At 37.2% G+C, this 57,671-nt stretch carries 56 protein-coding genes and 2 pseudogenes; 44 read left to right on the top strand and 14 right to left on the bottom strand.

Translation table 11 applies throughout. The features are described 5' to 3' along the window. Window positions 1–30: 30 nt before the first annotated feature. Window positions 31–837 (bottom strand): DsbA family protein, encoded by an 807-nt coding sequence (locus JEP40_RS12975; protein ID WP_232799278.1) that lies wholly within the window; start codon window positions 835–837, stop codon window positions 31–33. A 16-nt stretch (window positions 838–853) separates the two neighbouring features. Beyond that, the gene (locus JEP40_RS12970) at window positions 854–1,495 is read right to left on the bottom strand and encodes a hypothetical protein (protein ID WP_198623872.1); all 642 of its coding nucleotides are present in this window, start codon (window positions 1,493–1,495) and stop codon (window positions 854–856) included. Window positions 1,496–1,525: 30 nt separating this feature from the next. Between JEP40_RS12970 and mobH the strand changes: the two genes are divergently transcribed. The 17 genes from mobH (at window position 1,526) to JEP40_RS12885 (ending at window position 19,780) form a co-directional block, all read left to right on the top strand. Beyond that, window positions 1,526–4,030 carry a MobH family relaxase gene (mobH, locus tag JEP40_RS12965; RefSeq protein ID WP_147675485.1) on the top strand — a complete coding sequence of 835 codons (2,505 nt, stop codon included), beginning with the start codon at window positions 1,526–1,528 and terminating at the stop codon, window positions 4,028–4,030. After that, on the top strand, window positions 4,027–5,940 hold the full coding sequence (gene traD / locus JEP40_RS12960) for a conjugative transfer system coupling protein TraD (protein ID WP_147675484.1): 1,914 nt from the start codon (window positions 4,027–4,029) through the stop codon (window positions 5,938–5,940). Before mobH ends, traD begins: the two co-directional genes overlap by 4 nt. Before the next feature lie 362 nt (window positions 5,941–6,302). Then, window positions 6,303–6,962, top strand: a complete 660-nt coding sequence (locus JEP40_RS12955) for a DUF4400 domain-containing protein (protein ID WP_147675483.1) — start codon at window positions 6,303–6,305, stop codon at window positions 6,960–6,962. A gap of 82 nt (window positions 6,963–7,044) precedes the next feature. Continuing rightward, window positions 7,045–7,326: a hypothetical protein gene (locus tag JEP40_RS12950; protein WP_147675482.1), complete on the top strand. Its 282-nt coding sequence runs from the start codon at window positions 7,045–7,047 to the stop codon at window positions 7,324–7,326. Further along, window positions 7,323–8,114, top strand: a complete 792-nt coding sequence (locus JEP40_RS12945) for a DsbA family protein (protein ID WP_147675481.1) — start codon at window positions 7,323–7,325, stop codon at window positions 8,112–8,114. The genes JEP40_RS12950 and JEP40_RS12945 overlap by 4 nt, the downstream gene beginning before the upstream one ends. Before the next feature lie 21 nt (window positions 8,115–8,135). Beyond that, the gene (gene traL, locus JEP40_RS12940) at window positions 8,136–8,420 is read left to right on the top strand and encodes a type IV conjugative transfer system protein TraL (RefSeq protein ID WP_023159936.1); all 285 of its coding nucleotides are present in this window, start codon (window positions 8,136–8,138) and stop codon (window positions 8,418–8,420) included. Further along, window positions 8,420–9,073, top strand: coding sequence for a TraE/TraK family type IV conjugative transfer system protein (locus JEP40_RS12935; RefSeq protein WP_147675480.1), 654 nt, complete (start codon window positions 8,420–8,422; stop codon window positions 9,071–9,073). Before traL ends, JEP40_RS12935 begins: the two co-directional genes overlap by 1 nt. A 46-nt stretch (window positions 9,074–9,119) precedes the next feature. Beyond that, window positions 9,120–10,067: a TraK domain-containing protein gene (locus tag JEP40_RS12930; protein WP_232799277.1), complete on the top strand. Its 948-nt coding sequence runs from the start codon at window positions 9,120–9,122 to the stop codon at window positions 10,065–10,067. A gap of 141 nt (window positions 10,068–10,208) precedes the next feature. Then, the gene (locus JEP40_RS19115) at window positions 10,209–11,363 is read left to right on the top strand and encodes a TraB/VirB10 family protein (protein ID WP_198623871.1); all 1,155 of its coding nucleotides are present in this window, start codon (window positions 10,209–10,211) and stop codon (window positions 11,361–11,363) included. A 16-nt stretch (window positions 11,364–11,379) separates the two neighbouring features. Next, window positions 11,380–11,892, top strand: a complete 513-nt coding sequence (gene traV, locus JEP40_RS12920; RefSeq protein ID WP_147675477.1) for a type IV conjugative transfer system lipoprotein TraV — start codon at window positions 11,380–11,382, stop codon at window positions 11,890–11,892. Window positions 11,893–11,971: 79 nt separating this feature from the next. Further along, window positions 11,972–12,787: a thioredoxin fold domain-containing protein gene (locus JEP40_RS12915; RefSeq protein WP_261984778.1), complete on the top strand. Its 816-nt coding sequence runs from the start codon at window positions 11,972–11,974 to the stop codon at window positions 12,785–12,787. After that, entirely contained in the window at window positions 12,787–15,273 is a 2,487-nt protein-coding gene (traC, locus tag JEP40_RS12910) for a type IV secretion system protein TraC (RefSeq protein ID WP_147675476.1), read from the top strand. The genes JEP40_RS12915 and traC overlap by 1 nt, the downstream gene beginning before the upstream one ends. Continuing rightward, the gene (locus JEP40_RS12905) at window positions 15,257–15,535 is read left to right on the top strand and encodes a hypothetical protein (RefSeq protein WP_141240700.1); all 279 of its coding nucleotides are present in this window, start codon (window positions 15,257–15,259) and stop codon (window positions 15,533–15,535) included. Before traC ends, JEP40_RS12905 begins: the two co-directional genes overlap by 17 nt. Before the next feature lies 1 nt (window position 15,536). Then, window positions 15,537–16,052 carry a signal peptidase I gene (lepB, locus tag JEP40_RS12900; RefSeq protein ID WP_072070769.1) on the top strand — a complete coding sequence of 172 codons (516 nt, stop codon included), beginning with the start codon at window positions 15,537–15,539 and terminating at the stop codon, window positions 16,050–16,052. Beyond that, the gene (locus JEP40_RS12895; RefSeq protein ID WP_198623870.1) at window positions 16,046–17,266 is read left to right on the top strand and encodes a TrbC family F-type conjugative pilus assembly protein; all 1,221 of its coding nucleotides are present in this window, start codon (window positions 16,046–16,048) and stop codon (window positions 17,264–17,266) included. Before lepB ends, JEP40_RS12895 begins: the two co-directional genes overlap by 7 nt. Next, on the top strand, window positions 17,266–18,321 hold the full coding sequence (locus JEP40_RS12890) for a TraU family protein (RefSeq protein ID WP_198623869.1): 1,056 nt from the start codon (window positions 17,266–17,268) through the stop codon (window positions 18,319–18,321). The genes JEP40_RS12895 and JEP40_RS12890 overlap by 1 nt, the downstream gene beginning before the upstream one ends. Window positions 18,322–18,442: 121 nt before the next feature. Beyond that, entirely contained in the window at window positions 18,443–19,780 is a 1,338-nt protein-coding gene (locus JEP40_RS12885; protein ID WP_147675473.1) for a hypothetical protein, read from the top strand. 53 nt (window positions 19,781–19,833) lie between these two features. Here JEP40_RS12885 and JEP40_RS12880 read toward each other — a convergent pair whose 3' ends face one another. Further along, window positions 19,834–20,490 carry a hypothetical protein gene (locus JEP40_RS12880; protein WP_198623868.1) on the bottom strand — a complete coding sequence of 219 codons (657 nt, stop codon included), beginning with the start codon at window positions 20,488–20,490 and terminating at the stop codon, window positions 19,834–19,836. A 283-nt stretch (window positions 20,491–20,773) separates the two neighbouring features. Between JEP40_RS12880 and JEP40_RS12875 the strand changes: the two genes are divergently transcribed. The 11 genes from JEP40_RS12875 to JEP40_RS12825 all read left to right on the top strand — a co-directional run bounded on the left by JEP40_RS12875 (window position 20,774) and on the right by JEP40_RS12825 (window position 35,260). Beyond that, window positions 20,774–21,514, top strand: coding sequence for a hypothetical protein (locus JEP40_RS12875; protein WP_147675471.1), 741 nt, complete (start codon window positions 20,774–20,776; stop codon window positions 21,512–21,514). Between the two features lie 118 nt (window positions 21,515–21,632). Continuing rightward, a complete protein-coding gene (locus JEP40_RS12870; RefSeq protein ID WP_099660699.1) occupies window positions 21,633–22,130 on the top strand; it encodes a hypothetical protein in 498 nt (165 codons plus the stop codon). Window positions 22,131–22,207: 77 nt separating this feature from the next. After that, window positions 22,208–23,497 (top strand): recombinase RecT, encoded by a 1,290-nt coding sequence (locus tag JEP40_RS12865; protein WP_147675470.1) that lies wholly within the window; start codon window positions 22,208–22,210, stop codon window positions 23,495–23,497. A gap of 48 nt (window positions 23,498–23,545) precedes the next feature. Next, complete coding sequence (locus JEP40_RS12860) at window positions 23,546–24,640, top strand: lambda-exonuclease family protein (protein WP_023159923.1); 1,095 nt, start codon at window positions 23,546–23,548, stop codon at window positions 24,638–24,640. Window positions 24,641–24,677: 37 nt separating this feature from the next. After that, window positions 24,678–25,046: a hypothetical protein gene (locus tag JEP40_RS12855; protein WP_198623867.1), complete on the top strand. Its 369-nt coding sequence runs from the start codon at window positions 24,678–24,680 to the stop codon at window positions 25,044–25,046. 53 nt (window positions 25,047–25,099) lie between these two features. Continuing rightward, window positions 25,100–26,107, top strand: coding sequence for an AAA family ATPase (locus JEP40_RS12850; RefSeq protein ID WP_023159922.1), 1,008 nt, complete (start codon window positions 25,100–25,102; stop codon window positions 26,105–26,107). A 98-nt stretch (window positions 26,108–26,205) separates the two neighbouring features. Continuing rightward, window positions 26,206–27,393: a DUF3150 domain-containing protein gene (locus tag JEP40_RS12845; RefSeq protein ID WP_147675468.1), complete on the top strand. Its 1,188-nt coding sequence runs from the start codon at window positions 26,206–26,208 to the stop codon at window positions 27,391–27,393. A gap of 64 nt (window positions 27,394–27,457) precedes the next feature. Continuing rightward, on the top strand, window positions 27,458–29,320 hold the full coding sequence (locus JEP40_RS12840) for a VWA domain-containing protein (RefSeq protein ID WP_198623866.1): 1,863 nt from the start codon (window positions 27,458–27,460) through the stop codon (window positions 29,318–29,320). Between the two features lie 236 nt (window positions 29,321–29,556). Continuing rightward, a complete protein-coding gene (gene traF / locus JEP40_RS12835) occupies window positions 29,557–30,582 on the top strand; it encodes a conjugal transfer protein TraF (RefSeq protein ID WP_147675466.1) in 1,026 nt (341 codons plus the stop codon). Window positions 30,583–30,597: 15 nt separating this feature from the next. Beyond that, window positions 30,598–32,007, top strand: coding sequence for a conjugal transfer protein TraH (locus tag JEP40_RS12830; RefSeq protein ID WP_147675465.1), 1,410 nt, complete (start codon window positions 30,598–30,600; stop codon window positions 32,005–32,007). Window positions 32,008–32,026: 19 nt separating this feature from the next. Beyond that, a complete protein-coding gene (locus tag JEP40_RS12825) occupies window positions 32,027–35,260 on the top strand; it encodes a conjugal transfer protein TraG N-terminal domain-containing protein (protein ID WP_147675464.1) in 3,234 nt (1,077 codons plus the stop codon). 58 nt (window positions 35,261–35,318) lie between these two features. On the opposite strand, the gene JEP40_RS12820 is transcribed toward JEP40_RS12825, so the two are convergent. After that, window positions 35,319–35,492: a hypothetical protein gene (locus tag JEP40_RS12820; RefSeq protein ID WP_152964649.1), complete on the bottom strand. Its 174-nt coding sequence runs from the start codon at window positions 35,490–35,492 to the stop codon at window positions 35,319–35,321. A 239-nt stretch (window positions 35,493–35,731) separates the two neighbouring features. On the opposite strand from JEP40_RS12820, the gene traN reads away from it, so the two are divergent. Next, window positions 35,732–38,503: a conjugal transfer mating pair stabilization protein TraN gene (gene traN, locus JEP40_RS12815; RefSeq protein ID WP_147675463.1), complete on the top strand. Its 2,772-nt coding sequence runs from the start codon at window positions 35,732–35,734 to the stop codon at window positions 38,501–38,503. A gap of 33 nt (window positions 38,504–38,536) precedes the next feature. On the opposite strand, the gene JEP40_RS12810 is transcribed toward traN, so the two are convergent. Genes JEP40_RS12810 through JEP40_RS12795 form a run of 4 tightly spaced genes read right to left on the bottom strand, consistent with a single transcriptional unit; the run spans window position 38,537 to window position 41,025 of the window. Beyond that, window positions 38,537–39,376, bottom strand: coding sequence for a hypothetical protein (locus JEP40_RS12810; RefSeq protein WP_147675462.1), 840 nt, complete (start codon window positions 39,374–39,376; stop codon window positions 38,537–38,539). Beyond that, entirely contained in the window at window positions 39,376–39,936 is a 561-nt protein-coding gene (locus tag JEP40_RS12805) for a FlhC family transcriptional regulator (RefSeq protein ID WP_147675461.1), read from the bottom strand. Before JEP40_RS12805 ends, JEP40_RS12810 begins: the two co-directional genes overlap by 1 nt. Next, on the bottom strand, window positions 39,933–40,487 hold the full coding sequence (locus JEP40_RS12800; RefSeq protein ID WP_198623865.1) for a hypothetical protein: 555 nt from the start codon (window positions 40,485–40,487) through the stop codon (window positions 39,933–39,935). Before JEP40_RS12800 ends, JEP40_RS12805 begins: the two co-directional genes overlap by 4 nt. Beyond that, window positions 40,477–41,025 (bottom strand): transglycosylase SLT domain-containing protein, encoded by a 549-nt coding sequence (locus tag JEP40_RS12795; RefSeq protein WP_023159981.1) that lies wholly within the window; start codon window positions 41,023–41,025, stop codon window positions 40,477–40,479. Before JEP40_RS12795 ends, JEP40_RS12800 begins: the two co-directional genes overlap by 11 nt. Before the next feature lie 486 nt (window positions 41,026–41,511). Here JEP40_RS12795 and JEP40_RS12790 point away from each other — a divergent pair, with 486 nt between their 5' ends. Continuing rightward, complete coding sequence (locus tag JEP40_RS12790) at window positions 41,512–41,970, top strand: hypothetical protein (RefSeq protein ID WP_023159980.1); 459 nt, start codon at window positions 41,512–41,514, stop codon at window positions 41,968–41,970. 335 nt (window positions 41,971–42,305) lie between these two features. On the opposite strand, the gene JEP40_RS12785 is transcribed toward JEP40_RS12790, so the two are convergent. After that, window positions 42,306–42,725 (bottom strand): hypothetical protein, encoded by a 420-nt coding sequence (locus JEP40_RS12785; protein WP_099660685.1) that lies wholly within the window; start codon window positions 42,723–42,725, stop codon window positions 42,306–42,308. 323 nt (window positions 42,726–43,048) lie between these two features. Here JEP40_RS12785 and JEP40_RS12780 point away from each other — a divergent pair, with 323 nt between their 5' ends. The 14 genes and pseudogenes from JEP40_RS12780 to JEP40_RS12720 all read left to right on the top strand — a co-directional run bounded on the left by JEP40_RS12780 (window position 43,049) and on the right by JEP40_RS12720 (window position 53,295). Further along, window positions 43,049–43,681 (top strand): DUF4942 domain-containing protein, encoded by a 633-nt coding sequence (locus JEP40_RS12780; RefSeq protein ID WP_198623864.1) that lies wholly within the window; start codon window positions 43,049–43,051, stop codon window positions 43,679–43,681. A 25-nt stretch (window positions 43,682–43,706) separates the two neighbouring features. Next, on the top strand, window positions 43,707–43,862 hold the full coding sequence (locus JEP40_RS19260; RefSeq protein WP_165126819.1) for a DUF4942 domain-containing protein: 156 nt from the start codon (window positions 43,707–43,709) through the stop codon (window positions 43,860–43,862). A 296-nt stretch (window positions 43,863–44,158) separates the two neighbouring features. Further along, window positions 44,159–45,118: a plasmid segregation protein ParM domain-containing protein gene (gene parM, locus JEP40_RS12770; protein ID WP_071547977.1), complete on the top strand. Its 960-nt coding sequence runs from the start codon at window positions 44,159–44,161 to the stop codon at window positions 45,116–45,118. A 4-nt stretch (window positions 45,119–45,122) separates the two neighbouring features. Next, entirely contained in the window at window positions 45,123–45,503 is a 381-nt protein-coding gene (locus tag JEP40_RS12765; protein ID WP_071547976.1) for a plasmid partitioning/stability family protein, read from the top strand. Window positions 45,504–45,513: 10 nt separating this feature from the next. Next, window positions 45,514–46,005, top strand: a complete 492-nt coding sequence (locus JEP40_RS12760) for a hypothetical protein (protein ID WP_071547975.1) — start codon at window positions 45,514–45,516, stop codon at window positions 46,003–46,005. A gap of 1,334 nt (window positions 46,006–47,339) precedes the next feature. Next, window positions 47,340–48,176: a replication initiation protein gene (locus tag JEP40_RS12755; protein ID WP_099660681.1), complete on the top strand. Its 837-nt coding sequence runs from the start codon at window positions 47,340–47,342 to the stop codon at window positions 48,174–48,176. Between the two features lie 2 nt (window positions 48,177–48,178). Further along, complete coding sequence (locus JEP40_RS12750) at window positions 48,179–48,406, top strand: hypothetical protein (RefSeq protein ID WP_071547973.1); 228 nt, start codon at window positions 48,179–48,181, stop codon at window positions 48,404–48,406. A gap of 261 nt (window positions 48,407–48,667) precedes the next feature. Continuing rightward, window positions 48,668–49,501: a DNA replication terminus site-binding protein gene (locus JEP40_RS12745; protein WP_198623863.1), complete on the top strand. Its 834-nt coding sequence runs from the start codon at window positions 48,668–48,670 to the stop codon at window positions 49,499–49,501. Further along, a complete protein-coding gene (locus JEP40_RS12740; RefSeq protein ID WP_198623862.1) occupies window positions 49,498–49,794 on the top strand; it encodes a hypothetical protein in 297 nt (98 codons plus the stop codon). The genes JEP40_RS12745 and JEP40_RS12740 overlap by 4 nt, the downstream gene beginning before the upstream one ends. Continuing rightward, the gene (locus JEP40_RS12735) at window positions 49,794–50,216 is read left to right on the top strand and encodes a hypothetical protein (RefSeq protein WP_198623861.1); all 423 of its coding nucleotides are present in this window, start codon (window positions 49,794–49,796) and stop codon (window positions 50,214–50,216) included. The genes JEP40_RS12740 and JEP40_RS12735 overlap by 1 nt, the downstream gene beginning before the upstream one ends. A gap of 32 nt (window positions 50,217–50,248) precedes the next feature. Beyond that, window positions 50,249–51,301, top strand: coding sequence for a hypothetical protein (locus JEP40_RS12730; RefSeq protein WP_198623860.1), 1,053 nt, complete (start codon window positions 50,249–50,251; stop codon window positions 51,299–51,301). A gap of 308 nt (window positions 51,302–51,609) precedes the next feature. After that, window positions 51,610–52,027 (top strand): annotated as a pseudogene (gene umuD / locus JEP40_RS12725) (translesion error-prone DNA polymerase V autoproteolytic subunit). After that, window positions 52,027–52,119: pseudogene (locus tag JEP40_RS19220) on the top strand (hypothetical protein); the annotation flags it as partial. The pseudogenes umuD and JEP40_RS19220, both read left to right, overlap by 1 nt. 141 nt (window positions 52,120–52,260) lie before the next feature. Then, the gene (locus tag JEP40_RS12720) at window positions 52,261–53,295 is read left to right on the top strand and encodes an IS110 family transposase (protein ID WP_004264637.1); all 1,035 of its coding nucleotides are present in this window, start codon (window positions 52,261–52,263) and stop codon (window positions 53,293–53,295) included. A gap of 950 nt (window positions 53,296–54,245) precedes the next feature. Here JEP40_RS12720 and hxlB read toward each other — a convergent pair. From hxlB to JEP40_RS12695, 5 genes are read right to left on the bottom strand one after another with little or no spacing between them, the layout of a single operon-like run. Further along, window positions 54,246–54,767, bottom strand: a complete 522-nt coding sequence (hxlB, locus tag JEP40_RS12715; protein ID WP_198623859.1) for a 6-phospho-3-hexuloisomerase — start codon at window positions 54,765–54,767, stop codon at window positions 54,246–54,248. Window positions 54,768–54,823: 56 nt separating this feature from the next. Then, window positions 54,824–55,282: a PTS sugar transporter subunit IIA gene (locus JEP40_RS12710; RefSeq protein WP_198623858.1), complete on the bottom strand. Its 459-nt coding sequence runs from the start codon at window positions 55,280–55,282 to the stop codon at window positions 54,824–54,826. 7 nt (window positions 55,283–55,289) lie between these two features. Next, the gene (locus JEP40_RS12705) at window positions 55,290–55,574 is read right to left on the bottom strand and encodes a PTS sugar transporter subunit IIB (protein ID WP_198623857.1); all 285 of its coding nucleotides are present in this window, start codon (window positions 55,572–55,574) and stop codon (window positions 55,290–55,292) included. A 22-nt stretch (window positions 55,575–55,596) separates the two neighbouring features. Continuing rightward, window positions 55,597–56,973 (bottom strand): PTS galactitol transporter subunit IIC, encoded by a 1,377-nt coding sequence (locus JEP40_RS12700; protein ID WP_198623856.1) that lies wholly within the window; start codon window positions 56,971–56,973, stop codon window positions 55,597–55,599. A gap of 3 nt (window positions 56,974–56,976) precedes the next feature. Continuing rightward, window positions 56,977–57,513 carry an RpiB/LacA/LacB family sugar-phosphate isomerase gene (locus JEP40_RS12695; RefSeq protein ID WP_198623855.1) on the bottom strand — a complete coding sequence of 179 codons (537 nt, stop codon included), beginning with the start codon at window positions 57,511–57,513 and terminating at the stop codon, window positions 56,977–56,979. Between the last annotated feature and the right edge of the window lie 158 nt (window positions 57,514–57,671).

Genomic DNA, 57,671 nt, shown 5'->3' with positions numbered 1-57,671 from the left:
CTTTTATAAGGTTACTAAAACGAATTGGTTTTATTGTGATTTTTTCATCATAGCTTCGATGGTGTTTACAAACATATCCATTGGTACAGCACCTTCTATCACACGTTTTTCTCCAGTTTTATTATCAACTATTACCGTTGTAGGAGTGCCTGAAACACCAAGAGAACGGCTTTCTGCCTTGTCTTTATCTAAAGTTAACTTTACAGAGTCAGTTTTAAGACATGTGTTATACGCAACAGGGTCTAACTCAAACATTCCGATCATATCTACGGTAGCAAAATCAAATTCATGATTCCCCCACATTGAAATGATCTTCCAGTGATTGTCAGTGTTTTGAGCGCCAGCGCAGAGCATTTTCACGGCATAATCAGTAGCATTTGGTTCGTGGAATGGTAGAGGGCTGTTTTTCCATTTCCAATTGACTAAACCACCATTCGCCTTATCAACTAATGTTTTAGGGGTAGATGCGAAACGTTGGCAATATGGACATTGGAAATCCATGTACGTTACAAGTGAAAACCTCGCATTTTCATTGCCATAAGTTAGTGTGCTGGAATCAAGATGAACTTGGGAAAGATTGAGATCTGGTTCTTCAGGTTGAGCTTCAGGCTGTTGGACCGGCTCGGTATTTTCGGACAGAGACAAGATTTTGCTTAAAGACTGGTTTACACCCGCACTTTCTGTTTTTATATCATTTTGAATAGTAATTGACGAAGCCAAAAGTGAATTAGTTTGCTTTAGCTCACTTGTGGTTAAATAGGTACTGGTTATTCCTACTCCAACCATTGTAGTTAAAAGTGCAATCACTGATTTTTGATACGTTGATAATTTATTCATAATGAAAAATACCTTTCTACTTTATTGCAGGTGATGGTTCGTTTTGGTTATCAATATAGATTTTCATTCGATAGTTTTTGAGAGAGTCTGGCTCTCCATTTTGTAAAATAACTAATTCTTCATTAGTTAATTTATGCTCTGGATCAGAACAGTATTTTTCTTTGATACGAATATACTCATTACGAGATTTTTTATTCTCAGGCGTTTCCTTCAGAAAATAATTTCGTGAATTTTCACCACAGAACGATGGTAATTCAGGTTTGACATAAACGTTCGATGAACTACTGCGAGCTAAACTACTTATTAACAGGTCTGTATGAAAGCTACGGTCCACAGGAATATGTTTTTTACCTTGGTCGTAGATCTCATATGGTGATGCAATTACGTGCCTGTAACCTTGCTGTCGCAATGATGCGCCACCTCTATTCGTATCTTTCCAATTTTCGCGATAGGTATAGTCAGCAGGATAAGTAGCCGTTATTGCTTTTCGAGCAATTTGCTTATCAATTACGTTATTCGCTGTACCGCCATAACCAGATTCAATGCTAATTGTGGATGTTTTTACATAATTTCCGCACCCAAATATGGGCTTATCTGCGCTACTGCAACCTGATAAGGATGTTGCTAGTAAACAACAAAATATAAATGACTTTTTCATCTAAGTTCCTCACTGAAAATCGTGGTGAGTATGAACTATTTAGGTGCAGTTTTTCCCGATATAACAATGCAAAACGGTTCTAATTATGAAATTGCAAATTTAAAAACAGGTAACATTGTTGCATCAAAAAATCTTAAAAATTTAGAGAAGCAGGTTCACCGAATGTTTATGAATTGGTTAAAATCCATACTGAAATCAGGGAGAGATCCCTTCTCGGTAGATGTGTCAGCATTGTCAGATATACAGGACTCACAGCATTCCATACTTCAAAAAGGTGAGATTGAAATTCCGGATGATATAAAATCTCAAATAGAAACATTCAAAATGCCGATTGGATACCCGCCAAAAATTGAAGGATATCCTGCAAGAATCAGCGGAAAACAATTGCTGATTAAAACCCAAGCGGAAATGATCACAAAAATCAAAAGAGAAATGCAAATCGGTGAGCTATTTGATGAATTGGTCATGCCGCTACTATGTAATACTGCTGATTTCATACACTTACTACCAGCCTCTGAAGCACATCACCACAGAGCTCAAGGAGGGCTTTTACGACACAGTTTAGAAGTCTGTTACATCGCAGTTAAGCACACAAAGACCACTGACTTTGATAGCAATGAAACCCCTGAAGAACGGTCTGCTAACGCTTTGAAATGGCGTCTTGCAGTGGCTGTAACAGCATTACTGCACGACATTGGTAAACCGGTGTCTGACTATGAAATTTGGGATCAGACAGGTGTATATCAGTGGAAACCTAGTGGAAAAAATCTGTTTCATTGGGCTGTTGAACACGATATAGAAAGGTATTTTTTACAGTGGAACAAGAAAAGGCATAACAATCATAGAATTATAGCACCTTCGCTTATTGATAAAATAGTTCCTGCGAAAGTGATAGAACTACTTCAGCAAAATAGTAAAAACCTATATTTCAAAGTTATAGAGGCAATTTCTAACAGCGATAACATGGAACAGGCAGATAAAAAAGCAATCAATGGCAATCAGTTGTTTAATATTCTGTTACTCGCAGACCGAGCCTCTGTTGCAAATGACCTCAAATTGACATCAGGTGATGCGATACGCGCTGCCGGTTCTGGTGTATCTACAATTCAGCGTCTGGTTGATACTATGCGCCAATTTATATCATCAGGTCGTTGGACCCCAAACGTTCCTCCAAGTCCAATTTGGTCAACGCCAGATGGGGTCTACATTATTTGGGCTAGTGCTGCTGAAGAATTATGCAACGAGATAAAAAACCTTGGAATTTTTATCCCACAATCAGCAGATAGTTTAGGTGAGATACTATTAGCTCATGATGTAATCATTGAAGCGCCAAGAGGTTCACTCTATTGGAAGATGGCCCCAAAAAAGTTACTCAAATCACCGTCGTTTATAAAAGATCCAGACACGTTCTTTTACTGCGTGAAACTAGCTTCAGACGAATTACTATTTGGCGAGAATATAAAACCAACACATGCATCTGTTTATGTCAAAAACGAAACGAGTTGGGTTAGTTTTGAACCAAAAACAGGAACTAATGTAGAAATCACAGGCGAAAAGACTGAACCTACTATCGAAAACAAAGATAATAAGCATCAACCGATTGATATTGTAGATAAAATAATAAATGATACACCTCCAGAATCTGATAATGTAACTAGCATAATGAAAACGCTTGAAGAACTAGCCATTATCGAGCCAGTATGTAATGAACAAACCGTTGAAGTACCTGAAGTTAAAGTTATAGCAGCATGTGATCTCGTGATACAGGGTGGTAGTACAACACTGCCAATAGGCAATCCTGCTCCTGAGATAACCCATAAACACAACCTAGGGTTAAAAGAACGGATTATTGCCATGAGTAAACCGTCAGTAGCACTACCAATGAAATCACTGACTGATATACCAGTAGCTACTCAATTATCTGAGCAGAAATCATTGTTTGCAGACGTGAAACTTGATGACACAGACTCCGTAGAGATTACAACTCAAAAGGGGATGCATAGCGATATCTATATTACAGCCGATCTGCATATCCGAGAGGCTTTTGAAATATATCTATTAGGGCTTTCAAAAGAGCAGTTAATTAATAACATAAATCAAAATCACTTACTGGTTGATGATAAACTCGAAATACCCTCGGCATGGAAAGCCAGAAGCCCTCAAGCATCGCGTTCTAAAGATGATGAAGCTCTGGTGCTTTTAAGATCAAATTTCTATCTTGTTTTGAAAAAAGAATTACTCATTGATGTATTTATCATCACTGGATTTTCTGAAATTGAACAAATGTTAAATCCAGTCATTCCTGACTTAGCAACTTCATTAATTGAAGATGTCATATTTTCTATTCACAATGAAAACGACATTTCAGAAAACCAATTTAAAACGATTCAATATATAGAGTTGAGTCGGACAGAACTTATTGAAATATCTGCTAAGTTGGGGGTGTCTCAAACGACATTCAAACAAATCATGGCTGTTAGGTTTGAAAGCTACAACAGCCATTTTGGACTTCAATTTATGCGAGAAAAACAATGAGTGATTGGAAACATTTAATGCCATTTCGTACTAACTACGAGATGTATGAAGTTTGTGGTTGGGGAACCGGTGTATTAGCTACGGTCGGTGTTGGTACATATCTATCAATGCCTCTAACTGCTACGCTATCTGCTGCTGCGATACAAAGCATTTTCGCTATGAAATCATTGCCAAATGCAATTAAAATTGCAGTCTTGCATAAAAACCTAAAAACCAGACCGGCTCCTACGTTTACTTCAGCCTATGATGTTGTCAAAGAAATGATGAGCAATCGCGACACGACATTGATAGGTAAAGGCTTTACATGGCGGCATGAGCATGGACAACGGGCATATGAAATTTTAAAAAGTGGTGTTGCTGACAGGTTTTTACCTAATGATCATGAAAGCATGGGGCATGGCTGGATTCATAAATTAGGGAATTCAAATGAGTGGATTAGCGTACCTGACGACTTAATGACGCTACATACGTCATTAACTGGTACTACGGGTTCCGGTAAAACGACTCTTTACAAATTACTTATTCTGCAAGCTGCTTTAAAACGGCAACCTCTTATTCTAATTGACCCTAAAAATGATGAGGAACTTGCTGATTATATGTACAAGTGCATGAAACTAATGGAAAGAGAAGATGATTTTTATTATCTTTCCATTGCACACTTGGATAAATCCAACCGGATTTCACCAATATCAAATTATTCCAACTCAACTGAAGTAGCCAGCCGTATTATTTCCGTTATCCAGAAGGCTGATAACACAACTGATCCATTTATTTCATTTGCGACAATGACGTTGACAACTATTGTGCAGTTGATGAATTTCGCAAACGTAAAGCCTACTCTTGTAAATATAAAAGCACAGCTTGGTACTAATTTGGGTAATTTTGCTGAATTACTTGTTAAAGCAATCGACAAATTAGGATATGAGCTATTTCCTGATGTATACGACTCACTTCTTGATCGTAGACTAGAACATCAATCAATGACTAGAACGACAGGAACTATCGAGAACCATGCCGGTATAAGAATCACTATCTATCTGAATGATATTGCAAAAATTAAGGAATATACATTCATTAAAAGTGGAATTGACCTATTTCAACATAATCGTGAACATTTCCAAAAGATGATATTAACGGCACTACCTGTATTAAGCATGTTAACTAGTGATGGGTTAGATGAAGTATTGTCACCGTCCAGTGAGAATATTGATGATGAAAGAGTCATTACTAATATGAAAGATATCATCAATACAAACGGGATGATGTATTTAGGGCTTAATTCTCTTGCTGATGGTGATAAAGGAAACGCTGTTGGCTCAATATTTCTAAGCGATATCACTGCTGTTGCGGCTGATATTTATAACTATGCTAAACCGCGCGGTGAAAAGAAACGCGATACAAATATTCTTATTGATGAAGCTGCTGAAGTTATCAACGATCAGGTTATTCGGCTTCAAAATAAAGGGAGAGGGGCAGGGTTTAAGTTATTCATTGCCTCACAGTCTACCACTGACTACGTTGCCACCCTTGGCTCTGAAGCGAAAAAAGAACAAGTTAGCATAAATGCGAACCATAACATTGCATTACGGACTATCAATATTCAAGGTCAAAAAGATTTAATAGAAAGAATACCAACTACAAATTTCAAGTACATCCAAAGAGGGCATGGTACGAGTTCGGGGGAAGATCCAGAAAAAATCACCGGCAGTATTGGTGAGCGATTGATGGAGGTTGAGAGTGAGTTGTTTCCTCCACAACTATTAGGAAACCTCCCAAATCTAGAGTTTTGCGCTATTTTAAAAGCGGGGAATATATGTAAAGGTCAAATTCCAATTGTACAATTACCAACCAGCGAAAAAGAAGTATTAAAGTTAAAGATGCTAATCAAAGAATTTAATAAGGCACATTAAATGGATAATATTGTCCCAGAGTATGAGTTTAGATCCAATGCAAGCGACATATATTTTAGTCGTTTTCTTCTCCAGTGGAATATTTGTAGCCGTCAGATCATATTGATGCTTCTATCTATGAAGGACACTGAATTTGAAACCATTTTCTGTGACTACGTCAACGAACAAATTGAGAAATATTATCAAAGAAAAAAAACTGATTTGAAGATTTCAGATTGGGACAATCTAGCAATAGTCATTTCAAAATCCATAGTTTTTCTTTCAAAGTTAAATAACACTTCGCCTTTAGATGAATATCACAAGTATAAATTCCCTGAAAGGTTAGATAATAGCGTTATTTCCAGTTTCTAAAGAGGTTATTAATGTCAGCCGATACACAATCTAACGGTAGCTCAATTAAAAAACTGTTACTTACGGTAACAGTTTTACTCATTATCATGTCATTGTTTATCCCTGCTGAATGGTATAAATCAAACATGGTTAGCGAGTTAAAAATGGGCGAATTGATTACTGGAAAAAGTGGTTTTCATAGCCAGATTCTCCCATTTGCCAATGAGTTATATAATGACTTTTTTGTTCAAACCGGTATCAACTCTGCATTAACAAACTATTATGCACCATTGCCTGTGTCCGCTGATCCGCTGGAGCAAACGTTTAACAATATAAGTGGGATTTTTTATCCATTTTTCATTAATTTAGCGAAAATGATAAATTACCATAACTATATGATCGTATATCGTATCGCTCTACTATCATTCTGGTTGCCGTTCTTCTGTATCATTTTAGTTCCTTCACTCATAGCCGGTGTTTGCAGATGGAAGCGGAAACAATATGACTTCTCATATGTATCACCATTTCTAAACAGACGCAGCATGAAGCTCATAGGGTTAACAGTATTCTTAGTTGCATTATCAATTTTGATACCATTACCTGTACCACCAGTTATAAATGCAGTCATGACACTATTTGTTATACCTACTTCCATTATTTTGATGATCAGTAATCTCCCTAAGCAAATCTAAAAACAATCATCATTGTTTTAATACCCTTCTGCCAAAAAAAACCCCGATAGATTGGTACATTATGCCTCTGTCGGGGGGGCCTATGCTTAATAAATCCAGTCATTTAATTACGTCAGTTTTAGCGAGTGTTTTTGTTTTCAATATCATTACGTTGGCTGTCAATTTTCATTTGTCTAACACGCTTAGAACATTTAACAGCGATATTTCAAAAGTCACATTGAGCTCTGTCTATCTTGAAGATGAAGGCGAACTTGTATTGAAGTTATTTGAACTCACTAAAGATGAACTCGAAGCGACTAATCAAATGCCACAAAGGAAATTGATTTCTCGTAGCGATTTAATAGAACTTGGTCAGAAGAAATGAAAAAAATAACTTTTACACACGTCAGTGTTGTTGCTCTTGCATCATTAACTGCTTTTACGGCTATGAAAACATACTTTTTAAATGCTGATATGAATGAAATTCAGATAGCAGTTGACAGTATTGAAATACCTAAAATAGCCAATGATGATGATTTGGCGAACTTTTTTAGCACGTATATCGCTGCAACTGGTTATAAACCAACAACAATAAAAACACCTGAACAAATCTCAGAGAGTAATAAAAGTACACTCGAACAACCGTCACCAACGAATGATCGCGTTTACGGGAACATAAATGCACCATTTTTATTGATTCACTATTCTGATTTTGAGTGTCCGTATTGCGGTCAGGGGTTTCCTGAATTACTCGATTTCGTTGATTCATCCGGCGGTAACGTAGCTCTTGTGTTCAAACACACACTTGGTCATGGTCAACGCTCGCTGTATCTATCAACGTTGACAGAGTGCGCGTATGAGCAAAAAGGTAATTATGGTTTTTTTGAAGTTGCGAAATTCATCTTCGATTCTCAACGAAGTGGCGGATTTAGCACGCCTATTGCTCAATTAGCAAGTAGTTATAGTCTCGATGAGACAGTGTTTCAGAGCTGTGTAAACAGCAATAGCAGCAACGCGAAAATTTTATTCGATACACAAGAAGCCATTGGTCTTAACTTTGACCGAACTCCAAGCACTATCGTTTCATATCAAGAAAAAGCGGTTCCGTTACAAGGCGCAGTTCCATTAAACGAAATCAAAGCAGTAATGGGACAGTTAACACAAGTCAATTAGTTGATATATAAGGTATTTAAAATGAGTAAGGTAGTAAATATATCTCACAGTGTTGATGATCCACCTAAGCTATTTTTCTGGACCGTTGACGAGCTATTTCCATTCATGGTCATGATCGGTATTGGAGTTTTTACTGGAAAATTATTAACCATGATCGCGGTTGGCGTTGTTCTTAGCAAGATATATGGACGTTTTCTTGATAAAGCATCTGATAAATATTTAGCCCATTTGGTCTACTGGCGATTTGGCATCGGTGACAACAAAATTACATTTATTCCCGATTCATTTGACAGAGAATTCTACTGATGAAATTTTTCAAAATGACAAAAACAGTTTCCAGATTACAGGAAACATCAAAAGTCCTATCACTATCTAATTTATGCACTGGCTTCATTGCGATTGGGTTACTGTTCCTTCTGTACGGAAAGAATGAAAAGATCATTATTGTGCCGCCTAACTTACAAACAACTGGCTGGATTGATGAAAATGAAGGTTCTACGGCATATATGCAATCGTGGGCGAGTTATATCGCAACGTTACTTGGCAACACTAATCCCTCATCAGTAAATTTCGTTAAATCCTCATTAGCGCCGTTTCTTTCTCCCAATAGCTACCAACGGATCATGCTAAGTATTGATGATGCAATCAGTCAGATAAATCGTGACCGTGTATCACTGTCATTTACACCAACTCGTATTTCAACAGACCCGAAAGCGAAGGGCGTCTACTTTGTCGAGGGTTCACAAGAAGTTAAAAGTGTGACAGGGAGAACTACGATTAAGACAGTTCATTACATTGTCACAGTTTATATTCGTGGCTATAAGCCCGTTATCGAAGATATTCAATTAAAGAATGGGGATGCATATTTGCCGACTTATGAGCAGGAAGCAAACGGCGGTGTGTTACCAGATGATTCACAGTCTAAAGAAATTATCGAAGGAAGTAGAGTAAATGATTAATTATCAGGCGAAGTTCAATTGTAAGGTTCTGCTTCTTTCACTAGCTTTGAGCTCATTCGCTTCAGCGAAAACCATTTCTGTCTATGGTCAGGATCAACAACCTTCAGGCGGTGCTGAGAATCAATCCAGCTTGATTAAAGAAATTGCTTCAGATGACCTAAATATTCAACCGGTGCCATCGTCTGTCATTTCATCAAAAGCTAAAACTAATTCCCGTATGACATACACAATTCGTTCAGGTGAAAACACGTTAATTCCAGTCTCATTAGGACAACCTAACAGAATTGTTACACCGTTTTCAGAACCGGTTGTTCAAACCATAAAAAAGAATGAAATAAAAATAAGACAGGAGGGTAATGTAATTTACTTTACTGCATTCAAAGATAACCCTGTTGCTATGTACATCACGAATAAAGGTGATGAAAGTAAAGCAATTTCACTATCCCTTCACCCACAAAAAAGACCGCCGGTTGAAGCAACTCTACTTTTAGAAAAAGACGATGAAAACATGGCTGTATATAACAGTGGAAAATATTACACCCCTACCGCCTCGGGTAATAAGGAAGTCGCTGATAAATGGGAAAAAAGTGATTCATACACTCGCGCAATCACTAAATTACTAAGAAATGTCGCATTGGGTGATGTACCTGCTGGCTATGAAATTATGGGGATCAACAATGCAGGGATTTCTGTACCCAATTGTGCGTTCAGAACAAATAGCCCACAAGATAATATCAAATACACATTTAGCGAAGGACAGTATCTGTCAGGCAGTAATTTCGGCGTAATAATTGGGGTTGCTAAAAACATTGGTAACACAACAGTCACTGTTGATGAGTCACTGTGTACACATCCAAGATTAGCTGCAAGAGCTCTGTGGAGCAATAACACGTTAGAACCGCAGCAATCGACTGAGGCTTACTTTGTGATTCGTAAATCTAATACATCAGAGGAAACTAGTTCTGAAAATTCTCGCCCACGTCTAGCGGAGTAATGCATGTCTATCAAAGACCAATACGAAAACCTGAGTCCAAAACAGAAAAAACTTGTCTTATGGGGTGGTGGTGGAATTTTACTGGTAACAGCTTTGTATTTTTTAACCAGTGAACCCGAATATCCGACTGCTGCATCAGCAGTGAACAACAAACCGGTGACAAATTTACTAACTAATGCTGACACGCAGGGCGTTAGCCAAGAATCAATCGCCGCTGATTTGCGACGAATTGATGACAGAATTGATAGCCTGTTATCAGTACAAGAATCGTATAAAAAGGAAGTTACACAACTGTATGCTCAACAAAAAATATTAGAGAATCAAAAAAATGATCTTGCTACTGAGCTAAAACAACAGCTTGATAAGCAAGTAAAAGAGAAGATGAACACACCGGATTATACGAATAGTTTCTCCAATACCGGCAGATCATCAAATCAGGTGGGAGGTGGTCGTAATCTGAATGATGTTTATGAAAATGATATACCGTACAGTCCGAACACAACACAGGAAGCAAATACGTCCGGATCAGATGAAGAATACCCTGAGCTGACGACCTATGATGGTACAAATAATCACGACTCAGAATCCAAAGCGAATAATACATTATCAAAATCCGAAACGGATGAAAATGTGAGCCCTGAGCTGGAAGGAACGTACTTACCGGCTGGCTCTATTATTTCCACAGTTGCTTTGTCAGGGATGGATGCACCCACAGCGAAAGCGGCAAGAGAACACCCTTATCCAATGTTAGTGCGAGTGAAAAGAGAAGCCATTTTACCTAATAACTACACTGCGGATATTCGTGATTGTGCAATTATTAGCAGTGGTTATGGCGAGCTATCATCAGAACGTGCCTACTTACGCAGTAACACGATCTCCTGCATCAGAGAAGATGGGGCAGTTATTGAAGCAACCTTTGATTCGTATGCCGTCGGAGAGGATGGGAAAATCGGTATTCGTGGGCGCTTAGTAACAAAACAGGGGCAATATCTTGCGAAAGCGCTTATTGCAGGATTTCTTCAAGCTGGCTCGGAAATGTTCAGTGTTCAGCAAATTCCATCTATCACATTAACACAGGACGGAATAGGACCAACACAGTCACCTTATCAACAAATTAACAGCAATAAGGTACAAGGTGCAGCAATGAAAGGCGTAGGCAGCGCACTCAATCGGTTAGCTGACTTTTACATGGATATGGCACAAGACCTGTTCCCTGTAATTGAAATTGACCCTGCCAGATCAATAGATTTTGTTGTCACAAAAGGCGTTCAACTTCAATTCAGACAAACTAATTAAAATACGGACTTACTCTATGAAATTTTTACTATTGCCACTGATGGTTTTAACTACCCTTTCATTAACCGCCTGTTCATCTCTTCTGGTCGGTGAAACAGAGTTCGGCTGTAAAGGTATGCCTAATTCAGTAACGTGTATGAGTGTTCGTGACGTACACAAATTGACTGATGGTGAAAACTATCAAGAAAAAATTGATACTGTTTCTCAAATGCAGCTCAACGGAGAAGTAGTTAGCAAAAGCGATATGGATAACATACTCAAATCAGAAAATAGTAAATGGGTTGGTACGGAGTCTGGACAATATGTACCTGTGCCAAAACCTGCGGCAAACCCACAACCCATTAGAAGCGAGTCGATGGTAATGCGTGTTTTAATCGACCCATACGAAAACACAGATGGAGATCTTATCATCACAGGGTATGTCTACACTGAGATATCGCCTCGTAAATGGGAAGTCGGTGTTTCTCGTCCAGATCGCAAGCACAATGCGGTTCTCAAACCACTACAAACACCAGATAACCGAAAATAGCTAGTGGTCAGCAACAATTTTAAAAAGGACTTTTTAAGTCCTTTTTTTATTGCCAGACAAGAAAAGAAATTTTTCAGATGTGAAAGAATCACAATCAACAGATCAATACTCAGATGGTGCAGGATTAAAAATGAAAAATAAGATACACCTTAGTTTAATATCATTAGCTTTATCTTTCACAGCCGTACACGCTCATGCAAACTATGCTGATATCGAAAAATCAAATATTCAGACTGTTTTCAATCAAGAAGCATTAAAAGCACATCCCACAAAAACGCCTGATATTCCCAAATTTCTATTACCTAGCAACGGAATAATTGCTCTTAATAACAACGGTAATTTACAGCTTCTTACCTCGAATGGGCGCTTTGTTATAAAGGGAACTTTATATGATACATGGGCGAAAAAAGACTTAACCTCATTTGAAGAAATTCAAAATTTCGGCTCAATTATTCCAGTAAAAAATCTCAATATTAAAATGAATGATTTGCAGTCTGCAACGTGGGGAAAAGGACCAAAGCAGACCATTATTTTCACTGACCCGTTCTGCGTTCAGTGCCATGAAACTTTACAACAACTAAATGATCTTGACCCTGAGAAATACACTGTTCATGTACTTTCCGTAGGCGTTTTAAACAGTAATAGCCAGCAACGCAATTTTGAATTGTATTGTGCAAAAGACAGATACAGAGCTGACAGGGCAATCATTACTGGGAATAACAGTGTTCGTTTCGAGCAAATTGAAAACTGTGACCGTGAGGCTTTGATGAAAAGGGAAATTACCGCACAAGTTTTTGGTGTGAGCATGATTCCATTCATTATTCGTGACGATGGAACTTACAACGTTGGTAAACCAGTTGAAGGGTTAAAGTCATTTTTGGAGAGTGGTAAATAATGGCAACAGCTACTATCTTAAAAAAAATGCAAACCTTTAAGCGTTTTTCATCTTTATGTCCAGTTTTAGCTATTCATGACGATGAAAACATTTTTATTTGTGAAAATAACTATATTGGTTTTGGATTTAAATGTATTCCCTTGTCCGGTACAACCGGAAAAGAGCTCTCTCAATTAAAAACACTTTTATCTGGGTATTTCCCAAATAGTACCGTTATTCAGATATCTTTATTTGCCTCTCCAAATATCAGCCACATTGCAAATAGATCTGATTTCTTACGCATGAATTGTCAGAATCAGGTTATGAAAACGACGAGCTTAAAACGCTCACGTTTTCTGTTGGCTCACACATCGAAAGCGTTTAACGGCACAAATACAAAGGCTCGTAACTGTGAATTATACTTTACAGTTAAAGTGCCTATTAAAAATGATCTTTCTCCTTCTCTGAATGAATTAAACACTGTTAGAGAGATGCAGGGTAACTTTGAAACCACACTTAGAATGACTGGTTTTGCCCCTCAACAACTAACAAGAGAAATTTATATTACAGCTATCACTTCAATGATAAATCAAGGCAGTAATGCGACTTGGCGCGATAGAATGCCGATTGAAGTTGATGAAGATAAAATGGTTTCGGAACAGCTACTAGAACTGGATAGTTTGTTTTTCGTTCGCTCTAATTATGTCGGTTTTGGCAATCCGGAAGATGAGAGTAGTAAGGCAGAGACAAACACTACTTTTGCAAGAACAATTTCAGCTAAAAAGTTACCTCGTAGATTTCAAGAGGGTTCTGCACAGTATTTTTTAGGCGATTTGATGAACGGTGCAACTGGTATTAAAAACCCTTGCATTATCACAATGACACTGGTTTATCCGGACCAGCAGAATGCTAAAAGTACATTTACATCAAAACGTACAGTTGCTACGCGCAACGCTGATGGACCATCTTCCAGATGGGTTCCATCAATGAAAACTACGAGTGCGGGATTTGATGTGTTGGCACAGAAAATTGATGATGGACAGCCAATTTATAAAGCTACTTTTACTGTTTCAATTTTTGCCAACTCTGTGCAACAACTTAATCAATCAGTACAAGAGGCAACCAGTTACCTCAACAATCTATCTTTCAAAATGATTCCCGATGTCAATTTTGTTGCACCGATATTTTTAGGAACGCTGCCATTATTTTTTGAAGCAAATGCTGACAAAGTTTTAGGTCGTTCTAAAACTCTTGCGGTAGAGGAAGCTCTCGTTCTTTCTCCACTTTACTCTGATTGGCAAGGTACTGGTAATCCGGTTCTAACTCTTACATCACGAAATGGTCAGGTCCAGACAATGGACTTTTTCCAAAGCGATACAAACTACAACGTTTGTATTGCTGCGTCATCCGGCTCAGGTAAATCATTCTTAACTAACTATATTATCTCTGCATACCGCTCACTAGGCGCGAAGGTATGGGTAATTGACGCTGGCGACTCATATAAAAAATTGTGTCAGATGTTTGATGGTTCGTATGTAGATTTCCATCCATCGACTAAACCATGTCTTAATTTCTTTGAAATTATTGAGGATTATTTTGGAGAGGATGAAGATGCTGAAGAAGGAACCGGTGAAGAAGATTTAGTTATTGGTTTGCTGTCAGTCATGGCTGCACCACAAGACGGGTTGGGGGATTTTGAAACATCCCGTTTGAAAAATCATGTTGCCAAATTAGTCAGGAAACACGGTAAAGAAACAACTATCGACATGGTAGCAGACTCCTGCAAAAGCGATCCTGATCAGCGCATTAAAGATATTGGTGAGCAGTTATATCCTTTCACAAAAGAAGGTCAATACGGCAAATATTTTACTGGTAAAAACAACATCTCTTTTGATAATCCGTTTACTGTACTTGAGTTGGGTCGTATTGAAAAATCCGAACACCTGAAACAAATCATTTTGATGCAATTAATATATCAGATTCAACAAGATATGTATCTTGGTGATCGTGATCAAATGAAAATTGTGATCATAGATGAAGCATGGGCGTTACTGACAGGGAACATCGGTGCATTTATTGAGAAAGGCTACCGCCGGTTCCGTAAGTATTACGGCAGTGCTATTACGATTACCCAATCTATCAATGATATGTATAAGGACCGTGTCGGTCTTGCTATCACTGATAACTCCGCATTTCTTGCCATGCTTGGACAAACCGAATCTGCGGTGAATAAAGCACGAAGGGAAGAACGTTTGCCGCTCGACGAAGCCGGTTACGAATTTTTGAAAACAGTTAAAAGCCAAACGGGGATCTATTCTGAAGTCTACTTTATGAGTGCTATGGGTGGCGGAATTTGCCGGTTCCTCGTTGATAAGTTTTCTTACATGCTTTACACAACAAGAGCTTCTGAAGTACAGGCGATTGAGGATCGTCTGAAACAGGGACAAGACGTCATTGATGCAATCGATCAATATTTAATAGAACAAGGGTATGGAAACGATGATTAAAACCGTTTTATTACCGATTTTGTTCGGGTTTATTGGTGCGGGTATTTACTCGCACTTAAAGCCACCAAAACCGCTGGTGGCACAAATTGCTGTGATAAATATGAGCAATCCTGACGGGAGTATCAAGTCGCCCCAAGAACGCGCTGTAATACAGCATAGAGCTGATATTTTGAAAGATAAGGGGTTCATCATTTTCAATCAATCAGCGCTTCATACGGCTCCTGATGGCGTATACATCAGTGGAAAGCTAAAAGATAACTGATATGCACCTGAAGAATTTTTATAAAAGAATTTCAAGGAAAAAACGAGGTTGGGGGCGGCAATCTCTTTATATGTTGGTTATTGTCGTCACTGTCGCACCTGCCAGCCATTACGTACTTAATCGCTTTTCAATTGGGATTGATCCGCAAAACTACCCCTGCCTCCCTGAACACAGAATTTATCTAATTGATAAAATGGACAAAGATATTCAGAAAGGGAAAACATTTGCTTTTCGGTCTGAATACATCAGTAGCATTGCGATCAAATTTATAGACGGTGTAGCTGGTGACAAGGTTAGGGTCAATCCTGAAGAAACCACGGTCAATGATCTGATGGTGGGTGAAGGACTTCTATTAGCAAGAGAATCTGGTCATACAGAGCAGGAATTACAACGTGAGGGGATAATTCCTGCCGGTCATATCTGGCTAATGGGTCGCACTAAGGTCAGTTTTGATTCACGGTATTGGGGCGTACTCCCCATAGAAAATGTGATCGGGAGAGCATATCCGATATGGTAAAAAAGAAAGTTACATTATTGATTTCTCTATTAACACTATCCATTACATCCAGTGCAAATAGTAAATTAAATATGGTTACTCCATATACAGAGTCCATTCCTACTGTCGAACGATCTACTGATGCAGACATGGCAGATTTGGAAAAACTAAAAGCAGTGGCAGCGGCACAAGCTGAAGTTCACAGAGAGGCAACGCGCCAGCTTATCGCAGATAAAAACGTTATGGCAAATCAGGCTATTAACAAGCTAACGACTGATGAAGGGCAGATACTAAAGGAGATGATCAAAAGCCAGAATGAAAGTGAAAGTTTCAACCAACAGCAAAAAGGTAATGTATTTTACATATTGATTTCGGCAAGCCTTAAAGATACTGAAGTAATTGATATTATGCGGTCAGTATCAGGTCGTAATGATGTAATCCTAGTTGTTCAGGGAGTTAGAAATAAAGATTCACTGGTCGATGAAATAAATCACTGGCATAAATTAATTCGCGATACAAAGTCAGAAGTGAATTTCACAATAGATCCGAACATTTTTATTAAATATGGTGTGCGAACCATTCCGACTATCATTCATGAAAATGACGGTGAATTTGTATCTCTGGTACATGGAATTTCCAATGTTAATTATCTCGATAATAAAACAGGGAATATGGGTGTGCAAGGACCAGTTGTTGAGGTAATTGAACGTAATATGCTGGATTTAATTGAAGAAGGTATTAAAAATCTAGATTTCGAAAAAATAAAAAAGGATGCCTATAACCGATACTGGAAGAATAAAGATATATACAAATTCCCTGAAGCTCTAAAAGATAGCACCCACTATGTAGACCCAAGCGTTGTGATACCACAGGATATATTATCTCCAGATGGACGCATAATTGCCAAAAAAGGGCGAGTAAACCCTATGGACGTTATCCCATTTAACTTGAAGTTAATTTTCTTCAATCCTGCTTCAGAATGGCAACGTATATTTGCACAACAGCAATATCAAAATGCCAAAGATGAAAATTTAATTCCTACATTGATTGTAACTGACGTATATGGGGATGGTTGGGAAACATTTTCAGATAGCAATTTGTATGGTGATAATGCCACTTTATATTTTATACAGGAAGGTATGAAAGAACGTTTTGGGATTCGTAATGTTCCAAGCATTGTAACCGGTGATGATAAGCAATTTATTGTTAATGAATATGCAGAAAGGAATTACTGATGAATAAAGTAAAATTGCTATTATCGTCTGCACTCCTGTTAACTTCATTGAGCTATGCAGAAAGTGTACAAAATAATAACACTGGTTCATTTACATGCAAAGATAATGAATTCTTAACAAAGGGTAAAATGTTTACTGATGTTTGCTGGAGTTGCATTTTCCCGATAAAAATATCCGGAGCTAACATTGGACCTAGCGGTGATATGCCAGATGATGCCGCTAAGGGCGTATTCTGCGCCTGTCCTGACGGATTAGGGGTTTATCACGCAGGGTTGTTAACCGGTGTGTGGGAACCTCGTAAAATCATGGAAGTTACGCGAGTTCCTGGTTGCTTCTCTACGATGGGCGGTTTGAAAATCAATGTAGGAAATAAATATAGTTACGGCACTCAGGTGTCAGATACCGGTCATGAGATAGATACGAACTCTGGTATTAGTTTCTATCACTATCACTATTACTCTGCACCACTGCTACGTATATTGGATCTGTGGTTGCCGAAAGGATGCCAACCAGATGCATACAGTGACTTTGATATAATCAGCTTTTCAGAGATTGATCCAACATGGCATAGCGCCACACTAGCCTTTTTCCAACATCCTGAATCTGTTGCGGTCGCAAATATAATTGCCCATCAAGCATGTACGATGGAATCCGTTGCTATTACTGGTGGAGGAAAGCCTATGAATAAGCTGTGGTGGTGCGCTGGATCATGGGGGGGGCAATATCCATTAACCGGTTCTACATCATCGAGAGACACGCCACGGACAACCAGCCTAACAGCCGCAAAATCATTGTCACTGGAACATCGCAGAGGGCTTGCTCGTCTAACCCTAGGGCGAGAAGTGGCATGTAAACCTCGTGTTTATCCAACAATCCCCAAACAGCAGTATAAATTCAATATGGTCTATCCAACACCAGAAACCAAGAGCTCTCACGTTCTAGGTGAAACTCCGTACAAATGGCAAGGGGGCTCATTCAGATACCCTACGGGCTCAGGGCAAGAAAGTACGTATATGATTTTTCAATGGATGGACTGTTGCCGTATCATATTGTAATTAAGGTTATTCCCCCATGCACATGGGGGTTTGAGCGTACCAACTCGACACTAATAGTATGATGTGTGATAAACGATGATAAAATACAATCAATACCATTGATGTTTCGTTCGGAGTTATCATGTCATTTGAACTATCTTACCAGTACTTACGCTCAATAAAACACCAACTTCGTGATAGCAATAAAACAAAGCACTATCATGGCAAATGCCCTTTTTGCAAATCCATTATCGAAATTGCAGAAGTTTTCACATCACAAACCAAAGTTATGAATAATTTTATAGTTCCAGAATTAAATGAAAAAGGCATAATGATCGGTAAATGTCACAATTATGATTGTCGTTACTACTTTAAATTAGAGGTTTTTAATCCCGACCTATCATGTTTCAATTCTGGTGCAACAAAAAAAGACAATTACATATATGTTGACAACGATACTAAAAAAATAGATGAATATGAATTTGTTAAATCAATGGAAGAAATTATAGATACTAACAACATATTTAAAAATAGAAATGATAACTATAATTTTGATAATCACCCATTATATATTTGTAACACTTGCGAGAGGAATTTAGAACCTATCGCGTATAGTGATTTGGAAATAAAATGGCATACGATATCAAAAAAATATTATAATTATATTAATTGGTCACTTGGTAAGGGAGGTTGCTCCCCAAAAAACATTGTTATTAACTTCCCAATAAATTGCCCTTGTGGTGACCAACATATTGCTAAATTTGTAAGTAGTTATCATGAAAACCCATATTTTGATAATCATGAATTTTCATTATTAGATATATACGGTTCTAAACCGTTAACAGAACATGTTTTTGCAGTTCATTCAAAAACTACAGTAATGAACTGGCTTTACAAATTAATTGCAAGATGGAATTTTTTATTCGATAAGATATATCTCATTTCTCCTTTTGTAAGTTATCAATTTGCTAAAAAAGACCAAAGGGTTGATACGTGGCTTGAAATAATCAATAGAACAGACCCATTAAAGACCTTAATATCCACTAAGGGTAAAGAGGTTAATAGCTTCAAAAATGCATATTCAGAAATCAATGAAATAAGCTATAAAGAATTAGTAAGCTATGGATTAGGTTCAAATTTAGTAGAATCCGTAAAGAAAAATAACAAATTTCATGCGAAGGTTTATTGCGGAATAAGTAATGGAGTTTGTGAAGTATTAAGTGGCTCTGTAAATCTAACAGAAGGTCCAACACCAGAAGTAATTAACTTCAATAGAATTTTTGATTCTAAAAAAGCATATGATATGTTTTTAAAACCACTGGGTATTGATGATATATCAAACGAGTTAAACACATTAAATACGAGGGATTACTCTTTATTTTTTGATGAAAAAAGAGATTTTTCTCCAATAGGATTTTATAAAGAAGATTATATCGATTATGTTATTAATAACATTATTCCTAAACCATTAGTTATATAAAATAAAAGATGAACATTAATCTGATCATCTTTTATAATTTAACTGAAAGTCAATTATTCATTTTCAATTTTTATATCTGATACTGACTTATCATCTGAGGTAACTTTCCGTGTGGAGTGCTCAGTTTCCAACCGCTTCATTGTTTCACCATGACGTATGATTGTACTAAACACCCCACGCATACGTTTGTCAGCAGTGTTTTGAGTTTCAAGGATCTCAGCCAATGGTACTAAAGAATAATGTCGGCAAACATCGAGATACTTAACTACAAGATCAAGAGTCTCTAAGCCAGTACACATTCTGGTTGCCAGATAAGTACGATTTTCAATCGTCATAGAGCGCGGTGTGGAATAGCTCAATAACTCATATTTAGTACCGCGTTCAGTCTCTACTTCAGATATGAGTTGTGCCAATGTCAGTTTAAAATTTTCTAAGTCTGAAAAATTGCTGTCAACTGCCTGACTCAGTGATTTTACGATAGCAGATGCACGATCACGCATAATTTTGTCTCGATGCATAAGACAGCGTTCAAGGCGCTGTTCCAACAAATAGGCGGCTTGGCTTGCTACAAAGAACCGTTGATGATAGGCATCAATCGCAATAGTGGTATCTAAATGCATTTGGTATTCAGACGACGGTACAGAAGTTACTTTTTTCCGTCTTGTTTTTCGTGTAGTTACTGAATCGAAAACTTCTTTATCCTGACTCATGTTTTCTCCAAAACCGGTTTCAAAGACCTTCATTATACGTACCAATAAAAAAGAACTTTTCATGATAGCAATAAAAGTTGTAATCAAAAAAGGGACTTGCATTCTTATTATTTTTGAAACAGAATGGTTCTGTTACAAGTGTCTGATTGACACTACATCTAGCTATGTTAACTCATAGTTCAATTCAGAGAGATCTCAATAATCCCTCTCTCCCCCGAAGTAGTTTTTACTACTAACGGTTTTAAACTCTCCAATAATACCCAAGTTTACGAAGGTAAATTATATGTTAATCATATCAATACTAGTGATTGGTGTGCTTGTTCACGCCTGCCTGAACTATAAATTCACGGTTGCATACGCTTCAATAATGTTTGCGCTTGTGTTTTTGTGGGATGGATCACTACCAAACGTAGAAAGTTTTAGCACTAAAAATCTGGTTTCGATTGCTATCAGTACAACTATCTTCATGATTTTGTATCTGAATAAACGCAATAGAGATCAGCTTAATAGACGAAAGGCACATTTTCGCAATGCCGATGATGTGAACCTATATCCAAACGCTGAAGTTCCAACTTCACACGAGTTAATGATTGCACACGATTGTGAGCAAAAAGACGACTCAAGCAATAATTATCCGGAAATTTGCGCCTTAAATAGCGATAGATTGGATAGAAATGAAGCACAGCTTTCATCTTCTAACGACTGTCGAAAGGGCTCTCACAAAGAATACCACGGTATTTTACGTGATTTCGGAGTAGCGCACTACCAGTTCAAACCTCAAAACAGACGGTCCTATTACGTTCGTATTGATGAAGATATCATTTGGGGGTTAGGTCTGGCAGATGCAATTGCTAACTCAACGGTGCAGAAAGGTGATTTCATCACACTCAAAAAAGAGCGTGAAGAAGTTGTTGAATATGCCCGTATAATTGATGAGTCAGGAAACCGACTCGGTAGTGAGAAACTGGCAGCTCCCAAACGGAGATCTTTCTGGTTAATCACAACTGTTAAGCATCACGCTTAACAGTCAAGGCTTTTCTACGCCCTAATAAAATATATTCAATCATTGAATATATTTTATTCAAAAACTCTGAGCTCATAGTTTTAATTATGTGTCTCTTATTTAATAAATAGGTGAAAATATGTGTGAATTATCATTCTCAGGTAAAATAAATATTATTCGCTCGACTCAAGTAAAAGACAAAATAGTCTATGATGTCATGCTTGAAGATCAAAGTGCTTACTTTCATATAGTTTGTAAGGACACCAAACTTGCAGAGATATTATCAAATGCTAAAAGCAATGATACGATATTTGCAAAGGGTGAAGTTAAATTAAAAGAATCTGTAATTAACAATATTGTTAAAGAAAGATTCTATATTCTTCCATTTATATTATCAATCAATGGCGTTAATACTTACCAAACAAAATCAGAGATTGAAATAGATGAGGAAGCAAGACAACAGCGCGTTAGAAGTTTAGAACGCATCAGAGAGTTAACGGATATATTAAACTTTAATAAATCCAGAAATTCGCTTGATGAATCAAATAAAAAATTGGAAGAAAATAAATATGATAACAATCAGCTTTTGTTAAAAAGCCAATTATTAAGTTCATTAGATAGTAAAAAATCTATTTGAACTAATATTCATCAATTCCAATTCAAACAATAGCCGCTATATGCGGTTTTTTTGTTTCTTAAATAGGTATCTTATATATGTCATCATCGAATATAGTTCAAGGTAGCAAAACTGTTTCTAACATAATCGCAAGTTTAAAACCGAAATTTACTGAGAACTCTCTTAGTGAAACATCGTATTTTAATGAAGCAATTTTTGCTAAGAATCAGATTGATAACAACAAAAAACTAATGGCGATTGCTATTAATAATCCCGCTAGTTTTAAAACTGCTTTTTTACAGCTTGCAACAACGTCACTAACGTTAGACCCTGCTCAAAAATTAGCATACTTAGTACCCAGAGATGAGCGTGTTATTCTTGATGTCTCGTATTTGGGTTTAATTAAAATGGCTATTGAAGCTCAAATGTGCAAAAACTTAATTATAGATTTAGTTTTTGAAAAAGATAAATTTGAGTTCAATGGCAGACGGACACCACCAACACATCACTATGACCCTTTTGCTGATGTTGGAAATATTCTTATAGACCAATTCGACAAAGGCTCAATCGGTGAAAGAGGTAATTTCAGGGGGGTATATGTTGACTACCTTCTGCATGACGATACTCACTTGATTTACTTCATAACCAGACGTGATATTGCAAGCGCCCGTTTAAAATCTGCAAGTTGGCTGTATAGTCCTGATAAATCTCCGTGGTCGTTGTTTACTACACAGATGATCAGAAAAACTGCTATCAAATCCTGTATACACTTACTTCCTAACGCTAATCAGGCAATCATGCGAACAATTGATTATCTGAATACAGATGGGGGTGAGGGTTTTACTCAAAATCGTCCTGTTTCGCTCGAAACAACTACTTATGAAGCTGTACACGCATTTACCGACCAAAACTCAGCAGTAGTAACAGACTCGCCTAAAAACGTGTCTGAGGCTATTGTAGTTGATGTCATTCGTAATGGAGTGAAACGGCGGATTGACAAGCTGGTTAAACGGTGCAGCAAGACCAATGCATTTGAAAGTATGCTTGATGAAATCTCAAATAACTTTGAGTTTAATCCTGCTGAAATTGAATATGCAAAGGAGGAATTAATAGCAGAAAGAAAGAATGTATTTAATAAAATACTAACTAATGCAATCCAGAATAATAATTTTGAAGATGTTGATAATTTCATTTCAACTGTTTCAGGTTCAGAGCAAGTGGCATTTATAAAAACACTTGAGCAAGTTAAATCTGATTTAGCTTGTTGCCGACAGTTATTCTCTGATTGCAAAAAACAAAGCGATATGACACCACTTATAAATAAGTTGTCTATTATCGAATTTAAACCGTTATCTGATTATATTTTGCTTACTATTGAGCGGAATTAATAGATATCAACCGGACCCGTAGTTTATCTACGGGTTTTGGATATTAATATGAATAATTTCGATATATATGATCTCATTCAAGGCTCTGATAAATGGTTAAGCTGGAGAAAAACGGGTGTAACAGCTACGTGTACCCCCACACTAAATCCCGAGGTTAAAAATGAGTTCAGCAATACTCCTTACAGCTTATATTTAGAATGGATCGGTGCTATTCCTCCAAAAGATTTGTCATGTATACGGCAAGTTGAGGTAGGGAAGCTATCCGAACAGTTCGCCCGACACTGGTTTGAGAATCAGTATGGGGAAATCAGTAGTCCATGTTGCGTGCGTAGTAGGAAATATCCGCACATGATAGCCTCACTTGATGGACTTATTGATAATAATGATGTTGTAGAGTTCAAAAATATATCCCCAAAAAATCACCGTATGTTATTAGAGGAAAAAGCAAAATCTTCAGTTTTCAACTATTACAAATGGCAGGTTTATCATCAAATGGTAGTTACTGGCAGCACATACGGGTACTTGGTATTCTGGTCTGCTAAAGAAACACCTATTGTCTTTAAATTAAAAATTAATGACAAAATAATAAATAAGGTTGTTACCATCACCAAAAGATTCTGGAATTGCGTTAATAACAAAACGCCTCCTGAATTTGATGTAAATAAGGATATAATTTATTTAAATAGTGATGATGTACTAAAAGAACGTAATATTAATCCTGATGATTTAATATCACGAACCAAAAAGTTAGTTGAATTACAATCTGCATTTCAATTAGCACAAAAACAATTGAATGAAGCTAAAGAAAAAGTAGCATCATTTGATGAACAGATAAGAAATGAAATAAAGGTTTTATCATCTGTATTAAAGTTACAGCCTAATGCTCCCTTGAGGCTTGAAGGCTTTGGAATTCGATATTTAGAATCTCAAAGCGCTCCACGATTTTCTTGGAAGAAACTAAGAGAGAAATTGGGTATCAATGAAGAAGATCATCCTGATTGTTATGGTGAGTCGTCAATTAGAACATCAATAACAAGTTATGAATATCATTCTTCCAATTCAATATCATCCTCTGATAATTATCAAGATAACGATAATAATCAGAAAGGTGATTCAATAATAGATATATATAAATATTTATAATAACCCTGAGTTTTAATTCAGGTGTTAAGGATTATCAATGAATAATATCATTAATATGACAACTTATGCTGCATCCGAGGATAAAAAAAATTTTGGAGTTATTGATTTAACTCAAGATGAAAATGAAAAACTTCGTATGCTATTACGTGTTACAAACACCGAAAGAAAAGATTTATTAAACCAAGCAAATAGCATTGCTTTATTTGCTGAATTCTTGAGTGTTAAGTACAAAACAAATAAATGTTTGATTGGTGGAAAATTTTTTCTCATTCCTTTTATTACTAAAAGCATGAGAGATTTAGACATTGAAACTTACATGACCAACGTAAAACAAGTAACAACATTTGTGAATGGCGAGATTTTAAAACGTCAACGTCATTGCGGTGTTATTAATTGTTCAATTTAACAAACTTAAACCTCAAATTAATTTGAATGTTTATTATTTAAATAGGTAAATATATGAACGCTGTAAATAACAGTTTTGATATTAAACGTAACACTCCGGTCGATATGGAATCTTTAGGTATTATTCTGCCTGAGAATTTAAAGGGCAAATATAGTATCAAGGGTTTTTCTAATGACCATCAATTTTCAGAGTATATCCCGAAATTTAATGAGAAGTATGTGTTTGAACCTTCACTCAGAAAGCATGTGTTAATGTGGTTTGATAACCCATTAGATACATCACTCTGGATTTCTGGACCTACTGGCTGTGGAAAATCGTCAATAGTTGAGCAAATTGCTGCTCGTATGAATTGGGGATTGATGAAAGTAACAGCCAGTCCTGATCTTGATATGAGTAGCTTACTCGGTAGTTTTCGGCTAAAAGTCGATAAATTAACGGGTGATCAAGAAACCGTCTTTCATGAAGGACCGCTAACCATCGCGTATAAGCATGGGTTGGTTTTTCTGATTGATGAGTATGACCAATTAGAACCTTCCGTAGCTAACTCCCTTAACGGGATCTTAGAGATGGGTTCTCTTGTCATTCCTGAAACAAATGAATGCATTCATCACCATGAGAACTTTAGATTTGCAGTAACTGCAAACAGTAATGGGACCGGTGATATGACAGGAAATTACAGTGGTGTAAAACCGCAGAATATAGCCAACCTCGATAGGTTTATGTTTGTTGAGGCTGACTATATGCCCGAAAAAGAAGAACGTAAGCTACTTGCTTCATTTTTGTCTGATCCTGAATCACATCAGTTACTGACGGATGGGCTAATAAAGCTGGCTAACGATGTACGTAAAAGTACATCTGCGACAGTCACTAACTTCAGTAGTACCGCTATTTCAACTAGAAGCCTTGTGAATGTTGTTCGCCGTTTCGATTTTATGCTTCGTTCTAAACAACCACCGGTAGATATTCTGTTAGATGCATGGCAATTACATATCTCTAACAGAGCTCCTGAAGATGAAAAAATAGCATTGAACGATATGTTTAATGTTTATTTTAAATCTTAATTCAAATCTTATTTTTAATTTTAATTATTAATAAATCGACAAGGTAAATAGATTTATCTATTTGCCTTTTTTAAATATATAAATATGTAGGTGAATTTATGAGCCCAAACATTCTTGAAAACGTAGTAATTTTTTCTCTGGAAGGTATCCGTTTAACTACTGGAAGAAAAACACTTAAAGGTAAAGATATTAAGGTTATTAACACTGGAGATATAGTTCTGCCTCCCGAAACAATAGCCAGCCTCGGAACCAAAAAGGTTATTGACCCTGCAAAAATCAACAAAATGCGTACCTTTCGTACTGGTGCTGATGCTATCTGTTCAAAATATGGTGTTCCATTCTTGAACGGGTATGCAGTGCCGACTTCACTTGCAAGTCACGTAAGACAGCAGTTAAATGATTTAAAGGACCAATTCTATATATTCAAAAATGAGTTTTTATCCGCTATATCAACTGATTTTCTTTCATGGTTAGATAAAGAAGATGAAACTGTAAAAAAACTGTTTGAGTCCGAAGTTATTGACGTCAAACGGTTAGATGAAAAGCTACAATTTGGTTTTTCTTCTTTCAATATTTCACCCTTTGGTGAAGGCGAGTCAGAAGAAAAAGTACAAAGCCTTAAAGAATCTGTCCTGCTTGATGTTGTTGATAGAATTTCTGAGTTACGGGAACGTGGCTCATACAATGCATCAAACATATCTCAAACTACACTCAATACGTTACGAGAAGTTGCAAGTAAGCTGAAAGGATTAGCTGTATTAAATCCAGATGCTGGCAGTTTAAGTGATTATTTGAGTAACTTTATTTCAACGTTGCCAAGCGTTGGGAGATTGTCTAATGACGAATCAATTGCCGTAACAACACTTTTTATCACGTTATCAGACATTAAAACTTTGAAGCAGTTAATAAACTCCACCAATTTGAACAATGTATCAGATGTGGAATTAACTGTTTTACCACAAACTATAAACAACATTGATGTATCAACTGCCATACCAACTTCAGTACCTGTAACGGGTAATACTGATAGTGATTTCATTGAAATTGTAGTCGATGAAGATGATCTTGCTGAACCAATAGAAAACGATTTAAACATTGTGAATGTCGCCGAAAACTCACAAACGGTGACAGTACCGAATGTGAGTCAAGATGTTGTAGAAAATACGACACCAACTCCGACACCAATTGATGTTCAATCAGGACCTCAAGTAGTTTCTTCGGATCTACCTGTAAATTCATCCTTTAGTGTTGAAGATGAAAATCAGGATGTTCCATTTTTCTACTAATAATATGGGAAACCAAACTAACGCCTGAATTTATTCAGGCGTTTTTATTTAAATAGGTATATATATGAAACAATTAAGAAGTGCAGCCTCATTAGCAATCGTTGCTAATGTATTAGCTGGAAAATTTGACATTTCAATTAAATTTACTACTGACGAAGCGTATTGTGGTGTATCTGAAAGTGGTAAATATGAAATAGGGATTCCTTACACAACTGATACATCTTTCGGTAATATTTTGTTAGGTTTTTTACTTCATGAAATTGGACATGCCAAATTCACTGATTTTTCATTTGTTGCTCAAACAGGCAATAAATATATTAGTGTATTAGAAAATATTTGTGAAGATATCTGGATTGAATCAAAGTTAGAGCATGTTTATGGTGGTGCCAAGTATTACTTGGATGCCGTCAGACAACATGTTTTTACAGAAAAACCTATTAACTCCATCATTTCTATTGAGGAAAAAATAACGTTTTTCATAAACTATGTTTTACTGCATGGTAGAAGTAAATACAACGGAGTCGTTGTTAACAACATTAACGAACTAAAACTTCAATTCATTTCAATCTTTACCAAAGCAATTTCTGACAAGGTTGATAGATTATTAGAAATGGTGCTTTCATCCACAACTACTGTCGATAATAATCTAATTGCCAAAAAATTATTCATTGTTCTAGCAACAGCCCTTCAGCTCAAACCACAAGATATGTTACCCCCTTCTGATGGTAGCTCTGACGATGCTGGTAGTCCTAGTTCTGGTAACTCTGAAGGTAATGACCCTAACGGTTCCGGTAACTCTGAAGGTAATGACCCTGATGGTTCCGGTAACTCTGAAGGTAATGACCCTGATGGTTCCGGTAACTCTAACTGCTCTGGTGTGGGTGAAAGTTCAAATGGACCTAATGATGTCAATGTTTCAACCGAAACTGATATTGACGATTTAGATTCAGATCCAGATCCAGAGAGTTTTAGTTACATTTTTAAGGACGTTTCATTCGATAGTATAAATGACAATGTTATTCAAGATATAACATCTACAATCTCGAATCCGGAACAACTTAAAAAAGATATGAGTTCCAAGGGAATAGTTAATGATTTTTTTAACGTTGCTATTATTAACACAGAGTGGAAGAAGAATTTTGATCAAGCCACTCAAACAATAACTTCACTTGATATTAAGAGAAGTTTGACAACAGGAAGTAGATTACGCCGGTCATTTGAAAAATTAGTCCATGATAATACTACATCCACTTCACGGTTAAAGGAGCAAGGCGCAAGAATTAAATCTAGTAAATTAGCAGGTGTTAAAACGGGAAACACTAACATTTTTAAGACTAAAAATGTTATCCAAAGCCCAAATTGTGCTTGTTCTATTTTACTTGATACTAGTTCCTCAATGTATGAATACCACTTTGATACATCCCGTATTCGAGCTGCATTATCTTCCGTAATTGCAGTATTGGAAGGGTTAAATATTTCAGGTGTTTCAACAGCTTGCTATGCATTTCCGTTTTACGTTGAAGAATCCAATTCTCTACTAGTACAAACGATGAAGCCAAGATACACACCGCTTCGCGCAAGTATTTCTCAAGGTGTTTTTACGCACAAAGGATGTTTAGGCTCTACTCCATTGGCTGAAAGTTTGATTCCCGTAATAAGCGAAATCGCTCTATCAAGGGAAAAGAAAAAGATGATTTTCATTATCACTGACGGGGAACCGAATGATGATAAAAAGACACAAGAAATCATCAATTCAGCAACAATCGAAGGAATAGAAGTCTGTACCTTTGTATTGAACGAAGATGGAACAAACAAAGCCTATTTCAAGGGGATATTTGGTAAAAACACTATATTTATCAAAAATTTCAATGAAATTGAGCAATCCATACTTCAAATGTGTGCAAATTTAATAGTCACAGCACGATAGTAAAAGGTTACTTTTCGCGTTGTTACACAAAGTTTGTTTTCACTTACAACAACTATAAAGCCTCCTTCATCGGGGGCTTTTTTTTTACTTGAAATTTATCACTCTAATACAAGAAAAAATAATTATTGCAATTATAAAATACAAATATTTTCCATGTAAAAAATGAATAAAAACAGTGTTTTCCTAATGCAAAACATTTTTATTAGGTCGCTGACATCAAACATAAGTGAATTTCAATGAGAAAACATAAATATTTATCTATGGCTGTAATTGTGGCTATTTCATTTTCAGGAACAAGTTATTCTTCGGCAAATCAGGAACCTAAGAAAGCATACGATGATTCTGAACAGGTAATTGGTGGAAGTGTACAAGACTTGGAAAAAAAAGATGAAGGGTGGTTTTTCTATAATGAAAAGCAAGTCACGAAACCAAAGCCAATCACTCCAACTAAACCAAAACCAGATACACCAAAACCTAAACCAGTCGAACCAAAACTAACACCAGCTCCAGCACCAGAGCCGAAATTTACTGTTAAATGGTATCGGGAAAACATTCAGAAGCTACGAGATGAGGCAATTGATAATCCGACTAAAGAGAATGTAAGGCGATACTATTACGCGCAACGGATCATGCTGGACAAAGCCAGTCGTTATGCAGATATGGCGAGACTGGTAACTACTACTGATCCGTTCATTGATGAAAACAATCGCCGATCCACATCCTCATTTGCGGCTATGGAGCAAACACGAGTAGCTGACGAAAACAGAGGACGTGTTTTGAATAGCATTTCAAGTAAAGCAGGTATCTTTTTCTTTTTTAAAGGAAAGGACTGTCCTTTATGTGAGAAGCAAGCCTTTGTTTTAAAAACATTTAGTCATGAAACTAGCATAAATGTAATTCCTATTTCTGTTGATGGTCTCCCTCTACCTCAAAATGAATTTAACAATATGAAAATTGATACCGGTCAAGCCAAAAAACTTGGAATTACTAATGTACCGGCGATTGCATTAGCCATCCCCCCTAAAGATATCAGAATCATTTCATTTAGCGCTATCAGTAGTGATTCTCTGAAGGAACGCACTGTGTTGATTGCTAAAGATGCAAAACTAATTTCTGAACAAGATTACACAAGCACACTTCCCCTTAATCACAATGGATATATTGACAGCGACATAATCAAAGATATGCCAGACGATATTTTAAATGACCCAATTCTATTTGTTGAATATATCCAAAAACGATCTCAAGTTACAAAACCTTAAAAGGCTAATTTCGTAATGAAAAAGACATTATTAAGTTTGGTTGTTACAGCTCTTTTCGGATTTACTCCTATTAGTCAATCCGCTGATGTAAACGAGCAATTAAATAAGATGTTTGGCTCTATGTCGAACACAACCAGCGGTGGTTCTTATAAGAGTGTTACTCGCGAGGGGTACGTAGGAGGGGGCTTCGTGGTCCGTAATCAACTACGAACCCTTACACCCGTTAACGTAACGTTACCTAAAGCGTCTGGTGGGTGTGCCGGTATTGATTTCTTTGCAGGGTCATTCAGTTTCATTAACACGGAAGAATTTATTCAATTGCTCCGAAATATCGCGGCTAATTCTGTCGGACTGGCATTTCAGTTGGCTATTAACGCTATGGATGCCGTACTGGGAGGGGAATTATCAAAACTACAATCCATCATACAAAAGCTGAATGAATACACCGCCAACTCATGTCAATTATCAAAAGGCTTAATGGTAGATATGGCAGGTGCAATTAGCGAAGAAATGAAAACGTCAGTGTCTGCACAGCTTTCGTCTAAAGGTATTCAGGATTCATTCAATAGCTATAAATCCGAGGTGTTAGGTAAACAACCGCCAATGATGGCAGCACAAAAAGCCGGTTTAACAAAACCGTGTACTCACTACGGTAATGTAATGTGGTGTTTATTAAGTAAAGGTGGATTTAATAGTGGGTTTTTAAACTCTACGGACGAACAAAAAGAATTAGTTATGAGTTTGACTGGTATGGTTATTGTAAAAGAAGCCACACAATCTAATGACAAATCCACTCCTATATTGCACCAAACAATTGCCCCCATTCCTATTGAGGAAGTCTATGAACTATTGATGAAAGGCTCAAAAGAAAAAGAAAATGTTCAAATCTATGGCTGTGGTACATCAAAAGACACCTGCATAGCTCCAGCACCAAAGAAAATTAAGGTTGATGGGCTTCAGACTCAATTCTTAGATATATTTGAAAAATATAACTATCTTCAAAAATATATAAGCAATGAGAAACCTGCTGAAAACATAAAGCAAAAAGTATTGTTTTTCAATGTTAATGGAGCTGTCACTAATGGCTACAAATTAATAGAGGGTCAAGATACTACTAGAGCAATGCACTATTACAGAAATATATCGGAAATAATTAGTTATGAAGCAGCCTTCGTATATTTAAACGATATGTTAACTGCCGCAGAAAGCAGTGCAGATAGAATTATAGAAAACAATGAGGAACCTATTTTTGCTCATATCAAAAAACAGCGTGAAATGATACGAGATGCAAAAGTAACCCTTCGACAAATACATGATGGTTACATTGTTAAGCATGGTGGTTTAGTCAGAATAAACGAAATATTTAATACATTCATGGTCGGTACGAAACCAATTCACGTTCCAGATGGTGTGAACGCCCAATAATCAATCGGAGTAATCAGTAATGGATTTTCACGTATACACATCATCTGGTGGAGCTTCGGCGCTTTCAATGGTGTTTAACGGGCTTAGTATGCTCAGTAACGATGGTGTCTTGGCAGGATCATTTAAAATCGCTTTTTTGTTATCTATCATCGGATATGTAATAAAATCTGCCGCTGATGGTGGTAGAACCATAGCATTTCAACAAGCTGCCGTATCAGTAGTTCTATTTTTATGCTTCTTTCAAGTTACAACAAGAGTCACGATTGAAGATGTTACAACCGGCGAAGTACGGGCTGTTGATAATGTACCTTTCGGTGTTGGTTTTACAGCATCAATCATCAGCAATACTGGTTATCAGTTTACACGAAAAATGGAACAGGCATTTTCAATGCCAAGCATGACTGAAAACGGTCCCGTTGACCCATTGTATACCCTTGCATCAATGTTTGATGCAATGCGAGATCCGTTAATTTGGTCCAGTGGCGATAGCAAAAGTGCTCACTTAGAGGAAGCTATAAAGGTTTACACAAATCAATGCCTTGCATTTGATATTGCAAGAGGGGCTCAAAGTTTCATGGGGATCATGAATAAGCCATTTGATGATCAACTAGCAACAAGCCCGAACAGAACTATTGCCATTGAAGTAAACGGTAAAGTTGATGATGTGTCCTGCCTTGAGGCAATGAAAAGTATCAGGCTTATGGTTGGCGGACAAGCTGACTCAATCGGTAAAGGTGTGCTCAGTGTAAGAAATGGGTTTAGTGAAAAATGTAAAACATATGGCTCCAAGAACCAGTGTTCACTGCCTTTTGCAAACAAAACCATGACTGAAGCAATGACATTTTTTGGAGCAACTGGGAAAAACCTACGGGATTTTCAAGCACAGCTATTAATGTACCCATTCGTTGTTAATATGCCACAAACCGCTAATGAAAACGCCTATCACTCATATGCGGCAGTTGCTAAATCACAGTCACAAATTCAACAGTCATTCAAATGGGCATCTGAAGGTTCTTCATTTCTAATTTGGATTCAGTATCTTCAGTCGTTTATACAAGCGGCTGTATACGGTCTGGTGCCATTTGTAGCCTTCGCTTTAGCATTTGGATTAATGGGCGTAGGTTTAAGCCTTAAATATGTTCTGGTGCTTTTGTGGATTCAAACATGGCAACCGTTGCTGGCTATCATGAACGCTATTATGTTAACTAAAACACAGTCTGATATCTCAGTGCTGGTTTCTGGTGCTTCTAGTTTCTCCGATTTATATCATTTGTTATTTGTTACACAGAAAAATATCGCCATTGCAGGGCACATGATGGCATCAGTACCGATGTTGGGCGCATTTGTCGTGTTTGGTTCCTCTTATGCTTTCACGGGATTAACAAAAGGTCTATCAACAACAGGTGCTCCTGATACGTCACCAATGACTCCAGATGCTACTGATTCTCCTGCTTTACACAAGCAATCAGCAGTTACTGAACAATCAGCACATAATGCAGTATCAACGATAACAGGTGGGAATAGCACTGCTCCAAAACTGGACTTATCAAATACGAGACAACAAGCTATACAATCTGCTTCCAACAGGAATATCACAGCTCAAGAAACTTTAACTTCAGCCATAGATAAAGGTGTTAGCTCTTTGAGTTCTATGGGGATAAATACATCTCATAACTACGGTTCTACAATCAATAGTGATACCGGTTTGAGCAATACAGTTAGCAATTCATCCAATAATGGCTCAATGATCACAACTGGTAACACATCCTCTACTATTGATGAGAGTGCCAAAATTACAGCTTTATCCGGTGACGCAAGCGTATCAGGTGGTATGGGCGTAGGTTCACCGGAAACTGGTGGAGCTGGTGGTAAAGGCGTTTCTATTGGCGGTAGCGCTGCCGTTAGTGCTCAATCCTCCGATATTCACCGTAATTCCGGATCTCAAACAACCGGCATAATGACAAATGACTCTGTTGCAACGAATGACGCAACTAGTGTATCTAATAACATTCAATTTGCTGAACACATTGCTGACCAACTTGATAAACATGGTGGTACTCAAGAATCAGCACAATTAGCAAAAAGTATCAGACAAGCCGCTTCGCAAGCAGAAACAGCCCAAGAATCATATAGTGAGACTGTTTCTGCGAATAATTCTGTATCTGCAAAACAGTCTTATACAGCAGGTCAGGTAGCAAATTTAGCAAATGAAAATAGTAATGTTGTAGACAAAATCAATAATGAAAATCTAAGTAATGATGAATTCCAGAACAGAAAAAAAGAATACCAACAACAGCTTAGTTCTATTATGGGGGCATCAGATGCAGAAAACGCTGCAACAATTTATGCGGCAAATGATACTGGTGGTTTAGTTAATCACTTTGGAGAATTGTTTGGTCCTGCTACAAACCCTACTGGTGCAATGAATGGCGAAGAAAGTAGAAACATGAATATTGCACAAAATACAGCATCTGAAGTTCAAGGCAGTATTGCAAGCACTCAGGGGGCTGTTAATACCAAATATGGTAATACAACTACTCAAGCCCAACAGTTCCTAAATAGCCAACAGGCTAATATAGAAGATGATTCAGCTAAAAATAGTGCGGGTCTAGGGATGTCTGAGCATTATTCAGAATCTAGGAGAGCTAGAGAGCAATTACATGGTAGTTCTGTATCAGAAAGTAGCGCACAAAGTATTTCAAATGAAGGTACGAGTATTGCAACTAGCATGAATGCTTTGACAAATTCTGTTAGTAATGTGGGCGCGGATCAAAACAATATAGAATCAGATACAAAAGCTAATTTAAATTCTATGAAGTCTGTTAGCTCTGCGACTATGGGGTATGAACAATCCAACAATATTACTGAAGGACTGGCACAATACGCAGCTATTGCTAAGAATGCGACATCCATTAATCAAATTAACGAAGCTGCTACTAATTATGCCAATACTTATTATGAAAATGGCGGTAATGCCAGCCGTGACCAACTTTACAGCGCACTTAATAATGTGCAAATCGAAGCAAGAACCGGCTCTGGAAATACCCAATTAAACATTACCAACAACACATTAGCTGGTGGTAATGGCAATCAAATTCCACAAAGAAGTCGTAGGGATATAATTACAGGTACAGATCTCTCACCAAGTTCTATACCAGAGAAACCCGAAAAATCAGGAGGTTCAAGTGAAGATAAAACAATTATTACAAAAGGTAATCCAATGCCAAGGGTAGAACAAATAAAACCACGATAACGGATATAAAAAAGGCAAAAACATTGTGTTTTTGCCTTATCTTTATGACCTGTGTTACTCAAATTGGTATTAAAAAAAACACCAAAAAAACGACGATAGCAATACCTAATCCATAATCTTCTAAAAAACTACCGAAACCAGAACCGTTTTCACGCTTCCTAACATAAGCAGAGCCATATAAATCAATATCATGTTGACGCTGTTCTGCGGCTTGTTGTTCTGTTTTTTGCATTCTCTCCGCATGACACTTACACGAACAGGTGAAGTGATAATAACGCGGTCGTCTGTATATGAAACCGTGATTAAAAGACATATCGCCCCCCTCAACTGATTAATTTATATACCATCAAATCATACCTTATTTGATAAAAAATTACATGCTAAATAGAACCCTTTTCTAAGTATTTATCCTGAAAAACAAAAATGTAAGGTGTTTATCATGTGATGATCTGAAAACCATGAGGAAAGAAAATGATTCAAAATTTTAGGAGAAGAAATTTTTCTTCGGTGGTAACACATTTATCACTAATAGCCTATCTCTCAGTGATGATAACACCCGTTAACTCATTTGCTGAAGTTTCGACAAAACCTCCAGAAAACACAGGTAAATATCAGACAGATAAAAATAATCTGGAGGGAGTTACTGCTAGTCATGACACAGCTAAAGAGGCTTTAAATTTTTATAAAACATTACCAAGCCTAAATGTAGATTCGAAAGGTACTTCACAATTTGGTAAAGGTGAATCTGTCAATTTTAACAATATTTATTATAAAGACAGCTTTGCTATGGGGGTAGATGATGTATCAAACGTCTATGGCAATGATAGCAAAACAAATGAAATTGGGTTTCATGAATCAAAAAAACTGAAAACAGAACAAAGCCCCAAGGGAGAGGCATACCGAACTTTAGTAGGGGCATCCCGTCACTCCTCAATTGACATTAACAAAGATGATGATGTTTTTAATGTTCATAACGATTTTCTCTCAAATGAAAAAAAATATTCCGATGCTATTTCAAAATGCGAAACAAAACAGGTATTTGAGGATTATGTAGATAAAAAGCACATACCTGATTATAAGGAATGCACAAAAACAGTCGATGTGACAGGTGGTTACATAGTTAATCATCCATATTTAGCAGGTTTGGTATCTCATAATTCAGGTCCTGCAAATATTAAAACCTGTGGTGAGACATGTGTTGATATCTGGTTAGGAAAAGTAGGTGATGACTATTGGAAAGGTAACTGCCGAATATTTGAAGATTATATGTCTGTGAATGTTATTAACCCAACCGCTGTTATTAGCGCAAAAATAACCCGCGCTAAATGGGATGATTACATGCAAATCTATGCTGGTACAAGCACTGATCTTGAACAGGTATGGGGTGGACCACACGGAAAAGATGTTTTTCCACCTGAAACTCCTGGTCGGTGCGAACTTTCAACGAGTTGGGATCAGCAGTTAAATGTTGATGTGACTGAAAAATTTAGTAAAGTCCAACCGAATGATGAGGTATTTTTTAAAAACAGAGTATCAGTAACCGGTGCAGGTGAAGGCTTTGCACAATTACGCATTCAATTTGATAAGAAAAAAGCACTTACTAATGATGTCTGGAGCTCGCCACAGCAAAGTGAATTTAACAAGGCTGTAAAAGCCATTAAAGAAGGATTTTGTCAGGATTACACTGTTGTTTGTCATGACACAATAATCCCCGATAAAGACGGTTGTGCTGTCATAGATGGTGTCAAACTCTGTAAAGAGGACTTCGTACCACCTCCGTTAGATAAAATATCACCATTCTGTAAGAGAGCAGAAGTGATCACGCATTGCGGTAAAGAGCATGGGGTAAACAACACATGCAAGAAATACGAGAAGCAAGGTTGTTCGTTTATAAAATCTCAATGTTTAACAGGAAAAGAAGGTGATATTGCTGGTTGCTGGCAATCTAGTGAAACATGGGATTGTGGAAAAGATGTTACCTTTAATAATGGCGCAGTCCATGAAAAGCTAATTTGTGACGGCGCTGTACAATGTCTAAATGGATCATGTTTACGTCCTTCATCTCAAGAGAATGGTGATTTTGCAACAGCGGCTGCTATGTTGAATGCGGCATCTTTTGCATTGGCAGATACGAATTGTGCTGATGCAGAAGAAGCAAACAACGGTGAATCTTCTTTGAATAAAGAGCAATGTGTCATTTTCAAAGGTGAAGCTCTGACATGCCGAACGGCTATGGGAGGATGGGTAGATTGTTGTGATCAACCGGTCGGTGTGAGCTGGATAGAATACGTACAGCTTTCAATGATGACTATGAGAGCGGCAGATGCCTTAGCGATAGAAGCAGGGTTGTTTGATGGTGGTGTAGGCTTATTTGATATGGCAAGCACAGCAGCTATGGATGCGGTGGAAGCTATTACAAAACCTGCTATTTCCGCTTTTAACTCTTTTGTTGGAAATGCCGGTGCTGAAGTAGCTCAAGGAGTCGCTGAAAAAGGCGTTGTCTCGATGACAACAGCAGCGCTTAACAACCTAACAACCAAAGTTGCCGAATGGACTGCAAACACCTTCGGTGAGGCTGTTACAAACGCTATTTTCCAATCCGCAGCTACTGAAGGCGGAAAAACTGCAACTCAATCATTAGCAGAAAACGGAGGGGCTAGCTCAGGTGCTTCAGTAGTGCAACTTTCATCAACGATCACAACAGCCATGTCAGTTGTCGGATATGCATACTTGGCATACCAAATGGCAAACCTATTGGTGAATATTATATGGGCTTGTACCGATGAAGAATTCAAACTGGCAATCAAAAAAGAAACTAAGTTAGCGACAAAGGTAGACAGTTGGTGTTCTAAGAAGGTCCTTGGCGCATGTATCGAAAAGAAAAGTAGCTACTGTGCGTATAACTCTCAGGTAGCCAGAATAATCACTGAGCACGTTAGAGGAACAATAGGATACGGTGATACAAAAAATCCGAATTGTGAAGGAATTACATTAGCAGATATGGATAAAGTAGACTTCACCAAAATAGACTTTTCTGAATGGACCGCAACACTTAAAGAAGCCGACATGCTTCCTGATTTCAAAGAATTTGACCTCGATAAATATACGGGTTCTGGAAGTACACTCAATGCTGATGGAAAGCGAGTAAACTCTGTCGAGCGATTTACCAGAGGGGTTGAAGGTACAGATTTAGATGAAGTTAGACAAAGAGCGAAAACAAGGTTAAGTGTTAAAGATGAATAGATAAAAAAATCCCGCTAATAAGCGGGATTTTTTTTATCTAAATTTATATACCTGACCATTCCGTATTATTTTTGGCTCACTTTTCAAATTGCTCGGCAAAAACAGTACAGTTTCAGGACCTAACTCAACACTAATTTTCTTGAATTCTTCCTCATACCTACCAGTATCGTGTAAATAATGAACACACTCATGATCCGTATAATTATATGAATACTTCAGATTAGTGAATGGTGCTTGATGCACATTTACATATAGATTCTGATCGGAAATATTTCTATTTTCAGTAACAGATACAAATTTAGCAGCGTTACATGCTAAAACATTTCCAGCCACTTCAGCTTTAATTGCATTTGATAAGTATTTATCAAAGACAGAGTTAATACGCTTCGATTTCAAAAGTTGGTCACTGAAACTCAGCGGTGTAGATCCCCATTCGGTTACTAGTAAACGACCTTCCATCATAGGCGCTCGTTCTTCTGGAGTGCTTGTATCAAAAGCTAAGAGCCCAAAAACAGGGTTTACTGTTGCAGCAAGGGTAAGATCCACTACATTTACTGCATTCTTACTTTGTGAGATGATTTCTCTTAACTGATCCATCCCTTTTGTATCGCTTACAACAATAGGTTCCTTAATTTTTTTTAATGAATTTCCTTCCTGACTTGGTACTAACACAGCAAAGATTGTGTAATTATCCGCATCATCATCTAGATTATTCAACCCTATTGATTTAGCGATTTTGAGAGCTTCACTTCCATTTTCAACCACTGGTTTTGAAGCCTCATTATTATATATCCAATTACTATTTTCATTATTAGCACAGCCGGATAACACTAATGAAAATAGAATTCCTGTAATCATTTTACAACTTTTCATTATTCACCCTTATTATTAATGAATTCATTTTCTTTAGATTCAGAGCAATAAGGACATTTCATATTGCAGGAATCCTCTGATTCGTGTGTAAGATAGATATATTTCTGCCGACACTCAAAACAGCCAGTTAAACCAATTATTCCATTTCGGTAATTGGTTGCAATTTGCCATGCCAAGTTCGGATCAATTATTTTTTTCTTTAATGGATCATCAAAGAAACCACAATGAACATTAAATAAATGGCGGTATGCTTTATAAGCACCAACCAATTCTTCTATTTGCAATCTATTTTCTGGATCTTGTGCAGTCATTAAATATACATGTAAAAAATCAGTTGCAGATCGTTTATCATGTTGATTAGCTAATATAGTGCTAATTTTTCTTAGTCGTCCTAACGTAAAATCATTATCCTCATTATCAATTCCTGAATCATTTCGTAAACATCCATACATACGTGGAGATATTGCTGGAATCTCAGACAATATTACATTCTTTCTAAATCCAAGTTTTATCATATCAATTGCTAATTGATAATCTTCTGGCGCAATAGTTAATTTCATTTAAACACCTTTCCACATAAGCGCGCTCTAGATTTAAGATAGAATAATACATCATCATATTTTTTATGATAACCATCACTATCGACTAATCTAGTTGATATAATCGAAGGTCTGTAAATTGGAGTAATATTTATTTGCTTTGAATACAAAGAAAACAGTATTTCCTTAAAAGAAAACTTATTAATTGTATTGTATGACTGACAATCATTAAACCAAAAGAAATGATTAGTATCTGTGCCAGACATGCTGTTAATAATTGCTGATTCAATTAGCATTGTTAAACGCAAAAATGAAACATCCAACAGAGATTTTTTAAAATTTGGGTCTTTCTTAGTATATAAAGACTGAGAATCCTCTTTATAGCTTAATATATAAGCAGGCACTTTCAATCCACTGAAAAAATCTCTCATAATGGAAAAATCTTCAACAAAACAGGTTTTGTCAGAATTGACGATCACAAATGGATTATTATCAACTCTTTCAGAATTACTTAATAAACTGAAAAGTACATCAGTCATTTCAGTGTTGTAGCAATTTATTTTATTGTTCATTTTCTTTCAATCTTTTCCATATGAGCAGAACTGATTCACCATATTCTTTAGCTTTGTTCTTTAACGCTGGATTTGGTGTGTGATAATTACCGATGGCTTGCGCTATATCATTTGGAGATAGTTCAATCGCTCGACACAAGACCTTCGCTGATACCTCAATGTTCTTATCTACATCTAATAACTCAGCAGGGTCAGAAACATAATTACTACCGTTCCAACGCCAATTAATTTGTGTAATACCGATATCAGTCAATGCTGAAACGCTTACATATTCCCGCACTTTTCGGACAGCATCATCTCGGTTCACCGGATAATAAGAGCCCATAATTGGGTTATTTAAAGCATAGCGATGGGGTGCAACAAAGGATTTATCGCCTGTTCTATGGGAGCTCTCTTTAAGAGCAATAGCATAGAGTAAAAGCGGATCGAGGTTACATTGTTTAGCGTGCTTTTCCCACGAGGTATTAGTTAAATCTACAACAGCAGCCTCGCAAATCGCAGCATTAAAAATGCTTAAAAACAGAAGAAAGCGTTTCATCCTCCCCTCACTTATTCTGAGCATATACGTATATATCAGTATAAATTATAGTAAGACATACATTAGTCGTCAACACACTATCTACGACTAATGCAATTTATTATACATTTATTTACAGTATGCGTAAACAGAGAGGGAGTAAAATTTCACTTATATTCAACATGTTACATAATATAAATAATTAGTGGCATGATACTTATTATCCAAAGAAATTAATAACATTCACATTAAGTCGAAAATAGGTGTTTTATGGCTTACGAAAGACAATTCTTTCTTCTGCACCAAAATTGTTATCGGCACATTTTCAAAAAACATTAAGTCACCAAGGGGGTTTTGGTGACTTAATGTATCTCACGTATTAAGTCACCAAAACAGTAGTTACGACTTATTGTAATCGAAACATTAAGTCACCAATAGGGTGGTTACGGTACAATTAGTTTATGTTAAAATGACTTTTTCTGAACCTTTTCTGGAGTGCTGAAATTCATGTCAGTATCATATGAAGATGCGTTATTGCTAAAGCTGGAAGCAATCCTTGCTGACTGTGAGGAAGCAATAACTGTATGCGCTGATAATGCGGTAAATCTGATCCAACAGTTTATGCAAGAAATAAATAACAAACAGCTATTCTCCCCATACCTGCCAGTAATTCATAACGACAGGGGCTCAGTACGGATTCGATGGGGAATGGTTGTGATGAACAAGGCGACTAAAAAAGTTGGCTCTATGCGTAATGCTCCAACCACAGGTAATGGCGATTTTGACATACGCTATTTTTCAATTCGGTCTGATGAAGTACGCCAACTTATTCAAAAATACGAGGATAAATTTAAAATTATCAGGGCTGACATTAAGCAAACCAAAAATATTACTAAATCATTGAAAATGAGAATTACACATTTGAAAAAGGGCACAAGAAAAACGGTTATCGGTGTTACTCGCTGATTTTTATGTTTTTTTTGTTTACTGTGAGCCGTAGGCGATCTTTTAGGGGGTACTGTGAGCCGTAGGCGATCCTTTCCCTGTCTTTAAAAACAGCGTAGGGGCGATTTTGAGAGGACTTCCACACATCATCGTGGATAAGCATTGGCGTACAGGCTAAAGTGGCTCAGAATCGCTTAGACGAAGCATATATGATATTAAAAAGCCACTACTTGAATCCATTCACTTTTTTCAGCCATTTTGTGCAGTATTTTACGAATAAGTAGAGGCTTTCCCTTTGGGGAAGATAGCCAGACACAATAAGCTCTGACTATTTTTCTGTAATTTAATATTGAATCTTAATTAATTAATCTTTTCCATATATCCATACTTGAATCTGCTGATATTTTAATTACATCCCAATTAATACCGTAATTACAATCATGGTTGTTTTTAAGTGCCTCCAATACATCTAAACAAAAATTCTTTTTATCATCATCACTTAAATTAAAATAGAAAACATCAAGATCAGTTTTATTAAATTCATCTAATTCTGTTTCACTATCCCAACCGGAAACAATACTTGCATGAATATCTTCAGCACACCACGTTACCGAGAAAAAGTCTTTCTCAGTAACAGTATATTCTTCAACACCTATATTCGACTTGCTTATTATTCTACGCGCTTCCTTTTCAGACTTTGCTTGTACATCAAATGAAGCTAGAGCATAGTTATTGTTATTAAGATTAACCTTATACGATACATTATAGGTATTCATGACTCATCCTCGTTTAATTATTATTAGCTGTGGTAATTAATTATATTTGAGAATTAATAATATATTCGTACAAAGCTGAAAGCAATATTTTTGTAAAAATGATAAATACAATATCACCACTTATATAAACATAACAATTCATTATACAATTAATTACCAAATTAACAGAGCTAAATTAAATTATAATTATTCATCTTTAATTAAATAATGAAGCTTTCACTTTGACAAATATATATCTTTATTGTTATTTGCTTGATATGGTACTACTTCTATTTTTTCTCGCCTAACGTATACCATATAAAAAATTAAATTGGATTTTATTAATGAACCTTAATACCAATACTAATATCATCGAATCAATTGAGATAGACAGAGTAATTGCAATCCGAGAACATGCTATTATCCTATATAAAGAATCACTCTCTAAAGCAGCAGAGGCTATCGAAATATTAAAAACAATCCCCAATACCAACAATCATTTTCCTCACCAATGCATAGAGGACGATTTAATTGATTTGCAATACCCTAGAAATACTAATGATGATGATAACAGAACACGGTTTGAACTTTGGTTAGACAGAAAGATATGGAAAATGTTTATTGATAAATCTGGTATCAAAACAATCATGAGCAATAAACAAATAGAAAAGTTACATTACGACCTTTACGATATGAAATCGCCTATATTCAACTTTGAGAATGCATTAAGCACTTTTACAAGTTTAAGCGCTAACAAAGCTGATTCATTTAAGAATGGATTGATGGATGCGTTGCAATCTGTCTCATGGGATTACAAGAGTAATAATCCTCGCTATCTTGGCAAAAAAATAATAATGGATAATGCTGTTTCAGTTGGTAAGTATTCAACTAGATTTAATAAGACTGACACCGTTAACGATCTAGTTAGAATATTTTGCATCTTACAAAAAAAAACCAATTCACGAATTTCAAAATAGCGTAGGGCTATATATATCTGATAATGTGCGAACTAATAATAAAAATTTTGAAACTGAATTTTTCATCGTTAAGTGGTACAAAAAAGGCACAATGCATCTATTATTTAAAAGTGAAAGTTTAATAAATAATACTAATGATTTGATCGCAAAACTTTTCCCCTCAGCATTGCCGCCTTTGTGATACACATTCACAGTCAAGGTATCGAGGTATATCTACACATATCAGATATACCTCAATTAATCCTCACACAGTAATACCACACAGAATAAGCCTCATACAAACCTCAGTTATGCATCACACCCACATCTAAATGATATATTTTCATTTTCATTATGATTTTTACACCCTGATATTTCTCAAATTAATCTCACATCAACCTCTTGCGACACTCAATTTCCACTGTTAAAATTACAAACATACTCAATATCGCATCAAATAAATCTCAGATGCATCACATTAACAATTAGAGGCTTCAAATGCGTATTTATATAGATGATGGTTCTACTAACATAAAAATGCTGTGGGAACAGGATCAGGAAGGTGAAGTAATTAAAATTAGTCCTAACAGCTTCAAACGCGGTTGGGGTACGGCTTTTGGTACTGGCAAACCATTCAACTATACCGTTGATAACGAGAAGTATTCATTCGATATTATTGATCCTGACAATTTGCCAACTAACAACGTAGCTTGGCAGTATAGCCCTCTAAACGCAGTTGCAGTGCAACATGCACTTCAGATTAGCGGTTTACCTCCCCAAGAGGTTGAAATCGTTGTCACTCTACCATTGGCAGAATTTTACGATCAGGATGCGCAATATCGAATGGATAACATCCAACGCAAAAAAGATAACTTAATGCGCGAAGTTCAAGTAAGCCGAAATGAACCTTTCAAAATCAAAAAAGTAACCGTTCGTCCTGAGTCAATTCCTGCGGGTATATCTTTGTGTGATGAATTAAGACCCAATCATTCTGTACTGATTATTGATATTGGAGGCACCACAACTGATATCTCAATGGTTTCTGGTCAAATGACGTCTGTATCACGCATTTTTGGTGATCCTACGCTTGGCGTATCATTGGTGACTAACGAAGTCAAAAGAGCTTTGGCGAACGCTTCAACAGAAACATCCAGCTATAACGCAGATCAACTCATTATTAACCGGCACGATGAAAACTATCTGTTAGATAACATCAACAGCGTTGATGATATTCAGATGGTGAAAGATGCCATGAACAGCAGTATTGAACGACTAAATACCCGTGTGCTCGATGCGGTCAGCACCTTTAAGGGCTATACACATGTCATGGTTATTGGTGGTGGAGCTGCGCTTTCCGCTGATGCAATCAGAAAGAAAATAGCAATCCAACCAGAACGTTTCTACGTGGCTGAAGAACCTCAGTTTGCTTTGGTTCGGGGTCTGAAATTATTAGGATAACGTTATGAAACAAGAGCGTAAAAAGATAATTTTGTATCTTCGTCCCGAACTCAGCGAGGCTGATAAATTCGCAATTAAAAAGATTGAAGAATCGCCGGTTCAAACTGAAGCAGTACGTACAGCGTTACTGGCAGGGATCGCATTAGGGGAAATTGATGATAGATTGCCTTCTTTGCTGGCTTCAATTCTATCAGACAGGACAAAGGCTGATACCTTCAAAGTAATGTTAGATTCCTTTCTAACTGTTGATAGTGACGGCACTCATGCTCACAATAAAGTAAATTTGAGTCAGGCAAAACGGGCGTTACTGACTGATAAAGTAAAAATAGAGAAGGAGCCCCCAAGTCAGGCAGCAAAGAATTTGAAAGGTTCATTACCAGATTGAAGGGTGGTGTATGTCCGAACAAGAGTATGGTGAAACTTTAAAGTTCTTCGCCGATTGGCAGAAAATCGAAAAAAAACGTTCCTGTCTTAACTTTCAAAAGGTAGTTTCCAGATCTGGCGTTCCTACCATTAACATCGAGATAGCACCTCTTGAAAAGGATGGAACTGCAAGATGGGAGCAAAAACAGACTATTCAGTTATCCTTAAAAGAACTGACTCAGCTCTCTGCATTAGTGCTTCTATCAAAGAAGTATATTGATAATTTTGAAGCTCGATATCATGGGGATAGTAGGAACAAAGGGTTGTCTGTTTTTGATAATGGTAAGTCAGGAATGATTTTCTTGATCTCTGAAGCAGGACAGACGCTAGAACACGGTATAGATCAATACCAACGTTTGGAACTTGCTGTGTTCATCGTACAGCAGCTATCCGCAGCGTTAAAAATAAGTTATGCATGTACTGTTGTAACGCTAAAAAGTCTGTATTTGATCGACACTCATTAACTGAGAAGCCTAAACATTTGTTTGGGCTTTTTTTTTCAATCATAAATGAATTTACATTTTTAGCTCTGAACAGCGAGAGACATGAAAACTTGTTTTCGTGTCGGTGTCGCTGTTGAACAAACGAGCAAAGCGAGTGCGTTAGAAAGCATAAGAAAATTGTCCACAGTGAAGCACATCTTAGCATATTAAGATCTTTTCTTTCTTTTTAGATCTTAAAAAATTAAAACCTTAGATATGGGGATATATTCATAATAATCATTTAGTTACGATATTAAAGGTCGTCACTGATGCAGTGAAAGGTCGTCGCTGATGCAGTAAAAGGTCGCCGTTGATGCAGTGAAAGGTCGCCGTTGATGCAGTGAAAGGTCGCCGTTGATGCAGTGAAAGGTCGTCACTTGTAAAGTATATGCGGTTAATTATTAACCAAGGCTCGTTATTTAATCAAAAAAATCATATCCTATTAATTAATATTAGTTTATTTTCTAATTTTGTTGTGGATAAGTACGATTTTCTTAAATGTTTTGTAATATTCCACTACCGAAAAAGTATATTTTTGATTTGCTGCAAAAGGTCGCCGTTGATGCAGTTAATCAATAAAAAGGTATTTTTCTGCTGGTGGCTAAAGGTCGCCGCTGATGCAGTATAAATATATACTTTTATCATAATTTAATTCATATATATCAACATGTTATACAAAAGGTCGCCGTTGGTGCAGTATAGTCATAAAAAAAGGTACTTTTCTATTAAAGGCTAAAGGTCGCCACTTGTGCAGTATATAACGGTGTAAATGCTTAAAATAAATCCTTATATATCATATTGTTACACTAAAGGTCGCCGTTGATGCAGTACGGTCATAAAAAAAGGTATTTTTCTGCTGGTGGCTAAAGGTCGTCGCTAATGCAGTATAGAATGGTGTAAGCATGTATATATAATCCTTATATATCAATCGGTTATGCTAAAGGTCGTCATTGGTGCAGTATGATCATAAAAAAAAGTTACTTTTCTGTTTAAGGTAAAAGGTCGTCGTTGATGCAGTATAGAGTAGTATGGTGGACTTCATTAACTTACTGTTTATCAGTGTGTTAACGAAAGGTCGTGACATATGCAGTTTGTCATATGGAAATTTCGTTAACTGACTTGGCAATAAGCCGTCATGGAAGTATTGCTAATGTGAGAGGTAACATACTTTATGTATTTATTATCACAACGTTAAGGCTATTTTCGTCTGGTGTTCAATACTCCACCAGCTACGTATTACTTTAAAGGTCACTTTGCTTTTAGACAAAACAACCTTTAGAATATATACCTATCATGTTGGAATTGAGTCTTTTGTGATGAAAAAGAAGCAAATCAGTAACTTAACACTTTATACTAATGTTCGTCATTCTGATGATTTCAATCTTTCTCTCGCCAGCTTACCTATACCGGCGAAAAGAGTGCTGTTTCTTATTCTCGCTCAGATATCTGATCCTAGAGAATCTGTTGATGAAGATGAAATATGCTTTGAGGTTAAAGCTAAGGAGTATGCTGAAATTTGTGACGTGGACCTTTCAACTGCGTATAAATCCCTTCCACTCGCCGTAGATACTCTGTTGAGCTCTCACATATATGAAGATCTAAGTGAGGAAGGTTTTAAACGAGCTTCAAAAACCAACATTACAACGAGTGCTACATATTACTTTGACGAAGGCTACTGCAAAATATTCTTTAACCGTAGGGTATTTCCCTATTTCTTTGAATTATCAAAAAAATTCACGACACAAAACCTTTTTTATGTAGCTAGATTATCGGATGCTAGTTTGGCAAATCTATATCAGCTAATTATGAAACGGTACTCTAAACGTAATACTATTGCCGAATATAAAACGTCTTTCACAATTGGAGTTGACGAACTTAAGGACGAAATGTGGCTGTTCAATATAGATAAGAAAGGCAATAAGGAATATCTCTATCAAAGCTATAAGTATTTTGGTCAGTTTTTAAAGCGGCTGGCGGTTAGTTTGGGTGAACAAACGAATATCAAGGATGTTTCAATTGCGATTGAGTCACGTAAAGGACGCAAGGCTTCTGTGTTACGCATATCCTATGTTATTCACAATGAAAAAGTGGGTAGTTCTATGCCTACCGATAAGGAACTGGACGAGCTCGAAAAGCAGATAGGTTTATTATAGTAATGATGTATAAAAATAAACGATTACAAGAAAAAATTACTCAGTTCAGTTTGCAGAACCCGAATTATAAAAAAAATGCTATGTTGAACCATATTCAGGATGATTTATTTGAAATGAAATCATCAGGCATGTCTTGGAATGCGATTATGGATGCTTTACCGGCTTACGGCTTGATGGTCAGTGATAGCAGTTTTAAAAAATTTTTGAAGAAATCCAGAGAACAAGAATAATAGCATGAGCGGTCATATTTCATTTTGTAAAAGTCGCCATGAAATATGCCAACATACAAAAGATGGTGTAGTTACATGGGCGTCCCACCTTGAACAGCCGCGCCTAGAGAAAAGGGGGAGAAAAAAAGAGAAAAAGAGAGAAAAAAGCGCGAGTCAGGGGCGCAGATGTGTAAGCTTCGCTCCTATATTTGTTAGACTCTCATTTGTATGTTGGCATATTTGATTATGATGCTTTCTTTCTAAGAACAGGAGTTTCATGTCATGCTTGATAGCTATATTGGTTCATTGCTGAAGTACCTCCACCAGCTTGACTCACTTTTTCGAGATACAAAGGTAATTTCAGCCCTTACCTGTGTCATTCCACCGGTAGAAAATGGTTGTGATGATATAGGTAAATGCATTGAACCTGTTGTAAATTGGGGTCCTCATGCCTACACATCGGTTATCTCTTGTTGGCAGGACCTATACATATCTCCGTTGTATTCTCAAAAGTTTGCGAGACGTACAGCCGGATATGTACAGGTATCAACTGCGAATATGGAACTCTCCGATCATATAATCAAAATTAATACCGTAAAAAACAATATCAGAACCTCTATTGTTGCACTCCCAAAATCGGAGCGCTTCAGTGTTTTGCGTAAACACCTGAGTAATGTAATGACACTGCATCTATACCGGAATATTCCCATATTTAATACAGACGACGTAATCACACATGCTTCTTATACATGGGGCTTAAAAGGGCTTATGCAGAAAACTGATCCGGTTAAGCTGTATCAGCTCATAGCTGATATAGCAAAAGGAAACTCCGAGTTACAGGACTTAATGGATAAAATTCAAGAGTGCCCTGCTAGTAGACTCAGAACAAAGCGTAGCGTTACGCCTCAGCCTATCTGCAACTTAACCTTCGCCAGTGGTAAAAAACGGTGCATAAACGCTCCTGTGCCGTTTTTGATAGTTCAGGATAAGCAATTTAAAGTCAGCCCCCTACCATTGTTCGCTGCTGAAGCTGACCGACAGGAACGTTCTGACAAACACAAAACGACTCTCCTTGGTGTTTTTAGGGGGCAACAGATAATTAGGTTGGAAAAATGATGAAGAAAAATACACAACAGGGATTTTCAATCGTTCGTTTTTACTTTTGTGCTTCAGTTGCCGTGTTATCTTTGATTGGTTGCGCCTCATTGGAGCAACGTGAAAGAGCTGCTTTTGAGCTGGTAACACGGGAACCTAATCAGGAAAACATTCAATCTTATTTGAAGCTGGCTGAAGAACTGCAAAGAAAGCAGGTTGATGAAGCCAAACAAGCGGCAGATACGGCTACTTACCAGCGTGACAAAGAGCTCAACAAATATTTCAAACAATATGGGAGGACCTATAAAAAGTGATGAATAACATAGCGCTGTTACAACACATAGGCTCAGAATTTATAACCCATTCTGGAGTTACAGCGACACTGGCATTAGAAAAAATTCATTCTGGTTATGAGGCGTTCATTAACGAACTGTCACCATCAGGTCTGCTTGAACTGCTCGAAAACCCTCTGCCTATTATCATCAATATTTTGACTGGTGAACCTCATTCCGTAATTCATAGCCACAGTGAGGACCTGCGACCCAATAGTAAAACCTATGGGTATGGAGTTGGTTATGAAGTAGGAAATATAATAATAATTTTGGCGAGTGGAATAGATACATATTATCATGCTCTAAAAGGAAAATTATTCCTCAAGAGTGAAAATTATATGCCATTATTCGTCAGTATGATTGACTTAAACGGCAAACATGAAGTAACAAAAGCTTACTACTAATTTAAAAATAACCAAATATATAAGAGTGTTACGTGACTATACCAGTAGTGTTTATAGAGCCAAAATTCATCAATAATACTACCTCCTATTGGGCTATGTTTTATGCAGCTATTTTTAAAGCTCTATCTTATCAAACCAACATGTTGCACCCACTTGGAGAACAATCACCTAAATCACACAGAGGGGATCTCTCTACGCCTTCAAACTATTTAGCAAGAATTAGTAGTAATCTACAAAATCATGCTTTTGAATATTTAATGATAGATTTGTTGTGCTCAGAATATGGTTCTACTACAAGAGACATTTTAGTTAATAACCTTTTATTTCAGTACGGTATAACAGATTTTGAATACAAGTATCTGAATTTATACAAAATGGGTAAGGACAGTATTCACCATAAGTTACAATTAGATAATTCATTTGATGTGAAGGTCATAACACCTATAAATCCAAAATTTCTAGGTAGTTCAAAAAATAAATATCAAGCATTCACATATCCTATTCATACAGCTTTTAATAATTTTCCATATTCAGACTTGTTACTTATTGTTTCTGATGGAAAAAAACATACCTATGGTTTTTTAGGTGAAATAGAAGGAAACAATGGACAACAATTATTTAGAAAGGGATATTGGGGAGCTGGTAAAGGTGATTATGCAACTTTTGCAATGGGCATTTCACCAAAAAAGAGCTTAAAAATTGACGGACATAAACACCAACTGAGTAACAGTATAGTATTGTTTAGTGATGAAAATAACAGACTAATATTGAACTACTCAAATTTTTCACCGTTTGCTAAAGATTACTTTAAAGCTATTAATAATATGGAACTATTTTTCAATGGACAAACTAAACATCTGAGTAAAGAGGATAAGGGGCATGAATATATCATTGATTTAATTAAATATAATTGGGATCAACCAAGCGGATATATAATTGAATTACTGAGCCAGCATGTAAAATACACCTATGATCCTGCATTCACCTTGTATAACCTTCCGGACCCAGAAATGAATAAGAAGTCTTTTAAACCAAATTTTCTGGCATTAGTAAACTCATATTGTTTATATCGAGTAATACCATAATTTCTATGGATTCATCCTATTAGGGGTTTGACGATCAACGGAATGGTTTATTACGTTATGCCTCTTTTTTCCGATAAATCAAGCACTCTAAACAACATCTTTGTATTCTATCTATAGGAATTACCTGCCCATGTCATTAATTTAAGTGCTAAGCATGAGTTTTCGTTCTACTGAGCTTTAGCCACCGATAACTGCATAGTACAATAATCACTCAATATTTCTGATGTAATATACCTGAACTTAACTTGCAATTTTCTAACTCGGATGCCTACAGTACTACTGTCTATTTGTACAGCGTTGAGGCGAGTATGAAATTAACCTTATGCAACGTTAATAAATCACTTCCATTACCTTTGTTTGCAGAACGGGTCCCTGCCGGATTTCCTTCCCCTGCGAGTGACTAGTTAGAGGACCGTATTGATTTAAACTCTTTGCTGATCAAGCATCCTTCAGCTACATACTTTTTACGTGTGTCTGGTATTTCTATGATGGACGCACAAATTCTTGATGGTGATATTAGTCATCATAGATAGTTCGATTGATGCAAAACACGGAGATATAGTCATTGCCTCACTGGATGGAGAGTTCACGATAAAACGGTTACAAACTCGCCCTGTTACTGCTCTGATCCCTATGAACAACAATTACTCACCTATCTACATTGGAGAAAATGAAGAATTGAGTATATTCGGTACTGTTACCTACATAATTCACAAGGCAAGATAATGTTTGCCTTAGTTGATGTAAACAGTTTCTACGCCAGTTGTAAGCGGATTTTTCGCCCAGACATTGCCAATAAGCCGGTTATTGTATTATCAACCACGATTTGAGTGGTGAGAAACGTTAGCTAATCCTATACTGTTATTAGCATCTTATTCTGTAGTGATGTGATGGACGTCCCTCTATGTAAGTTTTGCCATACTTATGTTGAGCGATTTTATTCACAGAGGTACTACATCATGAACGAGATTAAAGTTATCGGTATCGATCTGGCAAAATCTGTCTTTCAGGTTTGCGTCTGGATGAGTGATGGGAATATTGCATCTAACCGCAAGGTTTCTCGGGCTAAATTGCTGGATACTATTCGTCAATTCCCTCCTGGGTCGATGATTGCAATGGAGGCTTGTGCTACTTCCCACTACTGGGGGCGTACTTTTCAGTCAATCGGTTTTCAAGTCAGACTGATACCCACGCAACACGTAAAAGCATTAACACATCACCAGAAAAATGATGCCAACGATGCTCTCGCTATTTGTGAGACAGCTTTTCGCCCAGGTATTCATTTTGTCGCTATAAAAACTGTTGAACAACAAGATATTAAAGCCCTCAGAGCTGCCCGCCAGTTGATGGTTGAACAACGCACTGCACTGGCAAATCAGGCCCGGTCACTGGCGGCAGAACAAGGTGTTGAGATCCCTGTCGGGATTCATATTTTACAGCAACGACTGCCCGATATTATTGAAGATGCAGAACAGTTAATTTCTCCCGTGCTGCGCCAGTTGCTGTTCTCATTGCTAGAAAATATTCATTCACTTAATGAACGTATTCTTACTGTAGAGCACAGCCTTGCGGCTCTTTGTCAGCAACAACCCAAATACAAAGTACTGATGACAATACCGGGTATCGGTCCACTTATTGCAGCTGCTTTTTTGAGTGAAGTTAACGCAGAGCAATTTACTAACGGACGACAATTATCAGCCTGGTGTGGTCTGGTTCCTAGGCAACACAGTTCTGGAGGAAAAAGCAGCCTTTCTGCGATGACCAAAAATGGCAATCGTGATCTCCGGACATTGATCATTCATGGTGCGCGGTCTGTTATGCACTGGGCTCATAAACGCGATGACGCGCTGGGAATGTGGCTGAAACGGCTTATTGAACGAAGAGGAAAAATGAAAGCCACGGTTGCGCTGGCTAATAAGATGACACGCATTGTCTGGCGGTTACTGACAGAATCCACAAGTTTTAATATCGACAGGGCTTTTGCGATGAACTGACCGTAGTTGTATCCAGAGAAGAGAATTTATCCTGAGTTTGCAGGTACTGATGAGAAAACGGTAAACCGACCCTGTAATAGCCTGAACTATGCCATGGTAGTAACATACCGATGTAGTGATAAGGAAACAGGGTGCGGATGACATCATGGCGCGGGTCATTAGATCCACTAACGACGCCGAATATATGGCAGCAAACCGTATCAACTCAGAGCTTGCACAACACGGGACGTCCATATATGGTTTAATGAATTTGGCCACCTGAACATATTGTCCAGCAATTGAGTGAATAGGCAGATAAACACCAGGATATTATCGTGAACAACAAGACAAAGGCGAGAAAATCGGCTGGGAAAAAGGTCGTGAAGAAGGTATACGTGATGCTAAAATTATGATGGCGCGTAACTTGCTTAAAAACGGTGTGAGCCTTGAACTCATTATTGTAAGTACCGGTTTAAGCCGCGAAGAGCTCATTTCCCTGCAATAGACTGAATTTATTCTCTTTCCATTTTTACGCTTAACGCAAAGGTCGCTAACTCAATGAGATTAGTGACCTTTGGTGATTTTTAATGACGTTTATAGCTTCTGACACTCACATTCAATTCTTCCGTGGCACGTTGGAGTTTCGCACTCATTTAATCGAAAAGTTCAAAGTTTGCGCGTCTTCCTGTGATACTAAGGTTTTCAGAAGAGTAGTAGTTTGATAGTTAAACCAGTTATTTTGCTGCTTGCATCGATTTTAATACCTTAGAAATAGTATATCTCGGGCAGTTTATCAAATTTTCTATCTGGCTATAGCTTTTCCTTGCCATTAGAAGATCTTCAATTTTTTGATGTAATATTTTGGGTTCCAGCGAAGAACCCTAAAATCATACGGTCTCATTCTTTTTCCTAACGGAATAGTTGAATAATTTTGTGTTCCTCACATAGCCAATTTTTGCAACAAGCCCTTATTATTCAATATCAGCATGGCGCTCTTTCATTGTATTGCCTGTTTCGTTCAGTTTAACCATTAGCAACAGGATAATAGCGTCGTAAGTAAGTAATGAAGCTTGCTCGAAAAGAGTGCCCATGGGTTGGATACTATGCTCTACAGGAATGATTAATATATCATCTGCAAGATTTGCTAGAGGTGACTCTAAAGTGGTGGTAATCAGTGCAATTTTGACACCATTGTTCTTAGCTGTTCTTACCTGATGAATAAGGCGCAATGTTTTTCCGGAGGCTGAGCCTACAATCATGAGATCATTTTTTTGGGAGTGAGGTGAACTAATTTCGCCAACTACGCTGACAGAAAGACCTAGATGCATCAATCGATTTGCAAAGGCATTTATCATCAGCCCTGAGCGCCCTGCACCGGCAAGATAAATATGACCAGCAGCGGTGATGGATTTGATGAGCGAATTAAATTCTTTCTCATTAATTTTATCCACAAGTAATGATAGCTCGTTTAAAACGAGAGCGTAATTTTTCATAGTTACAATTCTTCTATTAAAAAAGGGCAGATACCTGCGTATTTGCCCTCAGTGTATTAGGATGCTGAAAGCATCTCTTCAACGTATTTCCCAACCTCATGCGTTTTAAGATTACGACATGACTCGATAAACGAAATATCCTGGAAAAGTGTAAAGAGGCGGCGTAACACAGACATGTGCTGATCACTGGTTGCAAATGCAAGATTAAACATGATGCTGCATTCAACCGTCAGGTCAGCGTCCTCCATCTGCCCAAAAACCACGTTTTTATCAAAACGCACGATACTTATACTGTTTATTTTAACTAAGGAATAATCTGCGTGTGGGATCGCAATGCCCTGTCCGTTAACCATTAATAAGCCAGTTGGGTAGGACTTCTCGCGTATCAGACAAGCTTGGATGTACTCTGGTGTGATGTAGTCCTTTTCCAGTAGCTTTTGGCCTGCAAACTGAATGGCCGCAGACCAGTCATCAATAGCTTCTTCAACGTCATTTACCAGAATCTTAAATATCATTATTTACCTACTTCAGTATTTCTTCTTTAACAGCATCAAAAATTTCATCTTCACCTAGCCCAGTTAACAAGCCTGCCCCTACGATCACTCGAGTGGATATGCCTGGGTTGTTCAGTTTGGTGGATGATACGATCAGGTCATATCCGTTAAATGTGTCTGTAGTGCAAGCCATCAGAGATGATTTATCAACTTGAGCTTCTATATTTTGTTCTTTCAGATAGTCCTGTAGAACAGAAACCATGATGGAAGAAGATGCAATACCGTTTCCACATACAACTAAAATTTTTTTCATTTTCAATTACCTTTTAAATGGTTTAAACCGTTTTTCCTGATTCAGGTTCAACGTTTAACTGACGGCGAGATTTCTGTTTAAGTAAGTATCCTACGGATAACAGCAAAACAGCGGCGAGAATATAGCCAGCAAGACCTATATGACTGAGGCCTGCAAAGAATCCTGTGAACGGGTTAGCTGACGGATTAAGTGATGAATACATTACACTCGCATCAGGGTTAGTGCCGAATTTTTGGAACACTTCATTAGTTGAGGGAGCCATCCAAGATGCGATATATAAACCACCGCCAAATAAGATGATGGACGTTGCCCAGGTACGAATGATATTGCCATTGAAAACGGGTACCATGCATGCAATAAAGAATACAAACTGCGACAGGTCACCAAGTGGCATCACTCGGTTGCCTGGCAATACTACTGCAAGGATCACAATTACAGGGATAAGTAGTAGGGCTGGAGCAATCACTGACGGATGACCAACAATTAAAGCAGTATCCATCCCAACGGTAATCTCGCGATCTGGGAATCTTTTTACCAGTTTCTTACGTGCGACGTTAGACAGTGGTACAAGACCTTCCATCATGATAGAGGTCATACGTGGTAACAAAAGCATAACAGCAGCAAGATACATGCCTAATTGCAAGCTGGCGATAATGGTGTGGTATGGGGATTTCCAGCCATAGCCACAGAAACCAAGAAGAATACCAATGATAAAACCAACCATTGTAGGATCACCTAGGATACCAAAGCGCTTCTGAATACTTTCAGCCGTGACGTTTAAGTTACGGAAACCTGGGATACGATCATAAATCCAGTTAAATGGATATGCGAACAGCAAATAAGTGTTTGCAACTGGGTGAGAAATGGCAACACCTTTAGGTAAGTTGAAGTATTTTTCGTTATTTTTAGCCCCCAAATCAGCTGCAATAAGCGCCCAGACATGAAATAAAGCTGCCGTAAGTACACCATAGAGGAAGCTATCTGAATACACTCCTACGATAGCTCCCATTGAAGCATTCTGGTGCAGGTTAAAAACGTCAACGTTTACACAGTCAGTCAGGCGTGCAAATAGCATGGCAATATTAACGGCCACACATAGAGGAATAATAATAGCCCCCATGCTTGAGCCAAATCCCATAACTGCGGTCGCTGCGCCGCCAACGTCAATGGCATTCAGTGAGGAACCGGTGGCTTCAGCAAGTCCGGTTACGGCAGGTTGCATTTTTTCAAGCATCAGCTTGATAGTCATGGTTAACGCAATAAAACCGATACCAACTTTAATGGCTGATGAAATACACTCTGACAGTGGTCTCCCGAGGACCTTCATCAAAATTAGAAAAATTAATGGGATGAAAATAAAGTTACCCAGATCATTGATAAACTGCGTAATCAGTTCCATTTTTTAGTCCTCAGATTTCTCATTATCTGGCTTGAAACCCATATTCCATCGAACGTGAGCAGGTTTCGTCAGTAACGTATTGTCACTGCGTTCAGCTTCCAATAGGTTTTTCTTGGAATTTAATCTTGCTGTATTAAAGTCAAATGCATTGTCATACCATGCATCAACAATCATTTTTGTATATTCCAGATCATTAATTCTGCAGCCAAGTCCAATTATTTGCGCATTATTACTGAGCCTTGCCCGTTTTGCTGAGTAAGGATTAGTGACTGCAACAGCGCGGATTCCCCAGTGTTTATTTATCTGGCAAGTGAAACCAATACCGGTACCACAAATGTAAATGCCAAGGCGGCATTCATCTCGTTGAATAACCTCGGCCATTTCATCCGCAAGACGAGCAAAGTTATTGAAGCCATCTTCTTTTCGTTTCACAGGATCATATATGACCTCCGCATTCTTCTCTTTCTCAAGATATTTTTTAATCTCCTCCTTACGTTCAAATCCCACATCATCACACGCGATTGCAATTTTAGTTTTCATCGTAATTAACCTGGTTAAATAATTTATACCAAGTATATGATTGGTAAATATTGGTTGTCAACTGAGATCAATCTCACATAATTTACAACTCATTGATTTTAAATGAATTAAATACCAATAAATACAAACAAAAACAACTAATAGCCAATTTTAGATGT

It is taken from the genome of Proteus vulgaris (assembly GCF_016239305.1).
In the GTDB taxonomy this organism is placed as follows: domain Bacteria; phylum Pseudomonadota; class Gammaproteobacteria; order Enterobacterales; family Enterobacteriaceae; genus Proteus; species Proteus vulgaris_C.
The sequence above is the reverse complement of the archived record's forward strand: the minus strand, read 5'-3'. Positions and strand labels throughout refer to the sequence as shown.

Coding starts and splice junctions, on each gene's coding strand:
- JEP40_RS12975 (WP_232799278.1), bottom strand. CDS start 837: ATGAATAAATTATCAACGTATCAAAAATCAGTGATTGCACTTTTAACT.
- JEP40_RS12970 (WP_198623872.1), bottom strand. CDS start 1,495: ATGAAAAAGTCATTTATATTTTGTTGTTTACTAGCAACATCCTTATCA.
- mobH (WP_147675485.1), top strand. CDS start 1,526: ATGAACTATTTAGGTGCAGTTTTTCCCGATATAACAATGCAAAACGGT.
- traD (WP_147675484.1), top strand. CDS start 4,027: ATGAGTGATTGGAAACATTTAATGCCATTTCGTACTAACTACGAGATG.
- JEP40_RS12955 (WP_147675483.1), top strand. CDS start 6,303: ATGTCAGCCGATACACAATCTAACGGTAGCTCAATTAAAAAACTGTTA.
- JEP40_RS12950 (WP_147675482.1), top strand. CDS start 7,045: ATGCTTAATAAATCCAGTCATTTAATTACGTCAGTTTTAGCGAGTGTT.
- JEP40_RS12945 (WP_147675481.1), top strand. CDS start 7,323: ATGAAAAAAATAACTTTTACACACGTCAGTGTTGTTGCTCTTGCATCA.
- traL (WP_023159936.1), top strand. CDS start 8,136: ATGAGTAAGGTAGTAAATATATCTCACAGTGTTGATGATCCACCTAAG.
- JEP40_RS12935 (WP_147675480.1), top strand. CDS start 8,420: ATGAAATTTTTCAAAATGACAAAAACAGTTTCCAGATTACAGGAAACA.
- traV (WP_147675477.1), top strand. CDS start 11,380: ATGAAATTTTTACTATTGCCACTGATGGTTTTAACTACCCTTTCATTA.
- traC (WP_147675476.1), top strand. CDS start 12,787: ATGGCAACAGCTACTATCTTAAAAAAAATGCAAACCTTTAAGCGTTTT.
- JEP40_RS12905 (WP_141240700.1), top strand. CDS start 15,257: ATGGAAACGATGATTAAAACCGTTTTATTACCGATTTTGTTCGGGTTT.
- lepB (WP_072070769.1), top strand. CDS start 15,537: ATGCACCTGAAGAATTTTTATAAAAGAATTTCAAGGAAAAAACGAGGT.
- JEP40_RS12895 (WP_198623870.1), top strand. CDS start 16,046: ATGGTAAAAAAGAAAGTTACATTATTGATTTCTCTATTAACACTATCC.
- JEP40_RS12890 (WP_198623869.1), top strand. CDS start 17,266: ATGAATAAAGTAAAATTGCTATTATCGTCTGCACTCCTGTTAACTTCA.
- JEP40_RS12885 (WP_147675473.1), top strand. CDS start 18,443: ATGTCATTTGAACTATCTTACCAGTACTTACGCTCAATAAAACACCAA.
- JEP40_RS12880 (WP_198623868.1), bottom strand. CDS start 20,490: ATGAGTCAGGATAAAGAAGTTTTCGATTCAGTAACTACACGAAAAACA.
- JEP40_RS12875 (WP_147675471.1), top strand. CDS start 20,774: ATGTTAATCATATCAATACTAGTGATTGGTGTGCTTGTTCACGCCTGC.
- JEP40_RS12870 (WP_099660699.1), top strand. CDS start 21,633: ATGTGTGAATTATCATTCTCAGGTAAAATAAATATTATTCGCTCGACT.
- JEP40_RS12865 (WP_147675470.1), top strand. CDS start 22,208: ATGTCATCATCGAATATAGTTCAAGGTAGCAAAACTGTTTCTAACATA.
- JEP40_RS12860 (WP_023159923.1), top strand. CDS start 23,546: ATGAATAATTTCGATATATATGATCTCATTCAAGGCTCTGATAAATGG.
- JEP40_RS12855 (WP_198623867.1), top strand. CDS start 24,678: ATGAATAATATCATTAATATGACAACTTATGCTGCATCCGAGGATAAA.
- JEP40_RS12850 (WP_023159922.1), top strand. CDS start 25,100: ATGAACGCTGTAAATAACAGTTTTGATATTAAACGTAACACTCCGGTC.
- JEP40_RS12845 (WP_147675468.1), top strand. CDS start 26,206: ATGAGCCCAAACATTCTTGAAAACGTAGTAATTTTTTCTCTGGAAGGT.
- JEP40_RS12840 (WP_198623866.1), top strand. CDS start 27,458: ATGAAACAATTAAGAAGTGCAGCCTCATTAGCAATCGTTGCTAATGTA.
- traF (WP_147675466.1), top strand. CDS start 29,557: ATGAGAAAACATAAATATTTATCTATGGCTGTAATTGTGGCTATTTCA.
- JEP40_RS12830 (WP_147675465.1), top strand. CDS start 30,598: ATGAAAAAGACATTATTAAGTTTGGTTGTTACAGCTCTTTTCGGATTT.
- JEP40_RS12825 (WP_147675464.1), top strand. CDS start 32,027: ATGGATTTTCACGTATACACATCATCTGGTGGAGCTTCGGCGCTTTCA.
- JEP40_RS12820 (WP_152964649.1), bottom strand. CDS start 35,492: ATGCAAAAAACAGAACAACAAGCCGCAGAACAGCGTCAACATGATATT.
- traN (WP_147675463.1), top strand. CDS start 35,732: ATGATTCAAAATTTTAGGAGAAGAAATTTTTCTTCGGTGGTAACACAT.
- JEP40_RS12810 (WP_147675462.1), bottom strand. CDS start 39,376: ATGAAAAGTTGTAAAATGATTACAGGAATTCTATTTTCATTAGTGTTA.
- JEP40_RS12805 (WP_147675461.1), bottom strand. CDS start 39,936: ATGAAATTAACTATTGCGCCAGAAGATTATCAATTAGCAATTGATATG.
- JEP40_RS12800 (WP_198623865.1), bottom strand. CDS start 40,487: ATGAACAATAAAATAAATTGCTACAACACTGAAATGACTGATGTACTT.
- JEP40_RS12795 (WP_023159981.1), bottom strand. CDS start 41,025: ATGAAACGCTTTCTTCTGTTTTTAAGCATTTTTAATGCTGCGATTTGC.
- JEP40_RS12790 (WP_023159980.1), top strand. CDS start 41,512: ATGTCAGTATCATATGAAGATGCGTTATTGCTAAAGCTGGAAGCAATC.
- JEP40_RS12785 (WP_099660685.1), bottom strand. CDS start 42,725: ATGAATACCTATAATGTATCGTATAAGGTTAATCTTAATAACAATAAC.
- JEP40_RS12780 (WP_198623864.1), top strand. CDS start 43,049: ATGAACCTTAATACCAATACTAATATCATCGAATCAATTGAGATAGAC.
- parM (WP_071547977.1), top strand. CDS start 44,159: ATGCGTATTTATATAGATGATGGTTCTACTAACATAAAAATGCTGTGG.
- JEP40_RS12765 (WP_071547976.1), top strand. CDS start 45,123: ATGAAACAAGAGCGTAAAAAGATAATTTTGTATCTTCGTCCCGAACTC.
- JEP40_RS12760 (WP_071547975.1), top strand. CDS start 45,514: ATGTCCGAACAAGAGTATGGTGAAACTTTAAAGTTCTTCGCCGATTGG.
- JEP40_RS12755 (WP_099660681.1), top strand. CDS start 47,340: ATGAAAAAGAAGCAAATCAGTAACTTAACACTTTATACTAATGTTCGT.
- JEP40_RS12750 (WP_071547973.1), top strand. CDS start 48,179: ATGATGTATAAAAATAAACGATTACAAGAAAAAATTACTCAGTTCAGT.
- JEP40_RS12745 (WP_198623863.1), top strand. CDS start 48,668: ATGCTTGATAGCTATATTGGTTCATTGCTGAAGTACCTCCACCAGCTT.
- JEP40_RS12740 (WP_198623862.1), top strand. CDS start 49,498: ATGATGAAGAAAAATACACAACAGGGATTTTCAATCGTTCGTTTTTAC.
- JEP40_RS12735 (WP_198623861.1), top strand. CDS start 49,794: ATGAATAACATAGCGCTGTTACAACACATAGGCTCAGAATTTATAACC.
- JEP40_RS12720 (WP_004264637.1), top strand. CDS start 52,261: ATGAACGAGATTAAAGTTATCGGTATCGATCTGGCAAAATCTGTCTTT.
- hxlB (WP_198623859.1), bottom strand. CDS start 54,767: ATGAAAAATTACGCTCTCGTTTTAAACGAGCTATCATTACTTGTGGAT.
- JEP40_RS12710 (WP_198623858.1), bottom strand. CDS start 55,282: ATGATATTTAAGATTCTGGTAAATGACGTTGAAGAAGCTATTGATGAC.
- JEP40_RS12705 (WP_198623857.1), bottom strand. CDS start 55,574: ATGAAAAAAATTTTAGTTGTATGTGGAAACGGTATTGCATCTTCTTCC.
- JEP40_RS12700 (WP_198623856.1), bottom strand. CDS start 56,973: ATGGAACTGATTACGCAGTTTATCAATGATCTGGGTAACTTTATTTTC.
- JEP40_RS12695 (WP_198623855.1), bottom strand. CDS start 57,513: ATGAAAACTAAAATTGCAATCGCGTGTGATGATGTGGGATTTGAACGT.